Source organism: Deinococcus marmoris, from assembly GCF_001949125.1.
In the GTDB taxonomy this organism is placed as follows: Bacteria; Deinococcota; Deinococci; order Deinococcales; family Deinococcaceae; genus Deinococcus; species Deinococcus marmoris_A.
The window spans coordinates 1-56980 of sequence record NZ_MSTI01000015.1 but is presented as its reverse complement, the minus strand read 5'-3'; the positions used below and the strand labels follow the sequence as shown (position 1 = coordinate 56980).

The following is a 56980-nucleotide window of genomic DNA, read 5'->3' as shown; positions in this document are numbered from 1 at the left end:
CTCGATCCTCCAGCACGCCTGGGCCGAGATCGAGCATGACCTGGGCTACAAGAGCCGCGAGGCCGTGCCGCGCGAGGTGCAGCGCCGCTTTTACCGGCTGGCCGGGCTGCTGGAAATGGCCGACGAGGAATTCATGGCCCTAGACCGCCTGTCTCGCGACTACGCCGAGACGTTGCCTGAACGGGTGCGTGATGAGCCGGACAGCGTATTTATCGACGCCCAGAGCATCAAACATCTGCTGGGCGTCTCGCCAGTGCGTGATCTGGACGAGGCGGTGGCCGCCGCCCTGGGCGTGCCCCTGCTGACGCGCTGGCCGGACCCGGAACGGCCCCAGCGGCTGGCCACGCTGCTGCATTACGTGGGCGTGCATTCGGTGGGTGGGCTGCTGGGCGAATTGCGGCGGGGCCGGGCCGACATTCTGGATTTTGCCACCCGCCTGCTGCCGCGCCTGCCCGAAGCCTGGCTGCCTGCGGGCGGCGTGCGCCCCGGCACCGCGCTGGTCAACCACGCCCTGCTGCGCGCCTGCGCCAATCCTAGCCTCAACCCACAGGAGATCATCACGGCGCTGGACATGTCCGGGGTGCTGAGTGCCCAGCAACTGGTGGACAGTGTGCTGGACGCGTATGCCGGGGTGATCGGCGCGGCAGGCCCTGACCCGCGCCACACCTGACGCAAGGGTCTTTGCTTTTTCCGGTCTGCTTGTCTATGGCCTGCTTGTCTCTAACCTGTCTGGGGGCTAGCATGGCGTTTGCGCCGGGCCTCGGCCTGCGAGCAACTGCGACGAACACCCGAGACGAACATTCAAACAGAGTCCCCACAACCGCGTCCCCCGCACAAGGAGGTGAAGACGTGAACCCTGAACCGCTGGAAGCCGAACCCCCCAGTTGTCGCCCCGCAAGATCAAGCCTCACGCCATCCCTTGCCTGGAGGACGCCATGCACCAGACCACAATCCAGACCAGACTGAACGCGGGGGGCGGCCCGTGCTGACGTACTACCGCAGCATCGGCGGCAAGCTGACCCTCGCCGAGGGCTATATCGACGGCTGCTGGATCAACGCCGCCGACCCCAGCCCGGAAGAACTGGCCCGCATCAGCCGCGAGACGGGCCTGGAGCTGGACTACCTGTCGTACCCCCTCGACCCGGACGAACGCTCCCGCTTCGAGCGCGAGGACGGCAACCTGCTGATCATCATGCAGACCAGTTACCGCCTGCCCGACACCAGCGACATCCCGTATGACACCGTGCCGCTGGGGATTTTGCACACGGATCACTGTCTGGTCACCGTCTGCATGCTGGAAGACAACCCGGTGATCAAGGACGTGATCAGCGGTCTGGTGCGGCGCGTCAGCACGGTCAAGAAGAACCGCCTGACGCTGCAACTGTTCCTGCGAAACGCCCAGCGTTTTCTGATCGACGTGCGCCAGATCAACAAGCGCGTGGACGTGATCGAGGACAAGCTGGAAAACAGCCAGCAGAACCGCGAGTTGCTGAACCTGCTGAAGCTGGAAAAGAGTCTGGTGTACTTCATGACTGGCCTGAAAGCCAACGAGGCCATGATGGAGCGCGTCAAACGGGACCGGATCTTCGAGATGTACGAGGAAGACAGCGAATTGCTGGACGACGTGCTGATCGAGAATTTGCAGGCCATCGAGATGGCGTCGATTGCCAGCAACATCCTGACCAGCATGGCCGGGGCCTTTGCCAGCGTGATCAGCAACAACGTCAATCAGGTGGTCAAGGTGCTGACCATCACCACGATTCTGGTGGCGATTCCCACGCTGGTCACCAGTATTTTCGGCATGAACGTTCCGGTGCCTTTCCACGACAATCCCAACGGGATGTGGATCGTACTGGGGCTGGCGGGGGGACTGGCGGCGGGGGTGGGCTATCTGTTTTACCGCTGGCGGGTGTTTTAGAAGGTTGTGGGAGGTGGGGCGTGGGGCGTGGGGCGTGGAAAAAGCCTGAGCGGTGATCGTATTTTTTGGCCCCGGTCTTAGCGCTGGGCCGAGATAAAGACCACGCGCTTGGACACGCGCCATTCGCCGCCCTGCGTGCGGGCCGTCAATACCTGCGTTAGAGCCGCCCGGATGCGCTCCAACCCGTCAGGCGTGAGCCTGTGCATGGGCGACATGGATTCCAGGTAGGCCAACACTGGCCCGGGGCCGTCAAAGGCCAGCGCCCCATCCACGAAATCAAGCTGGACATTGCCGAACGCCGCCCGCACCAATGCTTCCCCGTGGACCTCCGAGAAGACTTCCGAGCCGCCCCGATGAGAGAGCAGTTCGGTCAGGATGGTTTCGCCGGGCAACGCCTCCGCCACCGCCTCCCACAATTCGGCCATGTAGCCCGAGGCATTGGTCACGGCCAGAAAGTGTCCGGTAGGTTTCAGCACGCGCCTGAATTCAGCCAGTGCCGCCGCCACATCAGGAACGTGGTACAGCATGTGGCGGGCAGTCACGACATCAAAACTTGCATCGGCGAAGGGCAGCGCCGCCGCGTCCCCCTGCAAGAATTCCACCTCTGGATACTGTTCCGAGGCCCGCTCCACCATGCCTGCCGAGAAATCCACGCCGACGATGCGCCCCCGGTGGCCTTCCTGCCGCAGCCGTCCCGGAAAGTCGCCCGGACCCATGCCGACATCCAGCAGCGCCTCGTCGCCGCTCAGGGCCAGCAGGCGGTCCACCGTGCCCTCCAGCCCCGGCCCCACGCTGTAGCGCTCATGCGTCCCGATGCGGGTTCGCAGGTGGCGCTCGGTGGCGTACTGCGCGGCGACTTCGGCGGGCGAGTAGGAAGGCATGGGGGGAGGATAGCGGAGCGGAAAGGAAACCCCTCTCCTGCGGAGCTGTGCCAGCCAGTCTGCTTCGCAGCCAGCTCCCCTCAAAAGGGAGCCGAGAGATGCGACGAGCATGGCAATTCCGAGACTCTTGCCTCCCTTCTAAGGGGAGGTGGCGCGCAGCGCCGGAGGGGTTAAGCCGCGAACAGCCACCCACTCAACCCGTCAGACAACCCTCAGTACTGCCGTCCAAACAGAATCCGCTTGCCATACGCCGCAGGCTTCCCGGTGTGGAAGCACACACCACCCTCCTCGCGCTCGGCAAAGAATTCGGCGTCGTCCAGCGGGACGTTGCGGACGGTGGCCTTGGTCTCGTCCTTGATGGCCTTCTCGGATTCGGGATCGCCGCAGTGGAAGGCGCGCACCCATTTGCCGTCCTCGATGGCGGCCTTAAAGTCGTCGTAGTTGTCCACGGTGACGGTGTTGTCCAGCATGAAATCGGTGGCGCGTTTCAGCAGCCACGCCTGAATGCCCTCCAGCCGCTCGGCCATGCCACCCACCGCCAGATCGCGTTCCAGCGTCTCCTTCTCGTCGGAGTTGCGGTTCTTGACCACCACCACGCCCGCCTCCAGATCGCGCGGCCCCAACTCGATGCGGACGGGGATGCCCTTCAATTCCCAGTCGTTGTATTTGAAGCCGTTGGTCACGCCGTCGCGTTTGTCCACCTTGACGCGAATGCCGTTCTGCGTGAGTTGGGCGGCCAGACGCTCGCCCTCGGCCACCATCTCGTCGAAGTTGTCCTTGCGGCCCACGGGCACGATCACCACCTGAATCGGGGCGATGTTCGGGGGCATCATCAGGCCTGCATCGTCGCCGTGGGTCATGATCAGCGCGCCGATGATGCGGCTGGAAATGGCCCAACTGGTGGTGTGGGCGTAGTCTTCCTTCTGCTCACGGGTCTGGAACTTCACGTCGAACGCCTTGCTGAACGCCTGCCCCAGATAATGGGACGTGCCGCTCTGAAGGGCCTTGCCGTCGCGCATCATGCCCTCGATGCTGTAGGTGGCCGCCGCCCCGGCAAAGCGCTCGGAGGCCGACTTCTCGCCGCGCACCACCGGCAGGGCCAGCACGTCACGGCAGAACTCGTGGTACAGATCGAGGATCATCCGTACTTCCGCCCGCGCTTCGGCCTCATCCGCGTGGGCGGTGTGGCCCTCGTGCCAGTAGAACTCGGAGGTTCGCAGGAACGCCTTGGTCCGCAACTCGGCGCGGAACACGCTGCCCCACTGGTAATGCAGGAATGGCAGATCGCGGTAGCTGTTGAGCCAGCCAGACCACATGTGCCCGATGATGGTCTCGGAGGTGGGGCGCATCACGTAGGGTTCGGCCAGTTCCTCGGTGCCGATTTTGCTGACCGTGAACAGTTCGGGCGCAAAACCCTCCACATGGTCCGCCTCGCGCATGATGAAGCTCATGGGGATCAGGGTGGGGAAGATCAGCGATTCGTGGCCCGACGCCTTGAAGCGGTCATCCAGCCAGCGCACGATGTTTTCCCACAGCGCCGAGCCGTAGGGCCTGACCACCATCGCCCCGGCCACCGGGCTGTTGTCGGCGAGATCGGCCTTCTTGACCACCTCGTTGTACCAGTCGTTGAAATCCACGCTCTGGGGGGTGACGCCGTACTGCTGCGCCTTCTTGTCCTGCCCCTTGTTGCCCTTGCCGCCGTCTTGAGTCATCGCGGGCCATGATAGCGGGCCAGGAGACGGCCCGAAGGTTCTGGCCCTGTGCGGACGTCCGACACCCTGGTTAAAAGCTGCATTCCCTGAACAGAGAAAACCCCCGCCCGGCACGGGGCCAGACAGGGGTTCGCTCAGAAACGGTGGGGCTTACTTCATCATGGCGACATCAATCGCCGTGCAGCTCACGCCCGCGTCCGCAGGGGTGCCGTCTGCGCCCGAGGCGGTGTGGATGTTGAAGTACTTGGCGTCCATGATCACGGACTTCTCGACGCTGCCGCTGAGGGTGACCATGCCGGTGGCGTCGGTCTGGCCCACGATCTTGCTGGCCAGGATAGCGTCGCCGCCGCTTTCGCAGGGGTTGGCGCTCTTGGTGCCCATCAGGTGGTAGTGGGCCACGTAATAGGTGCTGGGGGCCAGGCCCGTGACCTTGGCGGTGGTCATGACCATCGTGCCGCTCATCTTGGACTCCACCGTGCCGCTGGAGGCCAGGGCCATTCCGGCGGGCTGCTTGGCCAGGGTGTAGGGCTTCATCATCATGTTGCCGGCCATCATCGAACAGGAGCTGAGGGCAAGGGCCATTACGGGCAGAATAAGAATGTTTTTCATGGGTGTACCTCCGTAGACATTGAATTGTCTTTCGTCTCGCAGTGTGCTTCGCCGTACTGACCACGAGTGTCGTTTCGCCTGCTTTGTAACGGAGAGCTTAAGACGGCGTCCCTGGGTAAAGAGAGGCGTCGCGATCACACATACGCGGCATCGACGCCACGACTTATACTCAGTTCAATTGCTCTTCCTTCTCACCTTCTGCGAGGTTCTGACATGACTGCCACCCTGCTCCCTCCCGCCGTATCGCAACCTTCCGAGACCGAGCTAAAGACCCTGTTTCAGACCCAGCAGGAGTGGCGCTGGCGGGCCGCGCAGACAGGCGTGGCCGAGCGGCAGGCCGTGTTACGGCGGCTGCACGACGCCATCAAGGCCGGGCGCGTGGCACTGGCCGACGCGATGGCCCTGGACCTGGGCAAGAGCCGTGCCGAGTCCGAACTCACCGAGATTCATCCGGTGCTTGAGGAATTGCAGTTCATCATCCGCCGCCTGCCGCGCTGGATGACCCCGCGCAAAATTGCCACGCCGCTGATGCTGGCCGGGGCGCAGAGCGAGGTGCGGTTCCAGGCACGCGGCGTCACGCTGATCCTGAGTCCCTGGAATTACCCGGTGAATCTGGCCCTGTCACCGCTGATCGCCAGTCTGGCGGCGGGGAATACGGTGATCCTCAAGCCCAGCGAGAAGGCCCCGCACACCTCGCGCGCCCTGAAAGAACTGCTGGAAGGCGTCTTCGAGCCACGGCTGGTGGCGGTGGTGGAGGGAGACGGCGCGGTGGCCCATACGCTGACCACGCTGCCCTTTGATCACATCTTCTTTACCGGCAGCGGCGCGATTGGCCGCAAGGTGATGGCCGCCGCCGCCGAGAACCTGAGCAGCGTGACGCTGGAACTGGGCGGCAAGTCCCCGGCCCTGCTGCACCCCAGCGCGGACCTGAAGACGGCTGCCGAGCGCGTCGCCTGGGGCAAATTACTGAACGCCGGGCAGACCTGCGTGGCCCCCGATTACGTGCTGCTGCCTACCAATATGCGAGACGCCTTCGTGCTGGAACTGGACGCGGTGATCGCCCGCCGCTACGGGGACCACGCGTGGCAGCGGGCCGGGCCGGACTACGGGCGCATGGTGGACACGGCGAGCGTGGAGCGCCTGCAAAAGCTGACCGATGGCAGCGTGGCGCAGGGCGCGCGGGTGGCCCTGGGCGGCGAGTTCGATCCAGAGGCGCGCTTCATCTCGCCCACCGTGGTCACAGGTGTCATGCCGGAGATGCCCCTGATGGGCGAGGAACTGTTCGGCCCGGTGCTGCCGGTGCTGACCTACGACACCTTCGAGGACGCACTGGCGCTGATCCGCCGTCTGGACCCCCCGCTGGCGCTGTACCTGTTCGCGGAGGACGAGGCCGCCGTCGAGCAGGTCAAACATGAGACCACCAGCGGCGGCATGGTGGTGGGCGGCACCGTGATCCACCTGATCAACCCGCACCTGCCCTTCGGCGGCGTGGGGAGCAGCGGCATGGGCAATTACCACGGCGAACACGGGTTCCGCACCTTCAGCCACGAACGGGCCATCCTGCGCGAGCCGAAGCCCTCGCCCGTGCGGCTGATGTACCCGCCCTATGGCCGCCCGCTGCCGCGCCTGACCGCCTGGGCCTTGCGCCTGCTGGAGCGTCAGGCCGGGCCGCGCGAGTAAGGGGCAGGTGACCCCGGACTTCACGGCGGCCATCACTGCCGGGGGCCGTTCCAGCCGCTTCGGATCGGACAAGGCGCTGGCGCTGCTGCGTGGGCAACCGCTGCTGCGCCATGTGGCCGACAGCTTGCAGGGCTGCCCTGAACGCCTGCTGATCTCCCCTGCCGGAAAGTATGTGCTGGACGGCTGGGAGATCATCTCCGACACCCGCCCCGGCGAGGGACCGCTGGCCGGACTGGAAGCGGCTCTGAGTCGCAGCTCAACCGAGTGGCTGGCCTTCACGGGCGTCGATCTGCCGGGCCTGACGCCCGACTTCTGGGCCACGCTGGCGCAGGCGCGCACGCCGGACGCTCTGGCCGTCTTGCCGCTGGACAGTGAGGGACGCCCTCAACCACTGGCCGGGCTGTACCGCCGCGAAGTGCTGGGGCGCGTGACTGGGCTGCTGGAAGCTGGTGAGCGGCGGCTGAAACTGGCCGCCCCGCCCGAAAAGACGGTTCTGGTGTCCGGCCTCTCGCCCGCCTTGCGGAACGTGAACACGCCGGACGATCTGGCGGCACTCAGTTCAGAACTCAAGCCATAAAAAATCCGCCTCTTCGGCGGTGTTGATAAAAAAGATAGCGCAGTATGCGGGCGGCGTCAAGTTATGCACCCGGATGCGGATGCTTTCCCCCACCGCCTCACCGCATCGACAGATCCAGCAGGCCGGGAACGTTGCGGCAATTGCGGCTCAGGGCCATCAGGGCCGGGGTGCTGAGGTGACTGACCTCCAGCTCGTATTCGTCGTAGCCCTTTTTGTTGTTGAGTTGCAGGCGGCGGTAACGACAGCGAGCGCCCGCCTTCACGGCCCGGCGCTCGATCTCGGCAGCGCCCTCTGCGCCGGTCTCGAAGCGCAGGGTCAGGCTGTGGCGGCGGGTCAGGCTCTTCTGGGTCTGCTCCAGCCGCTTGACCCCGCGCAGGATCAGCAGGGCCAGCACGGTGGAAACCACGGCCCCCACGTACAGCCCCGCGCCCACCGCCAGACCGATGGCCGCCACCACCCAGAGGCTCGCGGCGGTGGTCAGGTTGCGGATGGTCTCGGTCTCGCGCCGCAGCAGGATCACGCCCGCGCCCAGAAAGCCGATGCCGCTGACCACCTGCGCCGCCACGCGTGACGGGTCCAGAACCACATGCGGCAACTGGATCACCCGCATGAAGCCCTCGCTGGACACGATCAGCAGCAGCGCCGATCCCAGTGCCACCAGCGCGTGCGTGCGCGGCCCCGCCGCCGGTTCCACCCGCAGGCGGTCCAGCCCCAGAAGCGTGCCCAGCACGACGGCCAGACACAGCCGCACAATCAGTTCCGTCGTCGAGGTCATGTCGCTCCTTTTGCCCCACCTGAATCTTTTGAATTGAGAATGACTGCCTGAAGTTTATGACATGAAGCGCACGTCTGCCCACGGAACGTTCTGCTCGCCGCATGCCGACCCACAGCAGTCAGAGGTTCACTGCAAAGTGGTCCGCCGGACAGATGACCGCCCGACTTCTGCGCCGCGTCTTGCCTTTCGCTGCGGCTGTGCTATCTTCTACGGCGCATTGCTGGCGCAGCGCAGCGCGGACGCTTGAACCTGGTCAGGGCCGGAAGGCAGCAGCCATAAGGGATGATTCGCGGGTGCCGTTGCTCACCGGCAATGCTTTTTCTGGTCTATCTGGTGGCCCTTTCTGCGCCGCCCATCAAAATGTCCAACCGTCTGAAGGTCTGAATGTCAAGGGAAAATTCTCCTGCGCGTTCAGACCTTCGGGCGTTCAGACCTCCAAACTTTGATCTGTTCAACCTTCCCTTGTTAGCGCGTCTTGGGCTGCAAGGTCAGCACCTGAATCTCCCGCACCACGCCCAGTTCGCGCAGGCGGTCCCCGTCCAGATCGCCTGCCCCGGCCAGGGCGTCGGCCTTTTTGCGGTCCACCGTGGCGACTTCCAGGGCGGCGGCGTCGCCAAAGACCTCGCGGAAACGGTCCAGCGGGTATTCGACGCGGCGCGAGACCTTCAACACGGCGCGGTAAAGATCGGTCTCGGCGCGCTCGCCTCCGGCCAGGGCGGCCTTGAGCTGCGTGCCCAGCGCCTCGCGCTCGGTTTCCAGGCCCTGGATGGTGTCGCGCAGCATGGCGTAGCGCTCCAGCAGTTCGTCTGTGGTCAGCTCCTCGGCCCCGAATTCGTCTGAGGTGTCGGTCATGCCCTGAGCATAGGGCAGAGGTGCGCCGCTGTGGACAGGGCGTGGGTACGGGGCGGAAGAGCGGCTAGACTCGGCACAGATGACCACTTCTCCTGCCGCCCCAGCGCCCGCGCAGAACGCTGGGCAGTCCACCGCCCAACTGGAACGCCGCATTCTGGACGCGATCCGGCGCGGGGCCAGCATGGAAGACATCGCCGCGCTGCGCCACCACACCGATATCCAGACGCCTGCCGGGGCCATCGAGGCGCTGAAGGACGGCAACGCCCGTTTCTTCAGCGGCAAGAGCGGGCGGCCCGAGCTGGACGTCAACGAACGCCGCGCGCAGATCATGGGTCAGACGCCCTACGCCGCCGTGCTGGCCTGTAGCGACAGCCGCGTGCCGGTGGAACTGGTCTTTGATGTGGGCCTGGGAGACCTGTTCGTGGTGCGCGTGGCAGGAAACGTGGTGGGCGAGGCGGGGCTGGGCACGCTGGAATACGCGATCCGGCATCTGGACGTGCATCTGATCATGGTGATGGGCCACGAGTCGTGCGGGGCAGTGGCCGCCGCCATGCTGTCCCCCGAGCAGATTGCCCAGGAGCCGGACAACCTCCAGAGCATCATCCACCGCATCACGCCCAGTCTGGTGGACATGCCGCGCATCCGCGACAAGAAGGCCCGCATGCGCGAGGCCGTTCTGAACAACGTGCGCCATCAGGTGCAGATGCTGCGCGAGCAACCCGTGATCCGGGAAGCGGAGGCCAGCGGCCAGATTCAGGTGATCGGCGGCTATTACGAAATCGGCAGCGGCGCGGTGGACTTTCTGGTAGACGAGGCAGACCTGCGGCCCTGAGCAGACGGCAGTCCGCCTAGATTTCAGCCGCCCACACGTCCTGAGGCGTCTCGCGGCGGCGGATCAGGGTCCAGTCCTGGCCGTCCCCTGTTCCCGGCTCATAGAGGGCCTCAGCGGGGCGGGAACGGGTCAGATAATTGCTGCTCATGGCCGCGCCGTAGGCCCCCGCCTCCCCGATGGCGACGAGTGCACCGCGCGTGGGCTGAGGCATGGAAATGTCGCGGGCCAGCAGATCGCCGCTCTCGCAGGCAGGTCCGGCGATGTCCCATATCCCCACCTCGTCGCCGTCCCACAGGGGCGTAACCGGGTGCTCCGCGCCGTACAGCATGGGCCGCAGCAACTCGGTCATGCCCGCGTCCACCAGACAGAAGTTGCGCCCGGTGCGCTTGGTGCCCACCACGCGGGTCAGCAGCGTTCCAGCACGCGCTACTAGATAGCGGCCAGGCTCCACCCACAATTCCGCGCCAAAGGCCGAGGCAGCGGCCCGCGCCTCACGGGCAATGCCGTGCAGATCGGCGTCCAGGCCCCAGCCGCCGCCCGCGTCCAGCACGGCCAGCGGTCCGGTCTGTTCGCGCAACTCGGTCAGCCGCCCGAAGGCCGCCGTGAAGTCGTGGGCGTCCCGGATGGCGCTGCCGATGTGAACGTGCAGGCCCAGGGCGGTGTGTCCGGCGGCACGCAACGCCTCCAGCACGCGCGGGGCCTGTTGCAGCGTCACGCCGAACTTGCTGCCCGCCGCGCCTGTGGCCAGATGGTCATGGGTACTGACCTCCAACGCTGGATTCACACGTACCAACGCGCGTGAGGCGGGGGGCAGCAGGGCCACCTCTTCCTCACGGTCCACAATGAATGTCGCGCCCAGCCGCGCGCCAGTCGCATATTCGGCAGCGGATTTGGCGGGGCCGTTGACCAGAATCTGCGGGCCAGATGCGCCGACTTCCTCCGCGCGGGCGATCTCGCCGGGGCTGACGCACTCGAAGCCCACCCCGGCGGCATTCAGGCGGCGCAGCAACGTGAGATTGGGATTGGCCTTCATGGCGTAGTAAACCCGCGCCGGGCCAAAGGCAGAGCGCACCCGCGCCAGGGCGGCGTCCAACTCGGCGGCGTCGTAGACGTACAGCGGCGTGCCGAAGCGTTCGGCAGCGTCATGGAGGGCAGCGGTGGGAAGGGTCACGCGAGGAGGGTAGCAAGTCGGGCCGGACACTGGGACGGAATCAGGACTTGCTGGCCCCCCGGATGCCCTGGAACGTGGCCCGCAGCAGCCGCGCCGCCTCCGCCGCCCGCACGCCGCCTGTGATGGTGGGCGCGTGGCCCCAGTGGTGACCCAGCATGTCGGTCACGCCTCCCAGCGCCCCCGCTTTGGGGTTGGACGCGCCGTAGACGATGTGGCCCACACGCGCTTCCAACGCCGCCCCCAGGCACATCGGGCAGGGTTCCAGGGTCACGACAAGGGTGCAACCGCCCAGATACGGCGTTCCCAGCGTGACGGCAGCCTTCCGCAGCGCGGCGAGTTCGGCGTGGCGGGTCATGTCGCCGTCCGCGCGGGAGGTGTTGCGGCCTCGGCCTACCACCACGCCGCCAGAATCGAGAACCACTGCGCCCACCGGAACCTCGTTCCCGGCTGCCGATTGCCGGGCCAGTGTCAGCGCCTCGCCCATCGCGGCCTGGATGGGGTCTGGAGCCACGCCAGCCGCCTCCCGCGCGCCCACGGCCCAGACTGGCGGCGAGACGCCCACCCACTGCACACCCTCGCCGGACACCAGCAGCGGCACGCTCTCCCTCTCTCCACGCGGAATCTTGAGATCGGTCAGCACGTCGCTGAGCTTGCGTGTGCCGCCGGGCAGGCGGATGCGGTCCCCGTCCTGCCGGGTGCGACGCTGCCAGCCGGGGGAAAAGGGGAAATCCGGTTCGGGCCAGTGCTGAGGAGCCAGGGAAAGCCGCCCGCCCGTGGCCGTGACCGCCCGCGCTCCTGGCAAGGTGAGATGGACCGTTTCGCCCGTTGCCAGCGCCTCCGCCAACGATCCCAGATGATCAGCGTGAAAGTGCAGCCCCGCCCCCATCAACTCCCGGCGCACGAAGCGGCGCAACACGGCGGCGGGTTGCTTTTGCAGTGGAGCATGCGAGGTCAGCCGGGCGGCCAGTTCCGTCAGTGTGGCGTCGTCCTGCGCGGCGTAGTTCGCCACCCGTGCCAGACTCGCCTCTGTCCCTGGAAAGCGGGCGCTCAGCACCGGCATGACCTCGCGGCGAATCCAGGCGCGGGTGAAGGCGGGATCGGCATTGGAGGCGTCCTCGCGCCAGTCCTGTCCCAGCGCGTGCAGAAAGGCTTCCAGATCGGCGCGCGGCACCGCCAGCCACGGGCGACGCACCCGCCCCCGTTCGGCGGGAATGCCGTTCAGGACCGCCTCGCCGCGCAGCAGTTGCATCAGCACGGTCTCGGCCACATCACGGCGGGTGTGGGCGGTCAGAATGGCTGTTGCGCGGTGTCGCTTTGCCACACGGCCCAGAAATTCGTAGCGCACACGGCGGGCGGCGTCCTCCAGATTCCAACCGCGCGCCGCCGCCACCGCCGCCACATCCACCCGCGCGGCTTCGTAAGGAACGCCCAGCGTCCCAGCCAGTTCCGCCACCCACCGCGCGTCCTCTGCCGATTCGGGGCGCAGGGCGTGGTCCAGATGGGCGACGACAGGCCGCACACCGGCCAGCACCAGCGCCCGCAGCAGCGCCACCGAATCCACCCCGCCCGACACGCCCACGGCCACAACCTGCCCGGCGTAGGGGGCAAGGGGCTGGGTAAGGTGAGGGGGCAGGGCAGACATGGAAGGCATTGTATTTGGGGGCGGTCAGGGTGGAGGGTTCTGGACAGACAGCCTAACTGTAGGTGGATGAGCAAGAGCAGGCTCCGCCTGCCACCCCCCTCCCAGCCTCTCGCAGTGCGAGCTGTACCAGTCCCCCGCAAGGGGGGAGGAGCTAAAAGCCAGGCCATCTTGTTTCATGCAAGCCCTGAAATCGACACCGAGACAGCAACCGAAGGCCGTCGGGCGCGAAGCGGACGGGCCGCAGTCAGCGTGACGGAGCCGGGCATCAGACCCGAAGACCACCGCCCTTTCCCGCCGATAACACCCGATAACCCCTGCCCAGTGCAACGTTAGCTCCCCCGTCCCCCCTGGGGATGGGGGCTGGGGGGTGGGGCAAATAGCTAAAGCCTCAGCCTTCCAGGACGCTTGGCCTCCCCGCCCACAGGCCACCCAGCCCCAAATCCCTACAATGCCCGCATGACTGGCGACGCCCGGACCATCTACGACGGACACATCCTGAAACTGGAACTGCTGGACAACAAGTGGGAGGTGATCCGCCATGCCGACGCGGTGGCCGTGCTGGCCCTGAACGATGCGGGCGAGATGCTGCTGGTGCGCCAGCTCCGCCGCGCCGTGGACGCCCACACCCTGGAAGCCCCGGCGGGCCTGATCGACGGCGAGGAATCGCCCGAGGCCGCCGCCCGCCGCGAGTTGCAGGAGGAGGCCGGACTGGACGGCGAGATGCGCCTGCTGACCCGCTTTTATTCCAGCCCCGGCTTCTGCGACGAGCAACTGTACGTGTTTCAGGCGACGAACCTGCGCGAGAGCCGCCTGCCCCAGGACGACGACGAGGACATCGAGGTGGTCTGGATGGCCCCCCAGAAAGTGCTGGACGGCCTGCGCGAGGGCCGCATCATCGGCAGCGCGACAACCCTTGCAGCGGCGCTGTACGCCCTTCAGAGCCTGCATGGGCAGAGTCCGGTGGCGGACGAGTGAAGACCTACGTTTCGCCCGCCCAGCGCCCCGACACCGAAACGGTGGTGGCCGTCGGCTCCTTCGACGGCGTGCATCTGGGACATCAGGCATTGATCGCGCAACTGAAGGCCAAGGCGCGCGAACACCGCGTCCCCAGCGTGGTCTATACCTTCGATCCGCCCACGCGGGTGCTGACCCAGGGCGTGGAATTCCTGTCCACCCTGCCAGAGAAACTGGACCTGCTGGCCCGCTACGGCGTGGATGAAACGATTGCCATGTCATTTACCCCCGAATTCGCCGCCCGCCCCAAGGAGGCGTTTCTGGACGATCTGCGGACGCTGCGCCCGCGCACCGTGGTGGTGGGCGAGGACTTTCATTTCGGGCGCGGACGCGCTGGGGGCGTGGAAGACCTGCGCGGCGTGGCGGGCGAGGTGGTGGCCCTGCCGATGCACCAACTGGGCGGCGAGGACATCAAGAGTACCCGCATCCGCGAACTGCTCTCAGACGGCGACGTGGACGGCGCAGGCCGCCTGCTGGGCCGCCATTACGACGCGCAGGGCGTGGTGATCCACGGCGATCAACTGGGCCGCACGATTGGCTGGCCCACCGCCAATATCGGCGTGCCGGACGGCAAGGCGCTGCCGCTGGGCGTATTTGCGGTGGTGGCCCTGGGAGACCGGGGCGAGCGCTGGCACGGCATGGCGAACGTGGGTTTCCGGCCCACCGTGAACGGTAAAACACGCCGCTTCGAGGTCCATCTGTTCGACTTCGAGGGCAACCTCTACGGCAAGGAGCTTCAGGTCAAGTTCTTCTCGCACCTGCGCGGCGAGCAGAAATTCGGCGGCCTGGACGAACTGAAGGCGCAACTGGCCCGCGACGCGGATGAGGCGCGGGCAGTCCTGAAGGACGTGCGCTGAATTGCTGACCGGGGCGCGGGTTCAGGCGTACCCTGATTCTCAATGAACCTCCCCCCCCAGACCCCCGCTCCCCTGCAACTGGGCTATTCCTTCTGCCCCAACGACACCTTCATCTTCCACGCGCTGCACGCCGGGCTGGTGCCCGCGCCCCTGCCCGTGCAGGAGGTGCTGGAGGACGTGCAGACCCTGAACGACTGGGCCGTGGATGGCCGCCTGCCCATGACCAAGATCAGTTACCGCGCGTATTTTGGCGTGATGGACGGGTACGTGGCCCTGCGCGCGGGCGGGGCGCTGGGGCGCGGCGTGGGACCGCTGATCGTGACGCGCGGCGACATCGGGGATCTGAACGGGCTGACGGTGGCCTCGCCTGGAGCGCTCACCACCGCCGAACTGCTGCTCCGGCTGGTCTACCCCGAAGTCAACGTCGTGCGGATGCGTTACGACGCGGTGATGCCCGCCGTGGAACGCGGTGAAGTGGACGCGGGCCTGATCATCCACGAGTCGCGCTTCACCTACCCGCAGCACGGCCTGAGCAAGCATCTGGATCTGGGCGCGTGGTGGGAGGGCGAGACCGGCCTGCCGCTGCCACTGGGCGCAATCCTGGTCCGCCGTGATCTGGCCCCGGAGATGCAATGGGCGCTCAACGTTTCGGTGCGGGCCAGCCTGGATTACGCTTATGCCAACCCAGAAGCCTCGCGCGCCTATATCCGGCAGCACGCGCTGGAAATGGCCGACGAGGTCATGCAGGCGCACATCGACCTGTACGTGAATCCGTTCAGCCTGGACGTGGGCGAGGAAGGCACGCGCGCCGTGCAGGAATTGCACCGCCGGGCCGTGGAAGTGGGCGCGGTGGAGGCGTCAGATTTACCGCTGTTCGTGGAGCGTCCCTGAAGATCAGGCGGGCCGATTCCAGCCTGGACGGAAGCCGACCTCAAATCGGAGGGGGCGGCGCAGCTCTCCCCACCGCCCTTCAACATGGGCGAACGCAATTGTAAGAACTTGTTGATTCATCCCGCGTTAAGGTATCGGAGTGACGAAGCAAGGCGCGCCCGCCATTCCCGCCATTGAGGTGCGTGGGCTAAACAAGAGATATGGCAACCACAGCGTTCTGGAAGAGATCTTCCTGAACGTCCGCCCCGGTGAGGTTTACGCCCTGACCGGCCCCAACGGCACCGGCAAGACCACCTTGATCCGCTGTATGACCGGCCTGGCCTTTCCCACCGACGGCGAGATCCGTCTGATGGGCCGCGACGTGCATACCGACGGTGCCCGCGCCCGCGCATTCCTGGGCGCGGTGGTGGAGGCTCCGGCCAAGTTCTACACGCAGTTCACCGGCAACCAGAACCTGCAAATCCACGCCAATCTGTCTGCAATGGCCCCCGGCGGCAGACGGGTGCCCCGCGAACGGCTGCGCGAGGTGCTGGCGCTGCTGGAACTCACGCGCATGGCGGACCGCAAGGTGCAGGAGTACTCGCTGGGCCAGCGGCAACGGCTGGGCGTGGCGAGCGCCATCCTGGCCGATCCCAAGGTGCTGATCCTGGACGAGCCGACCAGCGGTCTGGACCCGCTGGGCATCGGGCTGATCCACCGGATCGTGACCAGCATGGCCACCGACGGCTGCGCGGTGGTCCTCAGCACGCACCACCTGCGGGAAATCGCCACCTACGCGCACACCGTGGGCATCCTGACCGGGGGCCGTCTGGTGGACACCGTGGACCTGCGTGCCCGGCAGGCGGCCTACCGCTTCCGGGTGGACGATCCGGTGGGCGCGGCGGCGGTGCTGGAGCGGCTGCCGTTTGTCCGCAAGGTCAGTACCCGCACTCCGTTCGCCATCGCGCACCTGGGCGGCGAGGCCCGCGTGCCCGACGCCCTGGCCCGCCTGAGCGAGGAGGGCATCCGGGTCTTCGAGGCCAGCCCCGATCACTTCGACCTGTACGAGTATTACCGCGAGCGCGTGGAGAAAGCCTGATGAACACCCCCTCTTTTTCCACCCTTCTCCGAGTGTCCCGGCGGCAGCCATGCTGACCCTGCTGCTGCTGGAATTTCGCAAACTGCTGGGATCGCGCAGCGCCAAACTGGCCCTGATCGTGACCTTTCTGCTGCCGCTGATCTGGGCCTTCGCCCCGCGCCTGAGCGCGCTGATCCAGGTCAACATGATCAGCGGCTGGCAGTTGCCCGCCGTCAGCATCGGCGTGACCATCCAGTACCTGCTGCCACTGTTCATCGCGGTCACGGTGGCCGAGACCATCGGTTCGGAAACGGCGCAGGGCACCCTCGCGCCGCTGCTACTGCGCCCAGTGGACCGCACCAAGGTCATTGCCAGCAAGCTGATCGCCGCGCTGGTCTTTCCGTTTCTGCTGATCATCACCACCGTGGCCGGATCGTTGCTGGCGGGCATTCCGCTGGGCTTCGGCAACTTCACGGGCGGCACCGGGCTGGGGCCAGGGCTGTTCGTGGGCGTGGGCCAGCTCTCGGGCGGCGAGGCGTTCGGGCAGGTGCTGCGCGGCGCGTTCCTGGCCGCCATCGTGCTGATGCCGGTGGCCGCCCTGTCGCTGCTGTTCGGCGTGCTGTTCCTGAACACGGCGGCCTCGGCGCTGGCCACCTTTGCCACATTGATCGTCATGCGCCTGCTGGTGGTGCTGCCCGAAGCCCTCCAGCGCATCCTGCTGACCTCGCACTTCGGGGTTTACGTGCAGCAGGGCGACATCGGGCAGCCGCTGATCCTGCTGCTGATCTACACCCTGGGCTTCGGTTTAATGGCGATCTACGCCTTTGACCGCCGCGACGTCTAGCGCCGAATCAAATTCACCGAATCAAATTTCTATAGGGAGGTGGGCATTTTGTCCGCCTCTCTTTTTTGCTGGCCTGCTAGCCTGCCCCTTATGACTGCGCCCATTCAACTCTCGGCGGGCGGCTCCCTGTATGAGCGCATTGGGCCGGAGGCGCTGGCCGCCCTGGTCACGCGCTTTTACACGCTGGTGGCCCAGGACCCGGACCTCTCCCCCATCTTTCCCGCCGACCTGACTCCCACTGCCCAGAAGCAACTGGCCTTTCTGACGGGTTTTCTGGGGGGGCCTCCGCTGTATCACCAGAACTTCGGGCCGCCCCGACTGCGGGCGCGTCATGTGCCGCACGCCATCACGCCCACGCGCGGGCGGGCGTGGCTGGCATGTATGGAAAACGCCTTGCAGGACACGCCCCAGATAGGCGAGGCCGAGGCGCGGGAACTGCACGCGGCCCTCGCACGGGTGGCGGCCCACATGGTCAATACCCCTGACGACGACGGCACACCGGACGGCAAAGTTGGACAACTCCTTTCAATTGACTAGCCGCGTGAATGTCTTTTTGGGCGCGCTTTTCCTAGACTGCGGGGTATGACACAACCCCGCACCATCGAGGACCTCCGCACCGAGATCGATCAGATCAACCGTGACCTGCTGAAACTGCTGTCCCAGCGCGCCACGGTGGTGGCCCAGATCGGCCACGCCAAGACCCAGGAAGGCCGCCCTAACCACTATGATCCGGCCCGCGAGGACCGCCAGTTGCGTGAGCTGGAAGAGCTGAACCCCGGTCCCTTCACAGGCGCGACGGTCAAGCACCTGTTCAAGGAGATCTTCAAGGCCAGTCTGGCGCTGGAAGAAAGCAACGACAAGAAGCAACTGCTGGTCTCGCGCAAGGTCAAGAAGGAAGACACCGTACTGGACATCGACGGCGTGAAGATCGGCGGCGACTCCCCGCCCATCATCATCGCCGGGCCGTGCAGCATCGAATCTGAGGAGCAGATGGAGCAGACCGCCGAGTACCTGGCGGGCAAAGGCGTGAAAATCCTGCGCGGCGGCGCGTACAAGCCCCGCACCAGCCCCTACGGCTTTCAGGGGATGGGCGTGGACGGCCTGATCATCGGCAGCCGGGTGGCCCGCGCCAACAAGATGCTGTTCATTACCGAAGTGATGGACACCCGTGACGTGGAAGTAGTGTCCGAGTACGCCGACATCCTGCAAGTCGGGGCGCGCAACATGCACAACTTCGCCCTGCTGCGGGAAGTGGGCCGTGCCCGCCGCCCGGTGCTACTCAAACGCGGCCTCTCCGCCACCATCGAGGAATGGCTGTACGCCGCCGAATACATCCTGTCGGAAGGCAACAACGAGGTCATCCTGTGCGAGCGCGGCATCCGCACCTTCGAGAAGTGGACCCGCAACACGCTGGACCTGTCCGCCGTGGCCCTGGCCAAGCAGGAAACCCACCTGCCCGTGATCGTGGACGTGACCCACGCCGCCGGACGCCGTGACCTGCTGATCCCACTGGCCAAAGCCGCGCTGGCCGTGGGCGCAGACGGCATTCACATCGAGGTCCACCCCAACCCCGCCACTGCCCTGAGCGACAACGAACAGCAACTGGACTTCGCCGGATACGACCAGTTCAGCGACGCGCTGGCCTCCATGCTGAAGCTGCCTGTACGCGTCTGAGCTTGTAGCAAAAAAGTTTCACTAGAAGTAAGAGGGGCCTCGCCGGGTGCGGGGCCTTCTTTTTTCGTCAAAGATAACCCCTCTCCTTCGGAGCTGTGCCAGCCAGTCTGCTAAGCAGCCAGCTCCCCTTAAAGGGAGCCGAGAAATGCGACTAGCATGGCAATTCCGCAACTCTTGCCTCCCTTCTGAGGGGAGGTGCCCCGAAGGGGCGGAGGGGTCAAACCGTGGCGGCCACCCCTCAACACCAAATCTCAAATCACCCCCAAAAGTGGCAAACTCGCCCACCTCCCTTTCGCCCCGGCGCTAGGCTGGTTGCCGTCTATTTCCCCAACACTTTCCCCCGGAGGTTCCATGTCGTCACGTTCCCTGCGCTTCACCGCCGCCCTGCTGCTGTCCTCGTTGCTGCTCACCTCTGCCCCCGTCTCGACAGGCTGGGCGCAGACCGCCCCCGCTGCCGCCCCCACCATGACGCTGCCCGCCGGGGTCAAATTCGTGACCGAGGTGGAGGGCATCCGCGAGTACCGCCTGCCCAACGGTCTGCATGTGCTGCTGTTCCCCGACACCTCGGCGGCCACGTTTACGCTGAACGTAACCTACAAGGTGGGCAGCCGCTCCGAGAATTACGGCGAGACAGGTATGGCGCACCTGCTGGAACACATGCTGTTCAAGGGGACGCCCACCAGCGGCAACATCCTGGAAAGCCTGGGCAAGCGCGGCGCGGATTTCAACGGCACCACCAGCGAGGACCGCACCAATTACTTCGAGACCATGACCAACAGCGGCGACAACCTGAGCTGGGCGCTGGGCATGGAGGCGGACCGCATGGTCAACTCGAAGATTGCCCAGACCGATCTGAACACCGAGATGACGGTGGTTCGCAACGAGTTCGAGAGCGGCGAGAACAGTGCGTTTGGCCTGCTGTACAAGCAGGTGCGCTCGGTGGCCTACGACTGGCACAACTACGGCAACACGGCCATCGGCAACCGCAGCGACGTGGAAAACGTGCCGATCAAGCGGCTTCAGGACTTCTACAAGAAGTATTACCAGCCCGACAACGCCGTGGTCACGCTGGCCGGGAACTTTGACCCGGAGGCGGCGCTGGCGCAGATTGCCGAAGACTTTGGCAGGGTCCGCAAGCCGTGGCGCACGCTGCCCGCCGAGTACACCGTGGAAAACCCGCAGGACGGCGAGCGCAGCGTGACCGTGCGCCGGGTGGGCGACGAGCGCATTCTGCTGACCGCCTACCACATGCCCAGCATCCGCCATCCCGACATGCCCGCGCTGCTGGTGCTGGACCAGATTCTGGCCGACGAACCCGCCGGGCGGCTGTACAAGGCGCTGGTGCAGACCAAGCAGGCCACCGCGATTGGCAGCCTGACCAACACCGCCTCCGATCCGGGCCTGCTGATGTACGCCGCCGTGCTGGGCAAGGACGACGACACCGCCCCGGCGCAGGCCACGCTGCTCAAGTCGCTGGAGGCGGCGGGCGACACGGCGTTTACCGACGAGGACGTGGCCCGCGTCCGCACCCGCGTGGTGGGCAGCTACGAGCAACTGCTGTCCAAGCCCGAGCAGGTGGGCGTGACCCTGTCCGAGTACATCGCGGCGGGCGACTGGCGGCTGCTGTTCAAACTGCGTGACGAGCTGGAAAAGGTGACGGCGGCGGACGTGACCCGCGTGGCGAAGACCTACCTGAAGCCCACCAACCGCACCCTGGGCGTGTTCGTGCCGACGCCCGAGCCAGATCGCGTGACAGTCACGGCAGCGCCTAGTGCTGAAGAGCTGCTGAAGGGCTACGTGGGCCGCGCGGCGCAGACGGCGGGCGAGAACATTCCCCCTGAACCCGCCGCCATCGAGGCGCGCACGGTGAGGAGCGAGGTGGCCGGGGCCAAAGTCGCCCTGCTGCCCAAGAAGACGCGCGGTGAACGCATCGAATTTGTGATGAACCTGGACTTCGGCAACGCGCAGACGGTCAAGGACGGTGGAGACGCCGCTGACTTCATCGCGCCGCTGCTGACGCGGGGGAGCAAGGACCTGACCCGGCAGCAACTGAATGATCGCCTGGAAGCCATCAAAACGCAGCTCAGCGTGTCGGGCGGGGCATCCGGGGCCAGCGTGCGCGTCAGCACGGACCGCACCCATCTGGCCGAGGCGCTGGAACTGGTCAAGAAGGTGCTGCGCGAGCCAGTCTTCCCGCAGGCCGACTTCGACGAGTTGAAGAAGGGCGCAATCGACGGCGCGGAATCCGGGCGGGGCGATCCGCAGAGCGTGGCGAGTCAGGCGCTGGCCCGCGCCTTCGCGCAGCCGGGAGCCAAACGCGGCGATCTGGGCTACGTCTCCACCCTGGACGAGTCCATCGAGGATACGAAAGCCGTCACTCTGGATCAGGTCAAGGACTACTACAACAAGGTCTGGGGCGCGGCGCAGGTGCAGGTGGCGGCGGTGGGCGACTTCGATCCGCAGACCATCACAGCGGCGCTGCCGGGGATTCTGGACGGCTTCAAGAGCGGCGTGAAGTACGAGCGCATCAGCCTTCCACTGGTGACGCCCAAGAGCGCCGACACCGTGATCAACGTGCCCGACAAGGCCAACGCCGTGTACGTCTCGCGCCTCAACTTCCCGCTTCGGGACGACGCCGCCGATTATCCGGCCCTGATCGTCGCCATGCGGATTTTCGGTTCGGGGACCGATTCCCGCCTGTTTAACCGGCTGCGGCAGCAGGACGGCCTCAGCTACGGCGCGGGCGGCAGCGTCAGCGCCAGCAGCGAGGACCAGAAAGGCAGCTACAGCGCCTACGCGATCTTCAACCCCAACGTGACCGAGAAAGTCGTGACCGCCATGCGCGAGGAACTGGCGAAAGCGCTGCGGGACGGCTTTACCCCCGCCGAGGTGACTTCTGCCAAATCCGCCATCTTGCAGGAAGCCCGCGTGGCCCGCAGCAGCGACGCCACGCTGGTGGGCAGTCTGGTGCGGCAGGCGTACCTGAACCGCACCTACGCCTTCAACGCCGAGCTGGAAGCGAAGATCAGCGCCGTGACGTCCGAAATGGCGAAGGCTGCCCTGAACAAGTACGTGACCCCTGAAAATCTGGTGGTGGTGCGCGCGGGAACGTTCGGGAAGTAAAACCAAGTCCCACCCAGAAAGGAGTCCCGCATCTGACGGAGACTCCTTTTTGATGTGGTCGGGCGCGCCATACTTGCGCCATGACCGCGCCCGCCGAACTCCTCGCCGATCTGGCCCAGAGCCTGGGCGCGGACGCGGTGGGCTGGGCAGCGGCCACCGTTCCGGCCAGTGCCGTAGACGAATACGCCCGCTGGCTGGACGCTGGGCGGCACGCGGGCATGGCTTACCTGGAGCGGCAGCTTCCAGCACGGGCTGATCCGTCCTCGCGGCTGGAGGGCGTGGGCAGCGTGCTGGTGCTGGGCGTCTCACACGCCTTCGAGGAACCGCCCATACCACCGGGCGGCATCCGCGTGGGGCGCGTGGCCCGCTACGCCTGGACCCCCGATTACCACGATCAATTGCAGCCGCTGCTGACCCGTCTGGAAACCGAGGCCGCTGCACTGGGCATCCGGGCGCGTGGCTACGTAGATCACGGTCCGGTGATGGAACGCCTGTTTGCCTCCGGGGCGTTTCTGGGGTGGCGCGGCAAATCGGGCATGACCATCAGTACGCAGTTAGGAGCCTTTGTGACGCTGGCGGTGCTGCTGACCGATCTGCCTTTCGAGGGAACCGACACGGCGCATCCTGACCGCTGCGGCAAATGCTTTCGTTGCGTGGCCGCCTGCCCCACGAACGCCATTGGCAATGACCGGACCATCGATGCCCGGCGCTGTATCTCGTACCTGACCATCGAACACCGTGGCCCCGTTCCGCACGAGTTCCGCGCGGATATGGGCGATTGGCTGTTCGGCTGCGACGTGTGCAGCGAGGTCTGCCCGTGGTCCCGGAAAGCTGGGCCGCTGGCGGAATTGCTGAGGCCGCAGCCTGAGCTGGCCCACCCCGATCTGAGCGCTTTCTTCGGGGTTGGAGAACGCGAATTCAACCGCCGTTTTGCTGGTACGGCCTTTCTGCGCCCGCGCCGCAAGGGCATGGCCCGCAACGCGCTGACGGTGCTGGGCAACACCCGTGCGCCGGAGGGCTGGCCGCTGCTGCTGGCAGGCACGACAGACCCGGCCCCCGAGGTCCGTGAGGCCGCCGCCTGGGCGCTGGGCCAGTGGGGCGAGATGGACCATGTGCGTGCGCTGCTCCATGACCCGGACGAGGGGGTGCGGGCGGGCGCAGCGCGGATACTGGCCACCCCGCAGTTGTCTAGTCTGCATGGGCCAGGATCAACAATCTTGGGGCAAATGTCAGATACCTGACGCCCCACTTGCCTACCATGAAGCTGTGCGCGCCGTCTTCCTGCTTTCCCTGCTCGGTCTCGTGTCCCTGAACACGGTCCTGGCCCAGTCCACGCCTCGTGCCTCCTCACCCGCTGCTGCCCCAGCCAGCGCCGCTCCGGCGAATTCAGCCCCGGTCAATTCAGTTCCAGCCATCCTGACCCCCACCATCGTCAACCGGTATCCGCATGACCGCGCCGCCTTCACCGAGGGGTTTCAGTACCTGGGAGACGGCACCTACATGGAAAGCACCGGACTGGTGGGCGAATCCGGCGTGCGGCGGGTGGACCTGAAAACTGGCAAGGTGCTGGGCAGGGTGGCCACGCCGCTGTCCACCGCCTTCGGCGAGGGCGTCACGGTGGTGGGCGGCGTGGCCTACCACCTGACCTGGCAGGACGGGCTGGCGTTCGCCTTCGACGCCGGAACCCTGAAGGAAGTCGGGCGTTACCGCTACGGCGGCGAGGGCTGGGGCCTGACCACCAACGGCAAGGACCTGATCATGAGCAACGGCACCCCCACGCTGGTCTGGCGCGATCCAAAAACCTTCGCGGTCAAACGGAGCGTGACCGTCACCGATGGCGGGCAGCCCGTCAGGAACATCAACGAGCTGGAATACGCCGGGGGAAGCGTGTACGCCAATATCTGGCTGACGGACCGGATTGCCCGGATCGACCCGCAGACGGGCAAGGTCACCGCCTGGATCGACGTGTCCGCCCTGACCCGCGAGGCCAGCGCCAGCGCCGCCAGACTGGGCAAGCCCCTGACCTTCGACGACATTCCCAACGGCATCGCGTACGTCCCCGAACGCGGCACGCTGCTGCTGACCGGCAAGCGCTGGGGGACGATTTTTGAGGTCAAGGTGCCTGGACTGGGAGCCACGAACGGGCGCGCTCAGCCCCGACGCTGAGGCTCTAGATTTCTGAGGCTGGGAGGCGTGACTGGACCGCCTCCCAGATCGTTTTTTCCAGATCGGCTTCGTCCAGGGTGGCGTCCAGCACCAGAAACCGTTCAGCCTCCGCCTCGGCCAGCTTCAGGAAACCCTGTCTGAGCCGCTGGTGGAAAGTGAGGTCTGCCTGCTCCAACCGGTCTGGCTGGCCGCGCCGCGCTGCCCGTTCCAGACCGATAACGGGGTCAAGGTCCAGCAACACCGTCAGATCGGGCCACAGCCCACCCGTCGCCGCCGCCGTGATGCCGCGCAGCAGTCCAGCGTTCAGGCCGCGCCCAAAGCCCTGGTACGCCAGACTGGAATCGGCGTAACGGTCACAGACCACCACCTCTCCCCTGCCGAGGGCTGGGCGAATGACGTTGGTAACGAGCTGGGCGCGGCTGGCGCTGTAGAGCAGGAATTCGGGCAGCGGGTCAATGGTCAGTTCGGGGTCCAGCAACACCTCCCGCACGCGCGTTCCCAGGGGGGTGCCACCCGGCTCACGGGTGACGGTGTGGGGCACGCTCTCCGATTCCAGATGCCGCAGCAGGTGGGCAATCTGGGTGCTTTTGCCTGCGCCTTCCGGGCCTTCAAAGGAGATGAAGAGGCCCCTATCAGGCTGGCTCACGGGTGGCGAGGACACCGACTACAGGCCCGTCGGATGGTGCAGAAACTGCCACGGCAGGCCAAATTCTTCCTCGATTCTGGCGGCCAGGGCGCGGACGCCGAACACTTCCGTTTCGTAGTGTCCGGCGAAGACCACGTTCACGCCATATTCAAAAGAATCGTTGAAGTGCTTGTGTTCCGGCTCGCCCGTCAGCAGGGTATCCAGGCCCAGCGCTGCGGCCTCGGCAATGCGGTCTGCGCCGCTGCCGCTGACGATGCCCAGGCGTTTGACGGTGGGCTGACCGCCGCCGTGAACCAGACAGATTTCGCCCGTCAGCTTCTGCACACGGTCCGCAAAGTCCTGCAACGACTGCTCGAAGGGCAAGTCCCCGGCCAGACCGATCTTGTGGCCCTGCCAGTCTCCGAACGGCTCCATGTTTTCCAGCGACAGCGCTCTGGCGATCATGGCGTTGTTGCCGATTTCGGGGTGGGCGTCCAGCGGAATGTGCGCGGCGTACAGGTTCAGGTCTGCGGCCAGCGCCGTTTGCAGGCGGGTGCGGTGCGGCCCGGTGATCGCCAGCGGATCGCCCCAGAACAGGCCGTGATGCACCAGCAGAATGTCCGCGCCGCTGTCTGCCGCGTGCTGCAAGGTCTTGATACTGGTGTCCACGCTGGCCGCCACACGGGTGATGGTGGCGTTGCCCTCGATCTGAAGGCCATTCATGCTGGGATCGGGGTAGGCGTCGATTTTGAGGTAGTCATTGAGCCAGCGCACCAGATCGTCGCGGCTGACCTCGGGGGACTTGCGGGGAGAGGAATCGGTCATGGGGGCATTGTAGAGGCGGAGACATGGGGCCAATGCCTCCGGGGATGGGTTTTGAAAAAGAGGCGGGGACCGGACGAGGTCAGCACATCAGAAGGGCCAGCCCTCCCTCCGATGTGGGGAAGGCTGGCCCAGACCTATCCCATCTGGCTGTGGTCCAAACGGGTCAGGCCTACGCCAGTTCGCGGCCCAGCCACGCCGCCGCCTCATCTATCAGGGCCGCCGCTGCCGGGGACACGCCCGTCATGTTGGCAAAGCCGTGGATCATGCCGGGACCGGGCTGGTGTTCGGCGCGGTTGCCCGCCGCCCGCAGCGCCTCGGCGTACGCGATGCCCTCATCGCGCAAGGGGTCGAACTCAGCCGTCAGCACCAGCGCAGGCGGAAGATTTTTAAGATCGGCGGCGTGCAGCGGGGAAACGTGCGGGTGCGCGCCGTGTTCGGCCTCCGCGAGGTACATCTCTCCGAAGAACTTCATGCGCTCCTCGGTCAGGAAGTAGCCCTCTCCGTTCTCTTTGCGTGAGGCATAGCGGTCCGTGTTCACGAAATCGGCGGCGGGATAGATCAGCAGTTGCGCGGCAATGGCCGGGCCATGCTCGTCGCGGGCACGCTGTGTCACGGCGATACACAGGCTTGCGCCCGCACTATCGCCCGACAGCGCCAGTCGGACCGGATTGACGCCCAGTTCGGTGGCGTTTGCGGCAGCCCAGGTAAAAGCGGCGTAGGCATCATCCACCGGAACTGGAAATTTGTGTTCAGGGGCCAGACGGTATTCCACGCTTAGCACGGCGCTCTTTGCGCCCGCGCACAATTCGCGGCACACCTGATCATGTGTCTCGATGTTGTAGGCCACGAAGCCGCCGCCGTGGAAGAACACGGTCAGCGGCCAGCCCTGCGCCGGGGCCATTCCTTCCGGCGTGTACAGCCGGGCGGGCAGCGCCGAGGCGGGGCCGGGAATGGTCAGGTCACGGGTGGAGCCGCCCGTAATCGTCCTTTTGGGCGTGCGGGCCGAGGTGGCGATAACGGCCTGACGCATCTCGTCCAGACCGTTCGGCTGGGGTGCGGCGGCAAATTGCAGCAGGACTTCTTTTAAGGCGGGATCAAGGGGCATGGGAAACCTCCACGGGATTGAGGAAAGGCAGTGAAATCACGGAGGGCTGTGAGATCCAGAAAAGACCTCCCACAGCCCAGCAGCGATCAGACGGTTACAACACCTCGAACAGTCCCGCCGCGCCCATACCGCCGCCCACGCACATGGTCACCACCACATGCTTTGCGCCCCGGCGTTTGCCTTCCAGCAGAATGTGGCCGGTCAGGCGTGCGCCGCTCATGCCGTATGGGTGGCCGATGCTGATGCTGCCGCCGTTGACGTTGTACTTCTCCGGGTCAATGCCCAGTTGATCGCGGCAGTACAGCGCCTGCACAGCGAACGCCTCGTTCAGCTCCCACAGGTCAATGTCGTCCACGGTCAGGCCGTGGCGCTTCAACAACTTCGGCACGGCGTAAATCGGGCCGATGCCCATTTCGTCGGGTTCGCATCCGGCCACGGCGAAGCCCTTGAACAGCCCCAGCGGTTGCAGGCCGCGCTCGCGGGCCATGTCGGCGTCCATGACCACCACCGCCGCCGCGCCGTCTGACAGTTGCGAAGCGTTGCCCGCCGTGATCACGCCGCCCTCAATGACAGGCTTAAGCTTCTGCAAGCCTTCCAGCGTGGTTTCCGGGCGGTTGCCCTCGTCCAGCTTGCGGGTCACTTCCTGATCGGAAATCTCGCCCGTCGCCTTGTCCTGCACCTTCATGGTGGCGGTCATGGGGACGATCTCGTGGTCAAACTTCCCGGCTTCCTGGGCCGCCGCCGTGCGCTGCTGGCTTCTCAGGGCGTACTCGTCCTGCGCCTCCCGCGACACGCCATACCGTTTAGAGACAACTTCTGCCGTTTGCAGCATGGGCATGTAGATGTCGGGCTTGTGTTCCATCAGCCACTCGCCGCGCAGATGGAACTTGTTGGCGTGTTCGTTCTGGGTCAGGCTGATGCTTTCCAGGCCGCCCGCCACGAAAATCTCGCCCTGTCCAGCCATGACGTGGTTGGCCGCCAGCGCAATGGTGTTCAGGCCGCTGGAGCAAAAGCGGTTGACGGTCACGCCCGCCACGCTGACGGGCAGCCCGGCGCGCAGGGCGATCTGGCGGGCGATGTTGCTGCCGGTTGCGCCCTCGGGGTTGCCCGAACCCATGATGACGTCCTCAATCTCGGCGGGATCAATTCCGGCCCGCTGAACGGCGTGCATAACGGCGTGCGCGCCCAGATCAGAACCGTGCGTGTTGTTGAGGAAACCCCGGTAAGCCTTGCCGATGGGGGTGCGGGCGGTGGAAACGATGACTGCTTCGGGCATGTGGGGAACTCCTTTGAGGATGAGGGTTTATGACTCGTTGGCTTCAGGTAGAAAAACTTGCGGATCGCTGGAAAAACCATTCCAGAACACCCATAACCTTCCGCAGTGAGGGCAAAGAAGCAAATGCTTCATCTGATTGTGAAGGGCATCGGCGGATAAACTGTCTGTTTCCGCGTCTGTCAGCGTGTCAAAAGTCTCGTCTGAAACCATAAGCCATTCAATCGGGTTCGGTATTTGGCCCAACTTAACTTCGTTCCGCATTTACAGAGAATGGCCGGCACCGAATCAAGACGCCTTCGCCGCAAACTTGACCTGAACCTCAGCGTCCAATGTCTCCGCCACGCACCGCAGCACGTCCAGCGAATGGCCCCAGTAAAATGGGTTGACGAGGCGATTGACCGCCGAGCAGCGGCTGCCGATGCGCTGGGCGAGTTCAACCTCAGAGAGATTCAGAGTTTGCTTGATAGCTCCCACGGTTGAACCCCTCCGGCCCTTCGGGCCACCTCCCCTTAGAAGGGAGGCAAGAGTTGCGGAATTGCCCGGCCAGCAGCGGTCTCTCGGCTCCCTTTAAGGGGAGCTGGCTGCAAAGCAGACTGAGGGGTTATCTCTTATCCCATCCCCCAAACGTTCCCCCTTCATTGGCCAGCTTCTGAAGCAGGGGCGCGGGCGTCTGGCCGTACTGTTTCAAGTCGGCCACCACGCTGGCAAGGCCCTGCTCGTCGGCGTACTGCATGGGGCCGCCCCGGTAGGCGGGAAAGCCGTAGCCGTAGATGTAAATGACATCAATGTCCCCGGCACGTTGCGCGATGCCCTCTTCCAGAATCTTCGCGCCCTCGTTGACCAGGCTGTAGGTCAGGCGTTTGGTGGCCTCATCCTGCCCGATCTCGCGCGGCGTGATGCCCTTCTCGGTGCGGTAGTCGGCGATCAGTTGGGTCATCTCGGCATTGGGTTTGGGCTTGCGGTCCTCGCCGTAATCGTAGACGCCCGCCGCCGTTTTCTGGCCCTTGCGGCCCTTCTCCACAATCCGGTCAATCCAGCCGTCGGGCTTGGGCTGCCCCGCCACCTTCGCCTGATGCTGGCGGATGGCGTAACCGATGTCCAGGCCCGCCATATCGCCCATCTGGAATGGCCCCATCGGCAGGCCCAGCGCGTTCATGGCGGCGTCCACGTCCTGCGGGTTCGCGCCTTCCTCCACCAGTTTGCGGCCCTCGTCGCCGTAGCGGTGAACCATGCGGTTGCCCACGAAACCGTCGCAGACGCCCACCACCACGCCCACTTTCTTGATCTTCTTCGCCAGCGCCATGCTCGTTGCCAGCACGCTATCGGAGGTCTTGTCGGCCCGCACGATTTCCAGCAGCTTCATCACGTTGGCCGGGCTGAAGAAGTGCAGCCCGATCACGCTCTCCGGGCGCTTGGTGACGCTGGCAATCTCGTTCACGTCCAGCGTGGAGGTATTGCTGGCGAGAATCGCGCCCTGTTTAGCAATACCGTCCAATTTGGTGAAGATGTCTTTCTTCACGTCCATGTTCTCAAAGACCGCCTCAATGATGATGTCGGCGTCCCTGAGGTCACCCATGTCCAGTGTGGGCGTCAGCATGGACATCCGTTTCTCCACGTCCTCCATGCTGATCCGGCCCTTTTTGGCGGTATTCTCGTAGTTCTTGCGGATCACGCCCAGGCCACGGTCCAGCGCGTCCTGCTGGGTTTCCACGATGGTCACGGGAATCCCGGCATTCAGGAAGTTCATGGCGATGCCGCCGCCCATCGTCCCCGCGCCGATGATTCCAGCGGACTTGATCTCGGTGGTGGGCGTGGATTTGTCAATGCCGGGAATCTTGCCCGCCTCACGCTCGGCGAAGAAGATGTGGCGCAATCCACGCGACTGGGGGCTGTTCATGGCCTCCAGAAACTTGCCGGATTCGGCGTCCCAGCCTTCCTTGAAGGGCTTGTTGGCCGCCATTTCCGCCAGATCAACGATCAGCGAGGGCGAGAGCTGACCCCGGTGCGTTTTCTTGATCCCCTCACGGGCGGCGGCGAAGACCTCGGGGGTGCCACCTTCCACGCTGCGCTCGCTGATGCGCGGCAGCGGGCGGGCGTCGGCGTGGCTGCGGGCAAAAGCGACGGCCCCGGCCAGCAGATCGCCGTCCACGATCTCATCCACGAGGCCGAGTTTCTGCGCCTCGCCCGCCTTGATCGGGTTGCCGGACAGCATCATCTCCAGCGCCTTCTGTGCGCCTACCACGCGGGGCAGACGCTGCGTGCCGCCCGCGCCCGGCAGCACGCCCAGCTTGACTTCGGGGAGGCCCACCTGCGCTTCCTTGACCGCCACGCGGTAGTTGCAGCCCATTGCCAGCTCCAGACCGCCGCCCAGCGCCGTGCCGTGAATGGCGGCGACGGTGGGCTTGCCGAAGCCGTCCAGCTTCTCAATCGTGCCGCGCAAGTCGGGGGCTTCCTCGCGTGGGCGGCCAAAGGTCTTAATGTCGGCCCCGGCCACAAAGGTGCGCCCGCCGCCGATGATGACCACGGCCTTCACGCCGTCGTCGGCGGCTGCGGCGTCCAGCCCGGCTTTCAGGCCCTCTGGCACACCGGGCGAGAAGGCGTTCACGGGCGGATTGTTGATCGTAAGAATCAAAATTTCGCCGTCACGGGACTGTTGAACCATTTCTGCTTGCGCGCTGGTCATGTTTGGAGCCTCCTTGAGTTGTGCGTGGTGCTGAGGCGTCCATGCTTCCATGTCGCCCGCCTCTGGTCAAATACGTCAGCGTTCATAGTAGACGTGCGCGTACACTCTGTGGGGAACAGGCCCGGAGCAGGACTGCGACAGGCAACGAAAAAAGCACGTCTGGGACGTGCCTCCGGGCAGATACTGAAAAGGGCGGAACTACTTCAGGGCTTTGATGACGGCGGGGGTCAGGTCCGTGGTGCTGGTGTTGGCATAGATGATCAGCCGGTTCTGGGCGGCGATCTGCCGGTCCATGACCACGCTGTAGCCGTTGGCCTTGGCCACCTGGGCCACCGCCGCGTTCACCTTGACGGCCAGCGGCTGGAAGGCCGTGGCAATTCGTCCGCTGTAGCCGCTCTGGGCGGTGCTGTACGCCTTCTGGGCGTCGGTCAGTGCCTTGCGGTCTGCCGCGCTCCCCGTGGCCCCGGCTTTGGCCGCCAGACCGTCGATCTTGCTGCGCTTGTCTTTCAGGTCCGCGTCCACACGGGCCGAGAGGTCCAGGTACGCCTTGCTGGCGGGCAGCGCCTTGACGGCGGCCTGCACGTCGATCAGGCCGACACGGTTCTTGGCCCCCTGGGCGTGGGGGACCGTGGCCAGCAGGGCCAGGGGGAAAAGGATCAGGAATTTATTCAAGGGACAACCTCCAACGGTCAGGCACTTTGCGGGGGCCATGAAAAAACCCCGCGCCTGAGCATGCGGGGCGTTTTCTCAGCCGGAGCGGGGGATCAGGGCTTCAGGGCCTTGACGGCGGCGGCGGTGACATCGGTGCCGGGATCGGCGTAGATGACCAGTCCGCTCTTGGCAGCCACGTCGCGGTCCATGACCACCGCGTAACCGTTGGACTTGGCAATCACGCCCACGGCGGTGTCCACGGCCTTCTCGACTGCCGTGATCTTGGGATCGATCTGCTTGTCGTAGTCGGCGGCCTTGGCCTGAATGGTCTTGACCAGGGTGTCGCGCTGCTGCTTGTCGGCGGCGGTGGCGGCGGCTCCCTTGGCGTCGATGGCCTTGACCTGCGTGTCCAGAACCTGCAACTCGGCGTCGGCCTTGGCCTGGATGGCCTTGATGTCCTTGTCGTTGGGGTGGGCGGCCAGCAGGGTGGCCACATTCACGAAACCGATCTTCTGGGCGGGGGTCTGGGCGTGCGGGGCGAGGGTGCCCAGCCCGAAGGCGGCGACGATGGCCACAGGGGCCAGGGATTTGGCGGTGATCTTCATGAAACGAAAACTAGCACGCTGTTTCCTGAGCGGAATGAAGCCCTTCACAGCCGCTTCACATGCGCCGTCAGGCCCCGGTCAGGCACCCGGAGGGCTAGGTGGAAGCCCCGCGCCCAGCCCCCACCAGCCGCAGCAATTCCACGTAGACACTGGCCGTCGCGGTGGCGTCTTCCAGTGCGTCATGGGCCGTGTATTCGATCCCAAAATGTTCTGTGAGCTGGGAAAGCGGTGTGCCGATCTGGTGGGGCAGCACCCCGGCGTGGATCAGGAACTGGGCAGTCAATTTGGTGTCCACATGTCCGCTCCTGAACACCTTGCGGAGATCGGGCAGTAGGGGGCGCAGGAAGCGCAGATCGAAGTTGAAGTTATGCCCGCCCAGCATCACGCGGCCCACCCCGGCGGCGTACTCGCGCAGGGCGTCGGCCACGGCTTCCGGCGGCTGGGCGGCGCGGTCATGTTCCAGGATGTCGATGCCCGTCACTTCCAGCGCACCCGGTTCCACGCAGTATTCGCGGTGCTTGACCAGCAGATGGATAGGGCGCGAAATCTGGCCGTCCTCGCCCAGCGTCACCGCGCCGATGGTCAGCAGCGGGTGCCGGGCCGGGTCACGCCCACCGGTTTCCACGTCCAGAAAGATGATCGGCTGGCGCAGGGTCAGAGACATGGGAAGCAGCCTAGCGCCCCATCTGAAGGCGGCGGCGGATCAGCGGGTGCGGGTCTTTCCGCAGGTGATTCAGAACTTCGGGCGGCAGATCAGACCGGGTGGCGAGGGAGAGCCGCACGCTGTACTCGGCGTCTGTGGACAGTCGCTCGATCAGTTCGGCGTTCAGGTCAGGATGTTGCGCCACCGCCGCGCGCAACTGCCATTCGCCCCGCCCCGCCAACTGCCCCAGCCGCTCCTGACTCAGCCGCGCCCGCCCGGCCACCGCCCAGCGGGCCTGCGGTTCGGGATGGCGCATCGCCAGCTCCTGCACCCACTCCGGGGCCGCGTCCACCGCCGCCAGCCGTGACACGGCCAGTCCGGTCCACATTCTGATCTGCTGCCCGTGCGCCAGCCGCAGCAACGGCAAGGCCGGGTTGTCCAGCACGGCTTCCGGGTAACGTGCGGCCAGTTCGCCCAGCAGCGTGACGGGGGTGTTGGGATGGCGGGCGACGGCTTCCAGCAGGTGCGGCGCGGTGACGCTGTACGCCAGCCGCGTCAATTCGGCGGCGGTGGCCCTGGGCGTGGGCAGCTCGGAATTGGGCGGTGTCAGCAGGGCGGGACCGGGCATCGCCCCTATTCTGCCGCCTGCATGCGTCCCGAAACAGCGCGGGAGACACCATCGGCAGGCAGTCAGGAGAGCAGTCAAAAGATAGGGTTTCCGTAATCTGGGAGCCATCTTTTCTCGCGTGCCACCTCCTATACTCCTGGGGTTCACAAATCGGCGCAGTCAGGCAGCACAGTTTTACGGTGCGGTTTCAGCAGCGCAAGCTCAGCAGTACAGCTTCGGCAGTACAGATTTGGCAATACAGATTTGGCAATACAGCTTCGACAGTGCAGGGAGGCTTTCAATCATGCAGCAAACGGACCATCTACCCACCCCCAACGACGCCCACATCCGCTCCACGCTGGGACCGACACGTCCAGCCAGCGGGCCAGCCGTGGACATTCAGATCGACGGGACCACGTTCACGGCGTTCACCGGCGAACCCCTGGTAGACGCCATCAACCGCGCCCAGATCGAACTGGCGCAGGTCTGCTACCACCCGCAACTGGGGCCGATCCAGACCTGCGACACCTGCTCGGTGGAGATCGACGGGCAGATCGGGCGGGCCTGCGGCACGAACGTCGCGGCAGGCATGGTGGTCCGCACGCAGACCATTGCGGCGCGCGCAGCGCAGCGGGACGCCTATGACCGGATCGTGAGCAACCACGACCTGTACTGCACGGTCTGCGACAACAACAACGGCAACTGCACCGTCCACAACACGTTGGGCATCCTGGGCACCCAACACCAGGCCCGGCCCTTTCAGCCCAAGGGCTACGCCAAGGACGACAGCAACCCCTTTTACCGCTACGACCCGGACCAGTGCATCCTGTGCGGGCGCTGCGTGGAGGCCTGCCAGAACGTGCAGGTCAACGAGACGCTGAGCATCAACTGGGAAGCCGAGCAGCCGCGCGTGCTGTGGGACGGCGGCAAGCCCATCGGCGAATCGAGCTGCGTGAGCTGCGGCCACTGCGTGACGGTCTGCCCCTGCAACGCGCTCCAGGAAAAGTCCATGCTGGGGCAGGCGGGCCTGCTCACCGGCATTCCGCTGCCGGTCTTCAACGCGGCAATTGACGTGGTCAAGGGCGTAGAGATCAGCACAGGGCTGAAGCCGATCATGAACCTCTCCGACATCGAGTCGGCGGCGCGTGACCGCTACATCAAGAAGACCAAGACCGTCTGCACGTACTGCGGCGTGGGCTGCTCCTTCGACGTCTGGACCGACGAGCGGCACATCCTGAAAGTCGAGCCGGGGCTGGGCCACGCCAACGGCATCAGCACCTGCGTCAAGGGCAAGTTCGGCTGGGACTACGTGAACAGCGGCGACCGCCTGACCGCGCCCCTGATCCGCGACGGCGACGCCTGGCGCGAGGCGAGCTGGGACGAAGCGCTGGACTTCGTGGCCCGCCGCTTCATGGAAATCCGGGAACAGCACGGCCCGGACGCGCTGGCCTTCGTGGCGAGCAGCAAGGCCAGCAACGAGGAAGCGTTCCTGGTGCAGAAGTTCGCGCGGCAGGTGATCGGCACCAACAACGTGGACAACTGCTCGCGCTACTGCCAGTCGCCCGCCAGCAAGGGCCTGTCGCTGACCGTGGGCATCGGCGGCGACAGCGGCACCATCAAGGACATCGAGAACGCCAGCCTGATCATCACGGTGGGCAGCAACACCGCCGAGAGCCACCCGGTCCTGGCCACCCGTGTCAAGCGGGCGCAGAAGCTGGGCCACACGAAAGTCATCGTGTTCGACATCCGTGAGCATGAACTCGCCAAGCGTGCCGATCAGTTCCTGCGGCCCAAGCCGGGGACCGACTTCGTCTGGTTGGGCGCGGTCAGCAAGTTCATCCTGGACAACGGTCTGGAGAACACGGCTTTCCTGGCAGAGCGCGTCAACGGCCTGGACGAATTCCGCGAGTCCATTAAGGAATTCACGCTGGAGTATGCCGAGAAGGAAACCGGTCTGAGCGCCGCCACCCTGGAAGCCCTGGCCCGCCAGATCGCCGCCGAGGAGCGCGTGTGCATCCTGTGGGCGATGGGCGTCACCCAGCAGTGCGGCGGCACCGACACCAGCGCCGCCATCTCCAACCTGCTGCTGATCACCGGGAACTACGGCAGGCTGGGCACCGGGGCGTACCCGCTGCGGGGGCACAACAATGTGCAGGGCGCGTCGGACATGGGGGCCATGCCCGATCAGGTCAGCGGCTACCAGAATGTGACCGACGAACTGACCGTGCAGCGCCACCAGCGCGAGTGGGGCGTCACCCTGCGCCCGGAGCGCGGCCTGGACAACACGCAGATGCTGGACGCCGCCATTGACGGCAAGCTCAAGTCGATGTGGATCACGGGCGAGGAGATGAGCCTCACCGACGCCAACGCCAACCACTTGCAGGAGGGCTTCGAGGCGCTGGAATTCCTGGTGGTGCAGGACCTGTACTTCACCAACACCGCCCGGTACGCGGACGTGGTCTTCCCGGCTGCCGCTTCGCTGGAAAAGGAAGGCACGTTCACCAACACCGAGCGCCGCATGCAGCGGCTATACGAGGTCATGCCGCCCCTCAAGGGCACCAGGCCCGACTGGCAGATCTACATGGGTGTGGCGGACCGCATGGGCCACCGCTGGGGCTACACCCACCCCTCCGAGATCATGGCCGAGATCGCGCGCCTGACGCCCTTCTTTGTGGGCGTGACCTACGAGCGCCTGGAAGGCTACAACACCCTGTGTTGGCCTGTAGCCGAGGACGGTACGGACCAGCCGCTGCTGTACACCGAGCGCTTCAACTTCCCGGACGGCAGGGCACGCCTGTACGCCGGCGAATACCGCCCCCGCGAGCAGGCCCCCAACGAAGAGTTCGACCTGCACCTGAACTCGGGGCGCATGCTCGAACACTTCCACGAGGGCAACATGACCTTCCGGGTGGAGGGCATCGCCGTGACCGCGCCCGACGCGTTCGTGGAGGTCAGTCAGGAACTGGCCGCCGAGCGCCAGATCCAGAGCGGGCAGTGGGTGCGGCTGGTCAGCGCGCACGGCGCGGTCCGGCTTCAGGCCCTGGTGACGGGCCGTGTCAGCGACAACGAGCTGTACGTGCCCATGAACGCCCGCAAGGCCCAGGACGCCGTGAACCACCTGACCGGTTCCCAGGGTGACGCGATCACCAACACGCCCGCCTACAAGGACAACCGCGTCCGCATGGAAATCCTGGGCGAGGTCGGCGCGAACCCGCTGCCGGCCCGCAACTTCCGCTGGGGTCACCCCACGCCCCAGACGGGTGTGGAGGTCGAGCGCAAGTGGGCGCGGCCCGACTACGTCTATCCGGGCGGCGAACTGCCGATGCTCGGCGACAGCCTCAACGCCCGGGTCGACGCCCTGGGCGCGGACGACTGATGTTCTCTACCACACCGAGATTTTCCACAAGACTGATGTTTCCCAACGTAAGGAGCTGTCATGGCCAAGGCGCTTGATTTCACCCCCCGCGAACCGACGCCGCAGGAACGCCTGCACTCGGGCGTCGAGGACTCGACCGCCGCGCTGGAAGAGGGCCTGTACCTGCTGCGGCAACTGCACGAGCATGGGGTGCTGGACGTGCTGGGCAAGACCGTGCGCGGCGGCGAGGGCCTGATCGCGGCCCTGCTGCACATCACTGGCGGGGAAAGCGGCACCACCCTGCTGCGGAATGTCACGGAGCTGGGCAAGACGCTCTCGGCCCTGGACCCACGCGAGGTCAGCGTCCTGGGGCAGGCCGTGACGACTGGCGTAAACGAGGGCGCGCGGCACGTCGCCGCTGGGAAGGGCATCGGCCTGGGCGAACTGCTGGGCCTGCTGAAAGACCGGGACGTGCAGGTGGCCCTGGGCGCGCTGATGGCGGTTCTGAAGGGCGCGGGCCGGGCGCTGCGTGAGGCCAACGGCGACACCGTCAAGACCGCCAATCAGGCCGAGGTGGGCCGCTGAACGATGCAGACGGCGGGAGGGTGGATGCACAGGTAATTGCACAGGGCGTTGTTCACCTGCCTGTCCGGCTGTACCGGGATGAGCGGTGGGCGGGCCGTGAGGACGCCGTCGCCGTCGAGGAGCCGCTGGAGCTGCGCCTGCATACCCCGGACCGCGAACTGCCGCTGGGCGTGTTGATGCGAACGCCCGGCCATGACCGCGAACTGTTGCTGGGCTGGCTGGTGTCCGAAGGTCTATGGCCACGGGAGTTCACGCTCGGCGTCGATCCAGAGAACGCCAACGTCTGGCACCTGCACACCCCCGAGCATGAGCGGCTGGCGGCGGGGGCCAGGCTGGCCGTATCGTCGAGTGCGTGCGGAGTGTGCGGCTCGGGCAGCGTCGAGCAACTCCTGAGCCGGGCCGCTGCCCCAGTCTGGACAGCCGGGCCGATCAGCGCCGCCCTGCTGGCGGGTCTGCCGGAGCGGCTGCGCGAGACCCAGACCGGGTTCCGGGACACCGGCGGGATGCACGGCGCGGCGCTGTTCACCTGGGCGGGCACTTTCCTGTGTTCCCGCGAGGACGTCGGGCGGCACAACGCCGTGGACAAGCTGGTGGGGTCCCAGGGACCCGGCCTGCCTCTGACTGACCATGTGCTGGTCGTCAGCAGCCGTGCGGGCTTCGAGATCGTGCAGAAAGCCGTGACTGCCGGAATTGGGGTGGTTGTGGCGGTGGGCGCGGCCACCAGTCTCGCGGTGGATACGGCAGCCGTCTTCGGGGTCACCCTCTGCGGCTTTACCCGCGAAGGGCGGCTCACGGTGTATTCGGGGGCAGACCGGGTGGAGGGGAACACGGACTGAGCTGGACAGGCGAAGTCCTCTAGGCCGTGACCAGCAGCACCTGGGAAGACCTGTATCCGTTGTCACTTCATGAATCGCACATCACTGACGAAATCGACAAATCCGCCCTGTTACCCGTTACTATCGCTCCACATTAAACCAAAAGAGGGCAGGAGAAATTATGGGATTTCTGGACCGTGAACATTCCGTCGCTGGGCCGGGCTGGAGCCGCTGGCTCGTTCCGCCGGCGGCGCTGGCCGTACACCTGAGCATTGGGCAGATCTATGCCTACTCGGTCTTCAACAAGCCCCTCTCGCGCCTGATCAGCGGCGACGTCAAGGCCGAAACAGGTGCGCCCGGAGACTGGTCCCTGTTTCAGGTCGGCCTGATCTTCAGCGTGGCGCTGTTTTTCCTGGGGGCGAGTTCGGCGCTGTTCGGCAAATGGGTGGAACGCGAGGGACCGCGCAAGACCATGTTCACCAGCGCCCTGCTGTTCTGCGGCGGCTTCCTGATCGCGGCACTGGGCGTCAGTCAGCATCAGCTCTGGCTGGTGCTGCTGGGCAACGGGGTGATCGGCGGGATCGGCCTGGGCCTGGGGTACATCAGCCCGGTCAGCACACTGATCAAATGGTTCCCGGACCGACCAGGACTGGCCACCGGCATGGCCATCATGGGCTTCGGCGGCGGCGCGCTGATCGGCAGTCCGCTGGGCACCGCGCTGATGGCCCGCTTCGCCGGAGACGGCACGCTGGGCGTCGGCTCCACGTTCCTGATCATGGGCGCGGTGTATTTCCTGTTCATGATCTTCGGTGCGCTCATGGTACGCGTGCCCGCCGATGGCTGGGTGCCAGCAGGTTTTGTGCCCAAGGTCAATGCGGCGGGCGGCATGATTTCCAACCACAACGTTCTGGTGGATCAGGCCTTCCGCACCCCACAGTTCTGGCTGCTGTTCGCCGTGCTGTTCCTGAACGTGACCGCAGGGATCGGCGTTCTCGGGCAGGCCAGCGTCATGATTCAGGAGATGTTCAGCGACAAGGTGCTTGGGGCTGGCAACGGCGTGACCGCCGCCGCCGCCGCCGGGTTCGTGGGCCTGCTCAGCATCTTCAACATGGGTGGCCGCTTCTTCTGGTCCACGACCAGTGACCGCCTCGGACGCAAACCCACGTACATGATCTTCTTTGTGCTGGGGACTGTGCTGTACTTCCTGATTCCGCTGTTCGGCAACATGGCCAGCCTGGTGCTGTTCGTGGCAGGCTTCTGCGTCATCATCAGCATGTACGGCGGCAGCTTCGCCACCGTTCCCGCCTACCTGCGAGACCTGTTCGGCACCGCCAACGTGGGGGCCATCCACGGACGGCTGCTGCTGGCCTGGAGCGCGGCGGCCATCGCCGGACCCACCCTGGTCAACGGCTTCCGCGACAGCCAGATCAAGGCGGGCATTCCCGCCGCCCAGGCGTATTCGACGGTCATGTACATCATGGCGGGCCTGCTGGTCATCGGCTTTATCACCAACCTGCTTATTCGCCCGGTGGCCAGCCGGTACTGGGCCAGCCCCCCAGATGGTCAGCCCACCCCAACCGCCAGGCAGCAGGCCGCCGATGACTGATCACTTCAGGAGAGCGACATGACAAACCGAACGGACACCGAACAGACCTCTCCCCTGACCTATCTGGTGTGGCTGGTTCCCGGAATTCCCCTGGTGTGGGGCGTGTGGCAGACCCTGATCAAGGTGGCGCAGCTCTTTCAGTAAGCTTGAAACCCGCTATTACAAACCACGTTTGACAGAGACGGCCCTGAATCCATCGAGGGCCGTCTCTATGTGGTCAAAACGCTCTGGCGTGGGCCTTACGGAGTTGGCAACTTGGCCAGAAACGCCCTGACCGCACTCAGAATCTCGGCTTCCGCCGCCGCATGGGTCACAGTGGGCAGGCCGTCGCCTTTCTGGGGGCCATAACGCCCGAAAAAGCTGTGGACCGAGCCGGGAATCACGGTCAACTGGGCGCTGGCAGGCAGACGGTTCAGGCCGTCGCGCACGTTGGCGGGATCGGCCACCCGGTCATTCTCGGCCAGCAGCGACAGCACCGGGAGGCTGGTGTCCTTCAGGCTCACGTTGCCTGCCGGATACGCGCCCATCAGGATCATGCCGCCCAGTTGATCGGTGTGCCCTTTGGCGTACTGCGCGGCCATTGCCCCACCCAGCGAGTGGCCCACGATCACCACCGTCTTGCCCGCGCCAAACTTTTTGATCAGCGCGTCGGCGCGGTTGATTCCGGTCACGGCCAGATCCAGGGGAAACACGGGAATGACGGTCTGCACGCCGTCTGCGGCCAGGGCACGGCCCAGCCATTCGTAGGCTTGCGGACGAACGAGGCCGCCAGGGTAGTACACGAGCAACGTTTTTGCCTCGCCGCTGGGCTTGATATTGATAAACGCGCCGCCCTCGTTTTCCAGCGTGGAGGTCACGCCCTGCGCCTGACCCGATGGCGGCACGGCATCCTGCCCGATCACCAGCGGGGGGCGCACGACAGCGCTCTGGCCCAGAGCGATCAGGTACCCCAGGACCAGCGCCAGGATGACCCCCAGCCAGAAGCGCGCGCGCGGCGGCAGGGCGAGGCGGGTGCGGCCACGGGCGGTCAGACGGGTCATGCCCCAGAGCATAGACGGTCTTTCCCTGGCCTGACCGGATGAACAACCGCTAATCTTGCGGTCATGCCCCCGTCTACCCAGGTTCCGCCGTTCTGGCCCGCGTTCTGGCGCGGCTTCCGGGTCATGATTCCGCTGTGGCTGGGCATGGTGCCGTTCGCGGTGGCCTACGCGGTCACGGCGCGGGCCTCGGGCCTGAGCGTGTGGGAAACGCAGATGATGAGCCTGACCGTTTTCGCGGGGGCCTCGCAGTTCGCGGCGGCGGGCCTGTTCGCGGGGTACGGCGCGGCGGGCGGGGCGTCGGCGCTGGGCATCGTCGCCACCACCTTTTTGCTGAACGCCCGGCACCTGCTGTACGGCCTGAGCCTGTCGCGGCAGGTCACGCTGACCCGCCCGCAACGCCTGATCGCCGCGCAATTTCTGACCGACGAGGCTTACGGCATGGTCACGGTCAAGGGAGGACAGGAACCGGGCGGCCCCAGCTTCGGCTACGTGCTGGGCGCGGAACTCAGCCTGTACGTGGTCTGGAACGCCTCCACGCTGCTGGGCGCGCTGGGCGGCGCGGTACTGCCCTCGCCGGAAGCGCTGGGGGTGGGCGTGATCTTTCCGCTGGCCTTCCTGGGTCTGCTGGTGCCCATGCTGCGGGGCCGCGTGACCGTGCTGGTGGCGCTGGCCTCCGGGCTGGCGGCGTGGGGCCTGTCGCGCGTGCTGCCCGGCGGTCTGGTGATCCTGCTGGCCGGGGTAGGCGGGGCACTGCTGGGCGCGTGGCTGACGGGCAAAAAGACCGCCGTTCAGGGGGCAGGCGCATGAGCATCGCCGCCGTGATCGTGCTGATGTGGGCCGTCACCTACCCCATGCGCTGGCTGGGGCTGAATCTGGGCCGGGTGAAACTGCCGCCGTTCTGGCTGGCCTTCCTCAATTTCGTGCCCGTCAGCGTGATCGCCGCCCTGATCGTGCCGGAAGTGCTGGGCAGCCCGGAGTGGCCGCGCCGCCTGCTGGCCAGCGTGGTGGGCGGCCTGATCGTCTGGCGCAGCGGCAACCTCGCGCTGGGCATCCTGGGCGGCTTCGCGGCGTACTGGGCCGTGCGGGCGCTGGGAGGCTGAAAAAATGGGAGGATTGACCTCCAGTCCTGCTCATCTCTGAGCAATCCCACAACGCACACACGGCCCGCGCTATGCTGGGGGGCGAATGACGGGGCAGGCAGACGGGGTGGGGGCAACCACCAGAATGACCACCATCGACGGCAAGTACGGCGTGCTGCGCGAACTCTCCAGGCACGGCAACGTGACCCTGTCGGAGGTCCGGGCCGCCGAGGGCGTGACCCGGCAGGTGGCGTGGTTCGAGATCGCCACCCCGGCGGACCGGCAGGCGTTCCACGCGTACCGCTCGGTGCTGCGCGCCCTGAATCCGCTGGGCCTGACCGATATCGTGGCGCGGCCCGGCGCGTATTACGCGGTCTGGCAGACGGTGAACGGCACCCCGCTGGAAGGCGTGCTGGCGCAGCCCAAGAAGCGTCAGGAGACGGTGGACAACATCCGCAGCATGGCCGCTCGACTGGCCGAACACGGCTATGCCCTCAGCGACGCCGATATCGTGATGGACGCAGACGAGCCTCGCATCGCCTACCTGCGCGCCCTGCAACTGCCGCGCACGCCCGAGGACATCGCCTCGCGCAACGCCCAGGTGCTGTCGGCCCTCAAGGACGGCAAGGTCCGGCGCAAGCGGCAGCCCGGCGCGTGGCTGGCTTTCATTCCAGGGCTGCTGTTTCTGGGCGGCGCAGGCTACCTGGGCGCGCAGGCCGCGCAGATCTACCTGAATCCCCCGGTGCGCGAGGTGGCGGGTGTGGGCGGCCAGGACGCGCGGGCCGCCGCAAAAAAACTGACTGGGGCGGGCTTCCGGGTGGCCTACACCGAGGGACAGGCGGGCAACCAGGGCGTCGGCACGATTATCCGGCAGGACCCGCCCGCCGGGACCAACCTGCCGATAGGCCGACTGGTCACGCTGACGGTCAACAATCCGCCGTCCATCGAAGTGCCCAAGCTGGAAGAGCAGAACCTGGATCAGGCAAAAAACACCCTCAAGGACCGCTCGATGGTGCTGGGCAAGGTGCTGAAGGTGGACGGCACGCTGACCAACACCCCGGAAGGCCGCATCGTCTCGCAACTGCCCGAGGCCGGTTCGCCCGCCCAGCGCGGCCAGCCCATTCAGGTGATGGTCAGCACCGGCATCAGCGGCAAGGAAACCTGGCTGCCCCTGCTGACCGGACTGACGGTGGATCAGGCGCGCGAGTACGCCCGCGTGGCCGGACTGGTGGTCACCAGGGTCAGCGAGCAGCCCAGCGACAAACCCCCCGGCACCGTACTGGAGCAGACGCCCGCGCCCTTCGTGCGGGTAGATGTGGGCGGTCCGGTGACCCTGAGCGTGGCGGTGGCCCGCTACAGCGCCCCCAGCCGCGCGGCGGGCAGCCTGCCCCTGCCGCCGCCCCCGGTGCCCAAGCCGCCGCCTGAACCCACCCCCGTGGAGCCGCAGCCCGTGCCACAGGACCCCCAGCCGCTGCCGCAGGAGCAGATTCCAGCCCCGCAGGAGCCGCCAGGCACCACGGTTCCCACGCCGCAGGAAATTCCGGCGACTCCGCCGGACACCACTGTCCCCACTGCGCCAGACACTGCCAGCCCGGACAACACGGCCCCGCCCACCCGCAGCGTCAGTTTCCAGTACACCTTTCCCGCCGATCTGCCTGCGGGCACCTACAGCGTGGTGGTCAGCGACGCGGGCGGCGAACGCCAGATTTTGCAGGCCACCGACGCCTCGCAACTGGCCGGGCGCAACGCCAACAGTTCGCAGCCCGTTCAGGTGGTGGGCGACGCGGTGTTCATCGTGCGCCGTGACGGGGCGGACTATGCCACCGTTGCGCCCAATTAACGCGTGCCCGCATGATTTACCTCGATTACGCCGCAACCCATCCCATGACCGCTGAAGCGCTGGCGGCCTATGCCCGTGCCGCCGCCCTGCCCGGAAATCCCGCCAGCATCCACGCGGCGGGACAGGCGGCCCGCGAACTGCTGGAGGAGGGGCGTGCGCGTGTGGCTGCCGCTTTTGGGGTGGACGCCCGCACGTTGATCGCCAACAGCGGCGGCACCGAGGGCGACAACGCTGTTCTGCTGGGCGTGGCGCGGGCGTGGCAGGAAAAGCACGGCAGACCCGGCCACCTGATCACCACGCCCACCGAACACTCCGCCGTGCTGGCCCCGGCCCGCTGGCTGGAGGCGCGCGGCTGGGCGGTGACGTGGCTGACCCCCGACGCTTATGGACGCTACTCGCCGCAGGAACTGGAGGCCGCCCTGCGCCCCGACACCGCGCTGGTGTCCATCCACCACGCCAACAATGAGCTGGGCACCGTGCAGGACACGCCCGCACTGGCTGCTGTCGCCGCTGCCAGGAGCGTGCCGTACCACAGCGACGCGGTGCAGGCTCCCGGCGTGCTGCCCGTGAATCTGCCCGAGTGGGGCGTCACCTACGCCACCTTCAGCGCGCACAAATGGGGCGGGCCGCGCGGCGTGGGCTTCGTGTACGTGCGGCGCGGCGCGGAGTTGCCCCCCGTGACCTTCGGGGGCGGGCAGGAGGGTGGCACCCGGCCCGGCACCCAGGACACGGCGGGGGTCTACGCGGCTGGGGTGGCCCTGAGTGCGGCGGAGGCGAAGCGCGGGGCGACATTCGCTCACCTTTCCGGGTTGAGGGAACGCTTCGTAACTGCCGTGTCCAGCATTCCCAGCCTGCGAGTTAACCATCCGCCGGACGGCAGCCCCAAAGTCGTCTCGGTGACGCTGTCGGGGGCGGATGGGGAGGCCCTGCTGATGAATCTGGACCTGCTGGGCGTGGCGGCCAGCGCCGGGAGCGCATGCAGTGCGGGCACCATGCAGCCCAGCCATGTGCTGAGCGCCATCGGCCTGAGCGACGCCGACGCCCGCGCCAGCCTGCGCTTCAGCTTCGGACAGGCCACCACCGAGGCGGAGATCGATGGGGCCGCAGACGCTCTCAGGCAGGCCGCGCAGTGGAGCCGCGCTTGAGCCTGCCGGATGTCCAGACCGCCGAGCAACTTCTGCTGGACGCTGCCGCCCTCAACCCCGGCGCGTGGGTGGACCATTCGCGCCACGTCGCCCTGGCCGCGCGTTATATCGCGGAAGCCCACCCGCGCCTCGATCCCACACGTGCCTACACGCTGGGCCTGCTGCACGACATCGGGCGGCGGACGGGGCCGAACCGGGACCGCCACCTGCTGGATGGATACGACTTTCTGACCGAACTGGGATTCATAGACGCCGCCCGCATCGCTGTGACGCACTCGTTCGTGATTCCCAGTATGGACACTTTGCAGGGCGACTGGGACGGCACGCCGCAGGAATGGCAGCGCCTGAGCGAAGTGATGCTGGGCGCGCGGCAGACCGACGAGGACCGCCTGATCCAGTTGTGCGACATGCTGGGCCTGGCCAGCGGCTTCTGCACCATCGAGGAGCGGCTGGTGGATATCGCGCTGCGCTACACCTTCAACGCCCACACGCCTGACAAATGGCGCGCGAAGCTGCAACTCAAAGCCGACTTTGACCGTGAGTGCGGCGTCAACATCTACCGCCTGCTGCCCGGACTGGCGGAACGTCTGCTGGCGTAGTCTGAACTTCAAGACGCCCCGTCTATACTCGCTGCAATGACAGCTCAGACAGGAAAAATGCAAGCAGACGTGATCATCGTGGGGGCCGGATCGGGGGGCTGCGTGGCGGCGCGGCGGCTGCTGGACGCGGGGCTGCGGGTGCTGCTGCTGGAGGCCGGTGGGCACGATACCAACCCGTTTATTCGCGCCCCGGCGGGCTTTCCACGCCTGTTCCGCTCGGCGGTGGACTGGAATTTCCAGACGGTGCCCCAGAAATGCGCCGATGACCGCAGCTTTTACTGGCCGCGCGGCAAGGTGCTGGGCGGCAGCAGCGCCATCAATGCCACCATTTACATCCGGGGGTCAAAACGCGATTACGACGGCTGGGGCGAGGGCTGGACCTGGGATGAAGTGCTGCCCACCTTCAAGGCGCTGGAGAACTTCCGGGGCGGGGCCTCCGAAACGCGCGGGGCAGATGGAGAACTCCCGGTGGGCGCGCGGGCCGCTTCCCACCCGCTGAGCGAGGCGTTCGTGACGGCGGCGGCGGGCGCGCTGCATATTCCAGAGGCGAAGAGCTTCAACGACGGCACGCTGGAGGGCGCGGGCCTGCTGGAAAGCAACCACCTGCACGGCGAACGCTACAGCGCTTTTCGGGCGTTTCTGAAGCCGGTGCTGAAGCACCCCAACCTGACGGTGCTGACCGGGGCGCAGATGCTGGAACTGCTATGGGACGGCCCCCAATCAGCGACACCGCGAGCTGTAGGCGTGCGCTTTCGCTGGCAGGGCCGCACGCTGGACGCCCCGGCAGGCGGCGTAATCCTGGCGGCGGGAGCGGTGCAAACGCCGCAACTGCTGATGCTCTCGGGAGTGGGGCCACGCACCGAACTGGAGAAACACGGCCTGCGCGTGCGCCAGCACCTCCCTGGCGTGGGCGAGGGCTTGCAGGACCATCTGGCGGTCCCGGTGATCTTCCGCTCTCACACGCCGTCGCTGGAATCCATGCCGGAAGCCTTGGCACTGGCCCACTACCTGCGAAACCGCAGCGGGCCGCTGTCCAGCAACATCGCCGAGGCGTCGGCCTTTGCCCACGCGCGCCCCGGCCTAGACCCGCAGAACGATGACCCGGACCTGCAATACCACTTCGGCCCGGCCTATTTCCGGGACCACGGCTTCAGCAAGGAAGCAGGCCACCACTTCTCGGTGGGGCCAGTGCTGGTGGACCCGCACAGCCGGGGGCGCGTCACGCTGGCCTCGGCGGATGTGGGGGACGCCCCGCACATCGATCCGCAGTATCTGATGGACGTGCGCGACATGCAGAGCCTGATCGCCGGAGTCAAGCTGGCCCGCGAGATCGCCGACACGCCGCCGCTGCTGGCCCACCGTGGGGGCGAGGCGCTGCCCGGCGGCGGCATCCGCAGCGACGCGGCCATCGCCGCCCACATCCGCGCCGAATCGGCGACGCTGTATCACCCGGTAGGCACAGCGGCAACGGGCGACGGCGAGGACTCGGTGGTAGACCGCCAGTTGGCCGTCCACGGCACGCAGGGCCTGTGGGTAGCCGACGCCAGTGTCATGCCGCGCATCATCCACGCCAACACCAACGCCACGACCATGATGATCGGCGCGCGGGCAGCGCAATTCGTGGTGCGGGGGTTGTAGCGTCTCCGCTGTAGATGACCCTCGCGGCACCTCCACCCGCCTCCCCCTACAATGACCGCGTGATCAACAACGAACGCGGCTGGACGCTGGGCCTGGGCGCGGGCGTGCTGCTGGTGGGCGCGCTGGCGCTGGGACCGGTGCTGCTGCCTCGCCCGCAGGTGCCGACGGTCACGCGTATCACGCTGCCCGCACCGGGCGTCCCTGCCCTCCCGAATGCCAGCGCCGAACCGCCCACCTTTCCCACCACCGCCAGCATCGCGCCGCTGATTTCGGGTAGGGTCAATCTCAATACGGCCAGTCAGGAGCAACTTGAGGCCCTGCCCAAAGTCGGCCCGTCGATGGCCCTCAAGATCATCGCCGCGCGGCCCATTCGCTCGCAGGCCGATCTGGACGCCATCAAGGGCGTGGGCGAGGCGACGCTGAAACTGCTCTCTCCACTGGTTAGTTACTAGGACATGACACGGGAAGCCGCCTTTTCAATCACCTCCCTGACCTCCGAGGGAACAGCGGGGCGGCTGGCATGGTCCGTACCCACCGTCTTTGGCGTGATGGGCGGCATTCAACTGGGACTGGGCGTGTGGTGGGGCGTGCTGACGCTGCTGCTGGGCATTGGGCTGGCCCTTCGCGATGCACGCCCCCTGCTGGCCGCGCTGGCGCTACTGGGCGCGGCCCTCGGCTTCGGCTCCGAGCGGCTGGTGACCGGGCGGGCCGATCCGCTGGCCCCCTGGCTGGGCGCGCAGGTTACACTGAGCGGCGAGTGGGACGGGCAATTCCTGACCCTGGAAGACCCGCGTGCGCGGCTGGCGGTGGCCCCCAAGCCTGCCGTCAAACCGGGCAAACTGGTGGTCAGCGGGCGGCTGGTGGCCCCGGAAGGCCAGCGCACCCCCGGCGGCTTCAATCAGGCGGCGTGGCTGCGTGCCCAGGGCGGCGTCTTTCTGACCACGCCCACGGCGATTCTGGTGGCCGCGAAGGTGCGCGATAGTCAGGCTGAAAAGGGGCTGCGCGGCTGGTTTCGTCGAGGATTGACGGCAGGTCTGCCCCAGCGCGAGGCGGCGCTGATGACGGCCATCGAACTGGGAGACCGCAACGACATCGGGCGCGAGGACTTCGCGGAGGGCTACCGCATCCGCGACGGCTTCAACCGCGCCGGGCTGGCGCACCTGATGGCACTGTCAGGGCAGAACGTCGCGCTGATCACGGTGGTGCTGATCTGGATTTTCGGCTGGTTCGGCTGGCCTCCGCTGTGGCGCTACGGCATACCCGCCCTGTTGCTGCTGCCCTATCTGGTGCTGGTGGGGGTGTCGCCCAGCATCACCCGCGCGGTAATCATGGGTTTTACCGTGCTGGCGGCCCTGGCGCTGGGGCGTGGGCGGCCCGATCCCTACGGCCTGATGGCGCTGACCGCCACCGTCTGCCTGCTGCTCTTTCCGCTGTGGCTGCTGGACATCGGCTTTCAACTGTCGTTTCTGGCGGTGCTGGCCCTGACGCTGTCGCTGAAGGCGGCGGGCAAATTGCCGGAGCGCTGGCCGCTGTGGCTGCGGCTGGCATTGGTGGCCACCGTGCTGGCCGAGTTCGGCACCCAGCCCGTCATCGCCGCCACCTTTGGGCAGATGCCCCTGGTGGGCCTGCCCGCGAATCTGGCGGCGGGCGTGGTGATGACCGCACTGGTGCCGCTGGGCTTTTTCGCCGGGCTGCTGGGGCCAGCGGCCATTCTGGTCAACTGGCTGGTCGGCCCGCTGGCCGCCCTGCTGCTGGGCATCGTAGAGACCTTTGGGCAGTCCCCGGTGCTGACCTGGGGGCAGGTCTCGGCGGCTGGATTCGTGGCCTACGCGGTGTGCGCGGGCGCGGGCGTGCTGTGGCTATGGGGCCGCGTGCGCTTCCGGGCTGTGCTGGGCGTGGTGATGGCCTGCACGGTGCTGACCCTATTGCCGGGGCGACTGCACCCACCGCGAGAGATGGTGTTCGTGGACATCGGGCAAGGGGACTCAACTCTCATTCGCCTGCCCCACCTGACCGTGCTGGTGGACGCGGGCGGCTCGGTGAACAGTGATTTTGATGTGGGAGGCAAAACCGTGATTCCCGCCCTGCGTGCGCTGGGGGTGAGGAAAATCGACATAGTGATCGGCACCCACGCCGATACGGACCACATAGAAGGGATCAGCGGCGTGCTGCGCGCCCTGCCCGTGGGTGAACTGTGGATCGGCCAGCGCAAGACCGACGATCCGGTGCTGACCACCGTGCTGACCGTGGCGAAAGAAGAGGGCGTGCCCGTCCGCGAGGCCCGGCGCGGCGACCAGATCGCCTCGGACGGCGTGACCCTGACCGTGCTGTGGCCCACCGGAAAAGTCTGGAGTACCGAGGACAACGAGAACAGCGTGGCCGTGCGCGTCCAGTCTGGCGCGTGGTCCACCGCTATTCTGGGCGACCTGCCCGATCCCACCGAGAATTATCTGGGCCTGGGCCACCTGAGCCTGCTGAAAGTCGCGCACCACGGCAGCCGCTTTTCCACGGACGAGGCATTGCTGCAAGAAACCACGCCCACCGACGCCATCATCAGCGTGGGCCGCAACACCTACGGCCACCCAAACCCGGAGATGCTGGGGCGATTGGGGGCGGCGGGCGTCAAGGTCTGGCGAACAGATCAGATGGGGACGATCCGCTGGCCGATTCCGTGATTGGGAGTTACTGAGAATGTCGTCATCTTCGACCAACGCTCTAAACATTGCCGCACAGACGATCAAACTCATTCTGAACCGGGAAGGGGCCACCCTGGCGACTTTGAGAGACCAGCTTACTCAGCTCCAGCAGGTGGTTTCCCAACTCCCAATGACGATTTGCTGGCCCGATGATTTCGGAGTTACTTCAACGGCGCTGGCCCGCTATATGGAACTACGAACGATCATCCAACATCAATGGCCCGAACTGGGTTTTTATGACATGGCTAGTCTGTCCAACGAAATAACGGATGACACATCAGAAGTGGGCGACGATCTCGATAACCTTACCGATCTCGTCAAGGATTTGAGCGAGGCGGCCCATCTCGCTGCGACGGATCTGACCGGAGGTCTGTCCTGGCTGCGCTTCACTGCCGATACACACTGGGGAGATCACATTGACGATCTGGTGCGCCATCTTGGCTTTGTAATCACTAACGGAGCGCCCCCTGAGCAGAGCTAAACTTCCACCCGCCCTCCCGTCCGCGCCGAGGCGAACAGGGCGTCCAGTACCCGCGCGTGCCTCACGCTGTCCTGGGGCGGATACAGGGCCTCTTCCTCGCCCAGCACCACCTGCTGAAAGTGTTCCACCATCGCGGCATAGGCGTTGAAGGGCGGGAACTCCTCCTCACGTACCCCGGCGGCGTCGGTGACGGTGAACGACACGGGCGAGTGGGTGTTGCTATGAAAGACGCCGTTCATGTCCAGCGTGCCGCGCGTGCCCAGGATGGTCAGGCGCTGGGGGGCTGGCTCGGCCCAGTCGAAGGCGCAGTCCACACCCGCCAGCACCCCCGGATACTCCAGCACGCCGCTGAGGCCCAGGTCCACATTCCCTGGTGTCCAGCGGGCGCGGGCGACGGCGGCAGTGGGTTCGCCCAGCAGCAGGCGCACCAGGTTGACCGTGTAGGTTCCCACATCGAACAGCGCCCCGCCACCCTTATCGGCCAGCCAGCGGAAGTCTTCAGGGTTGTCCAGCATGAAGCCGAAGGCCGCCCGCACGGACCGCACCTCGCCCAGTTCGCCGCCCTGCACGAGCTGACGCAGCCGCGTGATGTGCGGGTGAAAGCGGTACGCGAAGGCTTCCAGCAAGACCCGGCCCGTCTCCCGTGCCGCGTCCGCCAGCTCCTGCGCCTCAGCGGCGTTCAGGACCAGGGGTTTCTCGGTCAGAACGTGCTTGCCCGCGCGCATGGCGGCCAGGGACCAGGGCAGATGCAGGTCATTGGGCAGCGGGTTATACACCGCGTCCAGATCGGCGTTCAGCACTTCCTGGTAGCCGCCCACGATGGGGACATTCCATTCCTGCGCGAAAGCCCGCGCATGTTCGGAGTTGGGATCGCGCACGCCCAGCGCCACCACCTCTCCCCCGCTGGCCCGGATGGCCGGAATCAGCGCCCGCGCAATGCGCGCCGCGCCCAGCAGGCCCCAGCGAAGTCCCGAGCCTGAACGAGCAGCAGTTGTGCCAGAAATTGTCATGGCTGAGCATGTCACGGCGGCGGGAAGAGGTTGGGCTTTTCGCGCTAGCGACGGTTCAGCAGATAGACCTTGGGGTTGTGCCCACCGCTGGCCACCTGAAGCAGTTCGCGGGCGTTCCACTGGGTCGAACCTTCCAGCAGGCCCTCGAACAGCCGGATTTCGTGGGTGATCACGGCCAGACGGCCCTGGCGGCTCAGCAGGCGGTGCATTTCCTGCAAGAAGGCCGGGTACAGCGCCGCGTTGCCGCCATGCGTGCCGACGGCGTCGCCCCAGGGCAGGTCCGCCACGATCAGATCAAACGAGCGCGCAGACAGCCCCGTTTGCAGGGCGTCGATGCGCGCCACCTCGATGTTGCGCCCGGCAGCCGCGATATTGGTCTTGGCGCAGTCCACCGCCGATTGCTCGATGTCCACGCCCACCAGCGCGTCGCAGGGTCCCAGCAGATCGCGCTCGATCAGCAGGGTGCCACTGCCGCACATCGGGTTGAAGATCCGGTCCACGTCGCGCTGCCCGGCCAGTTTGTGGGTGGCGTAGGCCAGCGTGGCGTTCAGGCCGCCGTGCATGTTGCACTCGCGCCAGGGCCGCGCGCTCAGGGGCTTGGGCGTGGTGCGGGCCAGCACTTCCCAGCCGGGGCCATCCTGTTCAGGGCGCAGGCGGATGAGGAGTTGACCGTCCTCGGGGCGGAAGGGGATTTCCAGCGCGTTCTCCAGTTCCTCGGCCAGACGCTGCATCACGCTGGATTCCTTGCCCGCTGCGCCCAGCCGGAAGGAGGTATGCCCGCCCACCGCGATCACCTGACGCAGAAAATCGGTCAGCTCGCCCAGTTGCTGGTTCCCCAGCAGCCCACGCGGGCGCGGTACGTCCCAGGCGCGAATCCGGTAGGCGGCCAGCGCCGAACGCAGCCGGGTCAGGCGTTCGGGATCGCCGGGAAACCAGAAGCGCAGGCCCCGGATATCGCGGGCCAGCGGCACGGTTGCCAGCTCGGTGGCGGCGACGTGTTCCAGGCCCGGCAGCACCTCCAGCTCGTATTCGTGGGCGGGCTGGCGGGTGCGGTAATCGGTCTTGGGACGACTTTTCCTCTTCCCGGCGGGCTGAAATCGGTCTGTTTGGGGGCGAGGCATAGCAGGGCAGTATAGCCCGCTCAAGAAGGTAAGGGCGTACTCGATACAACTAGCTCATGGCTACCGCAAAGTCCTCAATCCGGTTCTGAAATCGCCATGCCCGCTTGACCCCTCCCCCCCTTCGGGGGACCTCCCCTTAGAAGGGAGGCAAGGAGATTCCTGCGCTGGACGATCTTTCAGGCCCCCTGGCTCCCTTTTGAGGGGAGCTGGCTGCGGAGCAGACTGAGGGGTTTGCCTTGCAGCTTGCCGCATATTCCGCCCCGCCTCCTGACTTTGCGGTAGCCCTGTACCCGCATCAGAACCAGCGCCCACATCCCCCACCTACAGGCGTACAATCCGGGCCGCGTATATGACCCGGCCCTCCGCCCCTGACCCGCGTTTTCCGAAACCTTCCGCCTCCGGGCTGCGGCGCAAGCCCCTGCTCTCGCGGCTGCGGCCACCACAACTGATCGCTTTGACCTTTGCACTGGCCATTCTGGTGGGGGCCGGGCTGCTGCTGCTGCCGATCAGCCTGGAGCCGGGCCAGAGCATCCGCCCGATTCAGGCGCTGTTCATGGCCACCAGCGCGGTGTGCGTGACCGGGCTGGGCGTGGTGGATGTGGGCACCACCTTTACCACCTTTGGCGAGGTGGTCATGCTGCTGCTGATCCAGATCGGCGGACTGGGGCTGATCACGCTGGGCACACTGTTTGCGATTGCCCTGCGGCGGCGGGTGGGCATCTCGGACCGCATTCAGGTGGCGCAGCAGGTCAGCGCCGTCGAACTGGGCGGCGTGGTGGCGCTGGTCCGCACGATTGTCCTGAGTTCGGTGCTGGTGGAACTGGCCGGGACCGTGCTGCTGTCCACGGTCTTCGTGCCACAAGAAGGGCTGGGGCGCGGGCTGTACTTCTCGCTGTTCCACGCGGTCAGCGCCTTCAACAACGCGGGCTTCAGCCTGTATTCCACCGGCCTGACCGGCTTCGTGACCAACCCGATCATCAACCTGGTCATTCCGCTGCTGATCGTGCTGGGCGGCATGGGCTTTCTGGTGCAACTGAACGTGCTGACCTATCTGCGGGACCGCCGCCGCAACCGCCTGAACTCCAACAGCAAACTGTCGCTGACCATGATGGCGGCGCTGCTGGTGATCGGCACCGTCAGTTTTGCCGTGCTGGAATGGAACAACCCGGCCACGCTGGGCACGCTGCCGCTGGGCGACAGGTTGCTGGCCGCGTGGTTCCAGGGCGTCACGCCGCGCACCGCCGGATTCAACACGCTGGATTACAGCACCATGCACTACGGCACCCTCTTTTTCACCATCCTGCTGATGTTCATCGGGGCCAATCCCGGCTCCACGGGCGGCGGCATCAAGACCACCACCTTCTACGTGATGATGGCCTCGGCGTGGGGCATGGTGCGCGGGCGGCACGACACCACGCTGTTCCGGCGGCGCATCGGCACCACCACGATTCTGCGGGCCATGACGGTGGGCCTGCTGAGCCTGGGCCTGGTCAACCTGGGCTTTTTGCTGATGCTGCTGCTGAACACCAACCCGGAGGTGAAGTTCGTGCAACTGTTCTTCGAGACGATCAGCGCCTTTGCCACCGTGGGCCTGAGCATGAACACCACCCCGCTGCTGAACTCCAATCAGGAGGTCGTGCTGATCTTTCTGATGTTCCTGGGACGCATCGGCCCGCTGACCGTTGCCGTCGCCTTCAGCCGCCCGGACTCGCGGACGCTGGTGCGCTATCCGGCAGAGAACGACATTCTGATCGGGTAAGTGGTTTGTGGGGCGTGGGTTGTCGGAAAGGAGAGACACCCACGCTCCCCACTGTGCGGTTAGACGGTGAGACCTTCGGACGGTTTGACATCTTTCCTGTTTGGGTTCCTGTTTGACCCCCCACCCCCAGCCGCTTAGACTGCCCTCTCCTGTGAACCGTCGCCCCGCCGCCCTGCCCCGCCGCGCCCTGAGTGCCCGCCTGACGCCCGCACAACTGCTGGCGCTGGTCTATGCGGCGGGCATCCTGATCGGTACGGCGCTGCTGCATCTGCCGGGCGTTCAGCGGGCCGGGGCCACAGCTCTGGACAGCGTGGAGCTGCTGTTCACGGCCACCAGCGCCATCTGCATCACCGGGCTGGTGGTGGCCGACACCGGCGAGGCGTTCACGCGGCTGGGGCAGGTCATCATCATCGTTCTGGTGCAGATCGGCGGGCTGGGCATCCTGACCTTCGGCACGCTGTTCGCCTTCCTGACGGGCAGGCGGCTGAATTTCAGTGAGCGGCAGGGACTGGTGGCGCAACTGAACGCGCTGAGCGTGGGCGGCGTGCTGCCGCTGCTGCGGGCCATCCTGACCTACACGCTGGTCACCGAACTGGTGGGCGCGGTGCTGCTGTCCCTGCGCTTCGTGCCGCAGTACGGGCTGGGCGAGGGGCTGTATCAGGCGGTGTTTCATGCAGTCAGCGCCTACAACAACGGCGGTTTCGTGGTGCTGGCGGGTGGGATGGCCCCGTATGCCAGTGACCCGCTGGTCAGCCTGACCATCAGCGCGCTGGTGATTCTGGGTGGGCTGGGTTTTCTGGTGCAGCTCAATTACGTCTCGCACCTGCTGCACCCGCGCAAGAACCGCCTGCTGGTCTACAGCCGCCTGACCGTGCTGACCACCGCCATTCTGCTGACATTGGGAACGCTGGTGATCCTGCTCCTGGAATGGCAGAACAGCAAGACGCTGGGAGCATTGCCCACATCCGGCAAGTTCCTGGCCGCTTTCTTCCAGGGCATGACGCCGCGCTCGGCGGGCTTTTCTACCGTCAACATCGAATCGATGAACACGGCCACCATCTTCACCATCATCGGGCTGATGTTCATCGGCGCGAACAGCGGCTCCACCGGGGGCGGCATCAAGACCAGTACCTTCGCTATCCTGGTGGGCAGCGCCTGGAGCATGGTGCGCGGGCGCGGCGAGCTGATCGTCTTTCAGCGGCGGGTACTGAACGAGAACGTGGTGCGGGCCGGGAGCATCACCACGCTGTACACGCTGCTGGTGGCGGGGGCCTTTTTCCTGCTGCTGGCCACCAACCCCAAGCTGGGCTTCACACACCTGCTGTTCGAGACGGTCAGTGCCGCCGCCACCGTGGGCCTGAGCATGAACACCACCCACCTGCTCAACGATCCGGGCCTGCTGATCCTGACCGTGCTGATGTACCTGGGCCGGATCGGGCCGCTGACCTTTGCCGTGGCCTTCAGCCTGCGAAGCACCCAGAAGCGCAACGTCAAATACCCACCGGAGCGCGATATTCTGGTGGGGTGATTGGCCTCCTGCGGGGCCGTCTAAGGGTCAAGGGTCTGAGGGTCTAAGAACAGCAAGAACACCCCTCCTCTTTTTCCTTAGACCCTTCGACTCTCAGACCCTTGACCCTCTCCAAAGAAGTGCCAAGCCTACACATCCGAACAAAGGAAACCCCCCACCAATGAAGACCAAACAATGCCTCGTGATCGGCCTGGGCCGTTTCGGCACCGCCGTCGCCACCACCCTCTACGAGATGGGCCACGAAGTCGTGGCGGTGGACCACAACGAGGAAAACGTGGAGCGGGTCATGAACCTCGTGACGCACGCGGCCATCGTGGACGCCAGCGACGAGCGGGCGCTGCGCTCGATTGGCGTGGGCGATTTCGACGTGGTGGTGGTGGCCATCGGCACCGACGTGCAGGCCAACATCCTGGCCACCATGAATGCCAAGAGCCTGGGGGCGTCCTATGTGGTCACCAAGGCCGTGGATGAGATGGCCCGGCGCGTGCTGGAACGCATCGGCGCTGATCTGGTGATCCGGCCCGAACACGACATGGGCGTGCGGCTGGCCCGCCAGATTGCCACCCCCAACATCGTGGACACGCTGGACCTGGGCGGCGACCACGCCATCGTGGAAATCGAGGCCAACGAGCGCCTGAAGGGCAGCCTGCGCGACCTGAACCTGACTGGGCGCTTCGGCGTGCAGATCATCGCCATCAGCCGCGCGGGCAAGATTGAGGTCACCCCCCGCGCCGAGGACGAGCTGCGCCCCCACGACAAACTGGTGCTGATCGGAACGAGTCACAACATTGACGAATTGAGGCGGTATCTGGGGGAATGATAGACTCAAGCCCATTTCATAGCTAAGGAGTTCTGATGAGCGAATGTGTTTACACGACTTTGCAACCTATCTGGTTGGAAGCTTGCATACATGCAGGCGGATCAGGTACTTTTCAAAGTGTCCGCCCCTGGGTTAGCGCAAAAAAATTGGTTAAGCAGCAAGGCCGTTTGGCTGTATTCATCCGAGAGTCGGGAGACGACGAGTTGCCTCTGATGTGTCATTACACAGCGGATATTGTAGACATCCATCTTGCCAGCGATTTCAACTCTGACACCGAAAGGAAGGCGTGGCTCAGCACCCACTTGTCTGTGCAACGTGACTGGATTGAGCGGGCGTGGCGTGAGGGACGTGGAGAGACAAAAAAGTATTCAGATTCAGACGCGCAGTTCCAGGGATGGGAGCTAGATTTCAAGGCCCAGACGTGGTTCACCATCGAAAATCTGAAAAAAATTGAGACTTTCCCAATCGGTAGAAGGCTGGAATCATAACCGACATGCCTGACATGAGGGGCGTCCGGGGCGTATCCCCGGACGTATGCAATCACCCTCACTCGACAGTTTCCGCTGCC

The 56980-nt window shown here is 65.9% G+C and carries 53 protein-coding genes and 1 other RNA gene (1 of these 54 cut by a window edge); 34 read left to right on the top strand and 20 right to left on the bottom strand.

From position 1 onward, the window contains the following. Together BOO71_RS02045 and BOO71_RS02040 are read left to right on the top strand one after the other, a co-directional pair. Positions 1–670: the 3' portion of a GTP pyrophosphokinase gene (locus tag BOO71_RS02045; RefSeq protein WP_075830323.1), read on the top strand. Its footprint begins 443 nt before the window's first position; 670 of the gene's 1113 nt are visible here — the last part of the coding sequence; its start codon lies beyond the left edge, outside the window; its stop codon occupies positions 668–670. A 312-nt stretch (positions 671–982) separates the two neighbouring features. Then, complete coding sequence (locus BOO71_RS02040) at positions 983–1918, top strand: magnesium transporter CorA family protein (protein ID WP_075830322.1); 936 nt, start codon at positions 983–985, stop codon at positions 1916–1918. Between the two features lie 77 nt (positions 1919–1995). Here the strand turns inward: BOO71_RS02040 and BOO71_RS02035 are convergent, their stop codons facing one another. The 3 genes from BOO71_RS02035 to BOO71_RS02025 form a co-directional block, all read right to left on the bottom strand. Next, positions 1996–2799: a class I SAM-dependent methyltransferase gene (locus BOO71_RS02035; protein ID WP_075830321.1), complete on the bottom strand. Its 804-nt coding sequence runs from the start codon at positions 2797–2799 to the stop codon at positions 1996–1998. A gap of 212 nt (positions 2800–3011) precedes the next feature. Then, on the bottom strand, positions 3012–4511 hold the full coding sequence (proS, locus tag BOO71_RS02030) for a proline--tRNA ligase (protein WP_075830320.1): 1500 nt from the start codon (positions 4509–4511) through the stop codon (positions 3012–3014). Positions 4512–4661: 150 nt separating this feature from the next. Further along, on the bottom strand, positions 4662–5120 hold the full coding sequence (locus BOO71_RS02025; protein ID WP_075830319.1) for a superoxide dismutase: 459 nt from the start codon (positions 5118–5120) through the stop codon (positions 4662–4664). Positions 5121–5333: 213 nt separating this feature from the next. Between BOO71_RS02025 and BOO71_RS02020 the strand changes: the two genes are divergently transcribed. Further along, on the top strand, positions 5334–6800 hold the full coding sequence (locus BOO71_RS02020) for an aldehyde dehydrogenase family protein (RefSeq protein WP_075830318.1): 1467 nt from the start codon (positions 5334–5336) through the stop codon (positions 6798–6800). A gap of 7 nt (positions 6801–6807) precedes the next feature. Continuing rightward, positions 6808–7377 (top strand): molybdenum cofactor guanylyltransferase, encoded by a 570-nt coding sequence (mobA, locus tag BOO71_RS02015; protein WP_075830317.1) that lies wholly within the window; start codon positions 6808–6810, stop codon positions 7375–7377. A gap of 97 nt (positions 7378–7474) precedes the next feature. On the opposite strand, the gene BOO71_RS02010 is transcribed toward mobA, so the two are convergent. Continuing rightward, on the bottom strand, positions 7475–8152 hold the full coding sequence (locus BOO71_RS02010; protein WP_075830316.1) for an MgtC/SapB family protein: 678 nt from the start codon (positions 8150–8152) through the stop codon (positions 7475–7477). 217 nt (positions 8153–8369) lie between these two features. Between BOO71_RS02010 and ffs the strand changes: the two genes are divergently transcribed. Beyond that, an RNA gene (gene ffs / locus BOO71_RS02005) (signal recognition particle sRNA small type) lies at positions 8370–8468 on the top strand. A gap of 149 nt (positions 8469–8617) precedes the next feature. Here the strand turns inward: ffs and BOO71_RS02000 are convergent. Beyond that, positions 8618–9004: a hypothetical protein gene (locus BOO71_RS02000; RefSeq protein WP_075830315.1), complete on the bottom strand. Its 387-nt coding sequence runs from the start codon at positions 9002–9004 to the stop codon at positions 8618–8620. 79 nt (positions 9005–9083) lie between these two features. Between BOO71_RS02000 and BOO71_RS01995 the strand changes: the two genes are divergently transcribed. Continuing rightward, on the top strand, positions 9084–9836 hold the full coding sequence (locus tag BOO71_RS01995; protein WP_075830314.1) for a carbonic anhydrase: 753 nt from the start codon (positions 9084–9086) through the stop codon (positions 9834–9836). 16 nt (positions 9837–9852) lie between these two features. Here the strand turns inward: BOO71_RS01995 and lysA are convergent, their stop codons facing one another. Together lysA and tilS are read right to left on the bottom strand one after the other, a co-directional pair. Then, positions 9853–11007, bottom strand: a complete 1155-nt coding sequence (gene lysA / locus BOO71_RS01990; RefSeq protein ID WP_075830313.1) for a diaminopimelate decarboxylase — start codon at positions 11005–11007, stop codon at positions 9853–9855. Positions 11008–11047: 40 nt separating this feature from the next. After that, entirely contained in the window at positions 11048–12649 is a 1602-nt protein-coding gene (gene tilS / locus BOO71_RS01985; protein WP_075830312.1) for a tRNA lysidine(34) synthetase TilS, read from the bottom strand. Between the two features lie 456 nt (positions 12650–13105). On the opposite strand from tilS, the gene BOO71_RS01980 reads away from it, so the two are divergent. From BOO71_RS01980 to BOO71_RS01935, 10 genes are all read left to right on the top strand, one after another. Further along, positions 13106–13624, top strand: a complete 519-nt coding sequence (locus BOO71_RS01980) for an NUDIX domain-containing protein (protein ID WP_075830311.1) — start codon at positions 13106–13108, stop codon at positions 13622–13624. Then, positions 13621–14520 (top strand): riboflavin biosynthesis protein RibF, encoded by a 900-nt coding sequence (ribF, locus tag BOO71_RS01975; protein WP_075830310.1) that lies wholly within the window; start codon positions 13621–13623, stop codon positions 14518–14520. Before BOO71_RS01980 ends, ribF begins: the two co-directional genes overlap by 4 nt. A 42-nt stretch (positions 14521–14562) precedes the next feature. After that, complete coding sequence (locus tag BOO71_RS01970; protein ID WP_075830309.1) at positions 14563–15411, top strand: 1,4-dihydroxy-6-naphthoate synthase; 849 nt, start codon at positions 14563–14565, stop codon at positions 15409–15411. Positions 15412–15550: 139 nt separating this feature from the next. Beyond that, a complete protein-coding gene (locus BOO71_RS01965) occupies positions 15551–16489 on the top strand; it encodes an ABC transporter ATP-binding protein (protein WP_075830308.1) in 939 nt (312 codons plus the stop codon). A gap of 49 nt (positions 16490–16538) precedes the next feature. Next, a complete protein-coding gene (locus BOO71_RS01960; protein WP_075830307.1) occupies positions 16539–17312 on the top strand; it encodes an ABC transporter permease in 774 nt (257 codons plus the stop codon). Between the two features lie 90 nt (positions 17313–17402). Then, entirely contained in the window at positions 17403–17849 is a 447-nt protein-coding gene (locus BOO71_RS01955) for a globin domain-containing protein (protein WP_075830306.1), read from the top strand. A gap of 45 nt (positions 17850–17894) precedes the next feature. Continuing rightward, complete coding sequence (locus BOO71_RS01950) at positions 17895–18986, top strand: bifunctional 3-deoxy-7-phosphoheptulonate synthase/chorismate mutase (protein WP_075830305.1); 1092 nt, start codon at positions 17895–17897, stop codon at positions 18984–18986. A 351-nt stretch (positions 18987–19337) separates the two neighbouring features. Then, positions 19338–22109 carry a M16 family metallopeptidase gene (locus BOO71_RS01945; protein WP_075830304.1) on the top strand — a complete coding sequence of 924 codons (2772 nt, stop codon included), beginning with the start codon at positions 19338–19340 and terminating at the stop codon, positions 22107–22109. A gap of 80 nt (positions 22110–22189) precedes the next feature. Further along, positions 22190–23350 carry a tRNA epoxyqueuosine(34) reductase QueG gene (queG, locus tag BOO71_RS01940; protein WP_075830303.1) on the top strand — a complete coding sequence of 387 codons (1161 nt, stop codon included), beginning with the start codon at positions 22190–22192 and terminating at the stop codon, positions 23348–23350. A 25-nt stretch (positions 23351–23375) separates the two neighbouring features. Next, on the top strand, positions 23376–24275 hold the full coding sequence (locus tag BOO71_RS01935) for a glutaminyl-peptide cyclotransferase (RefSeq protein ID WP_075830302.1): 900 nt from the start codon (positions 23376–23378) through the stop codon (positions 24273–24275). Between the two features lie 4 nt (positions 24276–24279). Here the strand turns inward: BOO71_RS01935 and tmk are convergent, their stop codons facing one another. The 10 genes from tmk to BOO71_RS01885 all read right to left on the bottom strand — a co-directional run bounded on the left by tmk (position 24280) and on the right by BOO71_RS01885 (position 33316). After that, the gene (gene tmk / locus BOO71_RS01930; RefSeq protein ID WP_075830301.1) at positions 24280–24921 is read right to left on the bottom strand and encodes a dTMP kinase; all 642 of its coding nucleotides are present in this window, start codon (positions 24919–24921) and stop codon (positions 24280–24282) included. A gap of 18 nt (positions 24922–24939) precedes the next feature. Beyond that, complete coding sequence (locus BOO71_RS01925) at positions 24940–25725, bottom strand: Nif3-like dinuclear metal center hexameric protein (protein ID WP_075830300.1); 786 nt, start codon at positions 25723–25725, stop codon at positions 24940–24942. A 169-nt stretch (positions 25726–25894) separates the two neighbouring features. Further along, entirely contained in the window at positions 25895–26830 is a 936-nt protein-coding gene (locus BOO71_RS01920; protein WP_075830299.1) for an alpha/beta hydrolase, read from the bottom strand. 94 nt (positions 26831–26924) lie between these two features. Next, positions 26925–28106 (bottom strand): acetyl-CoA C-acyltransferase, encoded by a 1182-nt coding sequence (locus BOO71_RS01915; RefSeq protein ID WP_075830298.1) that lies wholly within the window; start codon positions 28104–28106, stop codon positions 26925–26927. A 285-nt stretch (positions 28107–28391) separates the two neighbouring features. Then, positions 28392–28580 (bottom strand): hypothetical protein, encoded by a 189-nt coding sequence (locus tag BOO71_RS01910; RefSeq protein ID WP_075830297.1) that lies wholly within the window; start codon positions 28578–28580, stop codon positions 28392–28394. A 127-nt stretch (positions 28581–28707) separates the two neighbouring features. After that, on the bottom strand, positions 28708–30789 hold the full coding sequence (locus tag BOO71_RS01905) for a 3-hydroxyacyl-CoA dehydrogenase NAD-binding domain-containing protein (RefSeq protein ID WP_075830296.1): 2082 nt from the start codon (positions 30787–30789) through the stop codon (positions 28708–28710). Positions 30790–30987: 198 nt separating this feature from the next. After that, positions 30988–31461 (bottom strand): OmpH family outer membrane protein, encoded by a 474-nt coding sequence (locus BOO71_RS01900; protein WP_075830295.1) that lies wholly within the window; start codon positions 31459–31461, stop codon positions 30988–30990. A 92-nt stretch (positions 31462–31553) separates the two neighbouring features. Beyond that, positions 31554–32045 (bottom strand): OmpH family outer membrane protein, encoded by a 492-nt coding sequence (locus BOO71_RS01895; RefSeq protein ID WP_075830294.1) that lies wholly within the window; start codon positions 32043–32045, stop codon positions 31554–31556. Positions 32046–32139: 94 nt separating this feature from the next. Then, on the bottom strand, positions 32140–32709 hold the full coding sequence (locus tag BOO71_RS01890) for a 3'-5' exonuclease (protein WP_075830293.1): 570 nt from the start codon (positions 32707–32709) through the stop codon (positions 32140–32142). 10 nt (positions 32710–32719) lie between these two features. After that, positions 32720–33316: a hypothetical protein gene (locus tag BOO71_RS01885; protein WP_083652855.1), complete on the bottom strand. Its 597-nt coding sequence runs from the start codon at positions 33314–33316 to the stop codon at positions 32720–32722. Positions 33317–33599: 283 nt separating this feature from the next. Here BOO71_RS01885 and fdhF point away from each other — a divergent pair, with 283 nt between their 5' ends. The 5 genes from fdhF to BOO71_RS29005 all read left to right on the top strand — a co-directional run bounded on the left by fdhF (position 33600) and on the right by BOO71_RS29005 (position 39800). Beyond that, the gene (gene fdhF, locus BOO71_RS01880; RefSeq protein ID WP_083652853.1) at positions 33600–36671 is read left to right on the top strand and encodes a formate dehydrogenase subunit alpha; all 3072 of its coding nucleotides are present in this window, start codon (positions 33600–33602) and stop codon (positions 36669–36671) included. A 60-nt stretch (positions 36672–36731) separates the two neighbouring features. Then, the gene (locus tag BOO71_RS01875; protein WP_075830292.1) at positions 36732–37235 is read left to right on the top strand and encodes a DUF1641 domain-containing protein; all 504 of its coding nucleotides are present in this window, start codon (positions 36732–36734) and stop codon (positions 37233–37235) included. Between the two features lie 20 nt (positions 37236–37255). Continuing rightward, on the top strand, positions 37256–38071 hold the full coding sequence (locus BOO71_RS01870; protein WP_254842986.1) for a formate dehydrogenase accessory sulfurtransferase FdhD: 816 nt from the start codon (positions 37256–37258) through the stop codon (positions 38069–38071). A gap of 160 nt (positions 38072–38231) precedes the next feature. Then, on the top strand, positions 38232–39656 hold the full coding sequence (locus BOO71_RS01865; RefSeq protein WP_075830291.1) for an OFA family MFS transporter: 1425 nt from the start codon (positions 38232–38234) through the stop codon (positions 39654–39656). 18 nt (positions 39657–39674) lie between these two features. Further along, positions 39675–39800 (top strand): MFS transporter small subunit, encoded by a 126-nt coding sequence (locus BOO71_RS29005; RefSeq protein ID WP_303046702.1) that lies wholly within the window; start codon positions 39675–39677, stop codon positions 39798–39800. 95 nt (positions 39801–39895) lie between these two features. Here BOO71_RS29005 and BOO71_RS01860 read toward each other — a convergent pair whose 3' ends face one another. Further along, a complete protein-coding gene (locus tag BOO71_RS01860) occupies positions 39896–40696 on the bottom strand; it encodes an alpha/beta fold hydrolase (RefSeq protein ID WP_075830329.1) in 801 nt (266 codons plus the stop codon). A gap of 63 nt (positions 40697–40759) precedes the next feature. On the opposite strand from BOO71_RS01860, the gene BOO71_RS01855 reads away from it, so the two are divergent. The 9 genes from BOO71_RS01855 to BOO71_RS01815 all read left to right on the top strand — a co-directional run bounded on the left by BOO71_RS01855 (position 40760) and on the right by BOO71_RS01815 (position 50174). After that, complete coding sequence (locus BOO71_RS01855) at positions 40760–41503, top strand: AzlC family ABC transporter permease (RefSeq protein ID WP_083652852.1); 744 nt, start codon at positions 40760–40762, stop codon at positions 41501–41503. Then, positions 41500–41796, top strand: coding sequence for an AzlD domain-containing protein (locus BOO71_RS01850; RefSeq protein WP_075830290.1), 297 nt, complete (start codon positions 41500–41502; stop codon positions 41794–41796). The genes BOO71_RS01855 and BOO71_RS01850 overlap by 4 nt, the downstream gene beginning before the upstream one ends. A gap of 85 nt (positions 41797–41881) precedes the next feature. Beyond that, positions 41882–43615, top strand: a complete 1734-nt coding sequence (locus BOO71_RS01845; RefSeq protein ID WP_075830289.1) for a PASTA domain-containing protein — start codon at positions 41882–41884, stop codon at positions 43613–43615. Positions 43616–43626: 11 nt separating this feature from the next. Beyond that, positions 43627–44760: a cysteine desulfurase family protein gene (locus BOO71_RS01840; protein WP_075830288.1), complete on the top strand. Its 1134-nt coding sequence runs from the start codon at positions 43627–43629 to the stop codon at positions 44758–44760. After that, on the top strand, positions 44757–45359 hold the full coding sequence (locus BOO71_RS01835) for an HD domain-containing protein (protein ID WP_075830327.1): 603 nt from the start codon (positions 44757–44759) through the stop codon (positions 45357–45359). Before BOO71_RS01840 ends, BOO71_RS01835 begins: the two co-directional genes overlap by 4 nt. Positions 45360–45395: 36 nt before the next feature. Then, positions 45396–46997, top strand: a complete 1602-nt coding sequence (locus BOO71_RS01830; protein ID WP_075830287.1) for a GMC family oxidoreductase — start codon at positions 45396–45398, stop codon at positions 46995–46997. A gap of 59 nt (positions 46998–47056) precedes the next feature. Continuing rightward, complete coding sequence (locus BOO71_RS01825; RefSeq protein ID WP_139322682.1) at positions 47057–47449, top strand: ComEA family DNA-binding protein; 393 nt, start codon at positions 47057–47059, stop codon at positions 47447–47449. 3 nt (positions 47450–47452) lie between these two features. Beyond that, positions 47453–49672: a DNA internalization-related competence protein ComEC/Rec2 gene (locus BOO71_RS01820; RefSeq protein WP_075830285.1), complete on the top strand. Its 2220-nt coding sequence runs from the start codon at positions 47453–47455 to the stop codon at positions 49670–49672. 16 nt (positions 49673–49688) lie between these two features. After that, positions 49689–50174, top strand: coding sequence for a hypothetical protein (locus BOO71_RS01815; protein ID WP_075830284.1), 486 nt, complete (start codon positions 49689–49691; stop codon positions 50172–50174). On the opposite strand, the gene BOO71_RS01810 is transcribed toward BOO71_RS01815, so the two are convergent. Together BOO71_RS01810 and BOO71_RS01805 are read right to left on the bottom strand one after the other, a co-directional pair. Then, a complete protein-coding gene (locus BOO71_RS01810; RefSeq protein WP_075830283.1) occupies positions 50171–51184 on the bottom strand; it encodes a Gfo/Idh/MocA family protein in 1014 nt (337 codons plus the stop codon). The genes BOO71_RS01815 and BOO71_RS01810 overlap by 4 nt on opposite strands. A gap of 44 nt (positions 51185–51228) precedes the next feature. Continuing rightward, positions 51229–52305: a methyltransferase domain-containing protein gene (locus BOO71_RS01805; RefSeq protein ID WP_075830282.1), complete on the bottom strand. Its 1077-nt coding sequence runs from the start codon at positions 52303–52305 to the stop codon at positions 51229–51231. Positions 52306–52654: 349 nt separating this feature from the next. On the opposite strand from BOO71_RS01805, the gene BOO71_RS01800 reads away from it, so the two are divergent. The 4 genes from BOO71_RS01800 (at position 52655) to BOO71_RS01785 (ending at position 56900) form a co-directional block, all read left to right on the top strand. Continuing rightward, the gene (locus tag BOO71_RS01800; protein WP_075830281.1) at positions 52655–54064 is read left to right on the top strand and encodes a TrkH family potassium uptake protein; all 1410 of its coding nucleotides are present in this window, start codon (positions 52655–52657) and stop codon (positions 54062–54064) included. 151 nt (positions 54065–54215) lie between these two features. Then, positions 54216–55592, top strand: coding sequence for a TrkH family potassium uptake protein (locus BOO71_RS01795; protein ID WP_075830280.1), 1377 nt, complete (start codon positions 54216–54218; stop codon positions 55590–55592). A gap of 160 nt (positions 55593–55752) precedes the next feature. Continuing rightward, positions 55753–56412, top strand: coding sequence for a potassium channel family protein (locus BOO71_RS01790; RefSeq protein ID WP_075830279.1), 660 nt, complete (start codon positions 55753–55755; stop codon positions 56410–56412). 35 nt (positions 56413–56447) lie between these two features. Further along, positions 56448–56900 (top strand): hypothetical protein, encoded by a 453-nt coding sequence (locus BOO71_RS01785; RefSeq protein WP_139322681.1) that lies wholly within the window; start codon positions 56448–56450, stop codon positions 56898–56900. Positions 56901–56980: the final 80 nt, after the last annotated feature.

What these genes read in the sequence shown, in the direction of transcription:
- BOO71_RS02025 (WP_075830319.1), bottom strand. Translation starts at nt 5,120, where the DNA reads ATGAAAAACATTCTTATTCTGCCCGTAATGGCCCTTGCCCTCAGCTCC.
- BOO71_RS01815 (WP_075830284.1), top strand. Translation starts at nt 49,689, where the DNA reads ATGTCGTCATCTTCGACCAACGCTCTAAACATTGCCGCACAGACGATC.
- BOO71_RS01905 (WP_075830296.1), bottom strand. Translation starts at nt 30,789, where the DNA reads ATGACCAGCGCGCAAGCAGAAATGGTTCAACAGTCCCGTGACGGCGAA.
- BOO71_RS02035 (WP_075830321.1), bottom strand. Translation starts at nt 2,799, where the DNA reads ATGCCTTCCTACTCGCCCGCCGAAGTCGCCGCGCAGTACGCCACCGAG.
- BOO71_RS01890 (WP_075830293.1), bottom strand. Translation starts at nt 32,709, where the DNA reads ATGTCTCTGACCCTGCGCCAGCCGATCATCTTTCTGGACGTGGAAACC.
- BOO71_RS01970 (WP_075830309.1), top strand. Translation starts at nt 14,563, where the DNA reads ATGAACCTCCCCCCCCAGACCCCCGCTCCCCTGCAACTGGGCTATTCC.
- BOO71_RS01855 (WP_083652852.1), top strand. Translation starts at nt 40,760, where the DNA reads ATGCCCCCGTCTACCCAGGTTCCGCCGTTCTGGCCCGCGTTCTGGCGC.
- BOO71_RS01805 (WP_075830282.1), bottom strand. Translation starts at nt 52,305, where the DNA reads ATGCCTCGCCCCCAAACAGACCGATTTCAGCCCGCCGGGAAGAGGAAA.
- BOO71_RS01950 (WP_075830305.1), top strand. Translation starts at nt 17,895, where the DNA reads ATGACACAACCCCGCACCATCGAGGACCTCCGCACCGAGATCGATCAG.
- BOO71_RS01925 (WP_075830300.1), bottom strand. Translation starts at nt 25,725, where the DNA reads ATGACCGATTCCTCTCCCCGCAAGTCCCCCGAGGTCAGCCGCGACGAT.
- BOO71_RS01840 (WP_075830288.1), top strand. Translation starts at nt 43,627, where the DNA reads ATGATTTACCTCGATTACGCCGCAACCCATCCCATGACCGCTGAAGCG.
- BOO71_RS01895 (WP_075830294.1), bottom strand. Translation starts at nt 32,045, where the DNA reads ATGAAGATCACCGCCAAATCCCTGGCCCCTGTGGCCATCGTCGCCGCC.
- BOO71_RS01980 (WP_075830311.1), top strand. Translation starts at nt 13,106, where the DNA reads ATGACTGGCGACGCCCGGACCATCTACGACGGACACATCCTGAAACTG.
- BOO71_RS01955 (WP_075830306.1), top strand. Translation starts at nt 17,403, where the DNA reads ATGACTGCGCCCATTCAACTCTCGGCGGGCGGCTCCCTGTATGAGCGC.
- BOO71_RS01865 (WP_075830291.1), top strand. Translation starts at nt 38,232, where the DNA reads ATGGGATTTCTGGACCGTGAACATTCCGTCGCTGGGCCGGGCTGGAGC.
- BOO71_RS01875 (WP_075830292.1), top strand. Translation starts at nt 36,732, where the DNA reads ATGGCCAAGGCGCTTGATTTCACCCCCCGCGAACCGACGCCGCAGGAA.
- queG (WP_075830303.1), top strand. Translation starts at nt 22,190, where the DNA reads ATGACCGCGCCCGCCGAACTCCTCGCCGATCTGGCCCAGAGCCTGGGC.
- tilS (WP_075830312.1), bottom strand. Translation starts at nt 12,649, where the DNA reads ATGTCTGCCCTGCCCCCTCACCTTACCCAGCCCCTTGCCCCCTACGCC.
- BOO71_RS29005 (WP_303046702.1), top strand. Translation starts at nt 39,675, where the DNA reads ATGACAAACCGAACGGACACCGAACAGACCTCTCCCCTGACCTATCTG.
- BOO71_RS01850 (WP_075830290.1), top strand. Translation starts at nt 41,500, where the DNA reads ATGAGCATCGCCGCCGTGATCGTGCTGATGTGGGCCGTCACCTACCCC.
- BOO71_RS02020 (WP_075830318.1), top strand. Translation starts at nt 5,334, where the DNA reads ATGACTGCCACCCTGCTCCCTCCCGCCGTATCGCAACCTTCCGAGACC.
- BOO71_RS02010 (WP_075830316.1), bottom strand. Translation starts at nt 8,152, where the DNA reads ATGACCTCGACGACGGAACTGATTGTGCGGCTGTGTCTGGCCGTCGTG.
- BOO71_RS01860 (WP_075830329.1), bottom strand. Translation starts at nt 40,696, where the DNA reads ATGACCCGTCTGACCGCCCGTGGCCGCACCCGCCTCGCCCTGCCGCCG.
- BOO71_RS01830 (WP_075830287.1), top strand. Translation starts at nt 45,396, where the DNA reads ATGACAGCTCAGACAGGAAAAATGCAAGCAGACGTGATCATCGTGGGG.
- BOO71_RS01960 (WP_075830307.1), top strand. Translation starts at nt 16,539, where the DNA reads ATGCTGACCCTGCTGCTGCTGGAATTTCGCAAACTGCTGGGATCGCGC.
- BOO71_RS01785 (WP_139322681.1), top strand. Translation starts at nt 56,448, where the DNA reads ATGAGCGAATGTGTTTACACGACTTTGCAACCTATCTGGTTGGAAGCT.
- BOO71_RS01790 (WP_075830279.1), top strand. Translation starts at nt 55,753, where the DNA reads ATGAAGACCAAACAATGCCTCGTGATCGGCCTGGGCCGTTTCGGCACC.
- BOO71_RS01800 (WP_075830281.1), top strand. Translation starts at nt 52,655, where the DNA reads ATGACCCGGCCCTCCGCCCCTGACCCGCGTTTTCCGAAACCTTCCGCC.
- BOO71_RS02000 (WP_075830315.1), bottom strand. Translation starts at nt 9,004, where the DNA reads ATGACCGACACCTCAGACGAATTCGGGGCCGAGGAGCTGACCACAGAC.
- BOO71_RS01920 (WP_075830299.1), bottom strand. Translation starts at nt 26,830, where the DNA reads ATGCCCCTTGATCCCGCCTTAAAAGAAGTCCTGCTGCAATTTGCCGCC.
- BOO71_RS01945 (WP_075830304.1), top strand. Translation starts at nt 19,338, where the DNA reads ATGTCGTCACGTTCCCTGCGCTTCACCGCCGCCCTGCTGCTGTCCTCG.
- BOO71_RS01885 (WP_083652855.1), bottom strand. Translation starts at nt 33,316, where the DNA reads ATGCCCGGTCCCGCCCTGCTGACACCGCCCAATTCCGAGCTGCCCACG.
- proS (WP_075830320.1), bottom strand. Translation starts at nt 4,511, where the DNA reads ATGACTCAAGACGGCGGCAAGGGCAACAAGGGGCAGGACAAGAAGGCG.
- BOO71_RS01820 (WP_075830285.1), top strand. Translation starts at nt 47,453, where the DNA reads ATGACACGGGAAGCCGCCTTTTCAATCACCTCCCTGACCTCCGAGGGA.
- BOO71_RS01995 (WP_075830314.1), top strand. Translation starts at nt 9,084, where the DNA reads ATGACCACTTCTCCTGCCGCCCCAGCGCCCGCGCAGAACGCTGGGCAG.
- BOO71_RS01810 (WP_075830283.1), bottom strand. Translation starts at nt 51,184, where the DNA reads ATGACAATTTCTGGCACAACTGCTGCTCGTTCAGGCTCGGGACTTCGC.
- BOO71_RS01845 (WP_075830289.1), top strand. Translation starts at nt 41,882, where the DNA reads ATGACGGGGCAGGCAGACGGGGTGGGGGCAACCACCAGAATGACCACC.
- fdhF (WP_083652853.1), top strand. Translation starts at nt 33,600, where the DNA reads ATGCAGCAAACGGACCATCTACCCACCCCCAACGACGCCCACATCCGC.
- BOO71_RS01915 (WP_075830298.1), bottom strand. Translation starts at nt 28,106, where the DNA reads ATGCCCGAAGCAGTCATCGTTTCCACCGCCCGCACCCCCATCGGCAAG.